The organism is Phaeobacter sp. JH20_34, from assembly GCF_048056095.1.
GTDB lineage: Bacteria > Pseudomonadota > Alphaproteobacteria > Rhodobacterales > Rhodobacteraceae > Phaeobacter > Phaeobacter bryozoorum.
Genome location: NZ_JAYMWT010000003.1, coordinates 1 through 57,671 on the forward strand (window position 1 = coordinate 1; position 57,671 = coordinate 57,671).

Here is a 57,671-nt window from a genome sequence, read left to right on the forward strand (position 1 = left end):
AAAAAACCGGGCGCTGCTGGCCTCCGCCGCCTGTCTGATCGCCTCGGCCTCGGCTGCGCTGGCGGCCAGCGGTTTGTCGCAGATCACATGAATGCCCGCGTTGAGAAAGGCGATGCTGGGACCTGCGTGCAGATGGTTGGGTGTCACAATGGCAACCGCATCGATGCCATCGTCGCGCCCGGCCTCGGCGCGGGCCATCTCGTCATAGCTGGCGTAGCTGCGATCCGCGGCGATCCCCAGCTCTGCGGCGCTGGCCATCGCGCGTTCCGGGTCTGATGATAGCGCGCCGGCAACCAGCTCAAACCGGTCGTCCATCCGGGCAGCAATCCGGTGCACCGCACCGATAAAGGCACCCTGCCCGCCCCCGACCATCCCCAGTCTGAGGCGCGTCCTGCGATCCGTCGTCATAGTTCCAGCATCTCCCGAATTGTCTTCCTGTCGCGTTCGCCGTCGGCGCAAGCTCAAAGGCCGTGTCGGTGCCCTCGATCAGATGGCGCGTGAAAACGGGTGCGCCTTTTGGCAACCCGTTACTGTCGGCAATTTCAGCCAGCACTCCGATACGAGCGCTGCCCAGCTGTCATAGCCCTATTGCCACCGTTTGGGAAATACTCCCGTAAAATCAACCGGCCTCTAGCACGGCCCTGTAGCACGGAGCGCGAAAGCGGCAGGCGCCGCTGACGGCCGAAGCGGCGCCGCCTGATGCGGTGGTCCGCCGGTCTGGCGGCGGCAGGGCGGTCCGGTTGCTCAGAACAGGAGGTCGGCGGTTTCCAGTTCGGCCCGCGTGACATCTATCAGGGTCAGGGTGCTGCCATCGGCAAAGGTAAAGACGAAATCATCCCCCGATTGCGCCCCGAAAGACAGCGCCTGGTCCCGGCTGGTGAAACCAAATTCGCGCAGGGTCAACTGGTCCTCCTGCGCGTCGAAATCGGCGATACGATCATTGCCGCGACCGCTGACAAAGATAAAGACGTCACTGCCCGCACCGCCGCGCAGCATATCGTCGCCCATACCGCCGTTCAGCGTGTCCCGACCCTCGCCGCCAGCAAGGCTGTCATTGCCGCTGCCGCCAAAGGCGCGGTCGTCCTGGGAGCCCATTGCGATCTGGTCGTTGCCGCCCCCGCCGTTCACGCGGTCGGCGCCGCCGCCAGCAAAGACGATATCATCGCCACGTCCCGCTCCGATCGTGTCGTTCCCGAGGCCGCCATAAACAGTATCGTCTCCAACGCCCCCCCGCAGCGTATCCTCACCCGTGCCACCGTGCATGAAGTCATTGCCGCTGCCGCCGTTCAAACGGTCATTGCCGTCGCCGGCGACCCCCCGGTCGTTCCCGGACCCAAGGAAGAGCTGGTCGTCCCCGTCGCCTCCGCGCAGCGTGTCCACACCGCTGCCGCCGCTCAGAAGGTCCTCGCCCCGGTTGCCGGTGATGCGATCATTGCCGCCGCCGCCGTTGATGGTGTCATTGAAGTTGGTGCCGCCGATGGAGTCATCGTCGTCGCCAGCCGACATATCCAGCGGCCTGCCGCCTGTTGATCCGCCTCCCGGCGCTGGCGCCGGGTTAACGTTGATCGTGACTACGGCCATATCTGACAAGGCATTGTCGGTACCGCCAGCAATCTGCACGCCGATCTGACGGTTGCCGTCGGTTGGCGCGTCGGCTGCGGCGTTGTCATATTGAAGGGCCCGCAGCAGGGTCTGGACCGTCGCGGGTGTTGCACCGGAGGTGAGGGTAATGACCAGATCTTCACCCGCGCCGCCGGTGCCGGTTGCCACGATGGTTCCGACGGGCACACCGCCGACGGAGACCACCGAGCCGTTGGCCTGACCGGCAGAGAGCGACACGGTGCCGCTGACATCGATGAGGAGCCGATCCTCGGCCTGCATCCCGCTCTCGAAGGAGACGGTCAGCGTGCCGGTATCAAAATCGGCGCTATCCGCGTCGCTGACAGTCAGGTCTCCTGCCACATCAAGAGCTGTGGCGCTGTCACCCTCGGTAAAGGTGAAACTGTCGCCGTCGAGATTGCCGATCACCGGAGGGGTGCCGGTCGCATTCAGGAGGAAGCTGACGCTGCTATCCTGATCGCCACCGTTGGCAGTGCCATCGGCATCATTCAGCGTCAGGGTGAAATCCCGCGCGCCGACCGTGGACGGGGCCTCATAGGTGATAGACCGGATCAGGGTCTGGATCGCCGCGTTGGTCGCGTCGGCGGTGCTGAAGTTGATGGTCAGATCCGAACCGCCCTGCCCGTCATTGGTGATATCCACCGTGCCAATGGTCACGCCGTTGACCAGAACAGTCTCTCCTGCGGAAAGGCTGGCATCGCCTCCGGCAGTGACAATCGTGCCGTCAACGCCCCAATTGCCATTTGTGGTGCCTGAGTTCTGCGAAATTGTCAGCTGGCCACCATTGTAATCGCTGGAATCGAGGTTGGACACCGTTACCGCGGACAAACCGCCAAGGCTCTGGGCGCCGGTTCCGACAACAACCTGGCTCGTCGCATGGTAGTGGGCATTGCCGATCACCGGGGCATCGTTCACCGGCAGCACGTTTACCAACGACGACAGCGTCAGCGGGGCGCTGTTGGCGTTGCTGCCGGTTGCACTGCCGCTGTCGGTCAGGCCGGTGATGGTGACAACACGGCTGCCCCCGGTCGGCGTTTCGGATGTGTTGCGATAGGTGATGGTGTCAACCAGCGTCTCGGCCGCGGCGGTGCTCAGCGTGCCGCCGGTCAGGGTGACGGTTGCGGTATTGCCCAAGACGGATACCGTCGCAGTCAGGCCGTTGCTCGCGGTGGTCAGCGTGTTGGCATCCGTCAGCGCCAAGACACTGCCGTCGATCGTCAGCACCTCCGCCGCGCCGTCGGCGATATTGGCGACCGTCAGGCTGAGAGTGGTCAGCGTCTGCCCCGCCTCGACGGTGTCGGCGCTGACGGTGTTGAACAGATCCGCTGCCGGGTCGCCTTCCACAAAATTCGGATTGCTGCCGGTTGCGACCAGCGTCGGCGCATCATCCGTGGCCGCGACGGTCACGGTCAGCGTCGCAGTGTCGGAGCTGATGCTGGTGCCGTCGGTGATGGTGAGACCCAGCGTCCGGTCATGGGTCGCCGGGTCATCGCTGCTGTTGTCGTAGGAGAGCGCGCCGACCAGCGTCTGCACCCGGGAGGGGGTCGCATTGGCGTTGAAATTGATGCCTAGGGTTTCATTGGCGCCGCCGGTCGCACCGTTGGCCAAGGTACCGATCACCACGCCGCCCACGCTGACGGAGGAGGCCGCTGTCTGCCCGGCAGACAGTGTGACGGAACCGCTGGTGTCGATCAGCAGGCGATCATTGGCGGTCTGTCCGCTTTGGAAGGCAAGGCTCAGTGTGCCGCTGCCCAGATTATTATCGGCATCGCTGATCGTGACATTGCCGCCGTTATCCAGCGCCACCGCGCCGAGGTTCTCGACAAAGGCGACGGTATCGCCGGCCAGATTGGCAACCACGGGTTTGTTGCCAAGGATCATCGAAAAATCGACCGAGGTGGACTGCGCGCCGCCATTGGCCGTGCCGTCGTTGTCATCCAGGCTGAGGGTGAAGGTCTGCGCACCGGTCCCGGCCGAGGCGCCCCAGGCGAGATTGCGGATCAATGTCTGGATTCGGGCATCGTCCGCATTGGCGGTGAGGTTGATTGCAAGCGTGTTGCCGCCCTGCCCGTCCTCGGTTGCATCGACGGTGCCAATGGTCACGCCACCAATCTGAATGGTTTCATTGGCCGCAATGCCCCCGTCACCGCCCGATGTCACCGTTGTGCCGTCGACGGAGAAGCTGCCGCTTGCGGTGTTGTTGCTGTCCTTGTCGACAATCCGCAGGACGCCGCCGTTGTAATCGGGCGAATCTGCATTGGCGAGAGTGGCGTCGGCGCCAGCATCGATCAGCGCAGATGCGCCAGGTGTCAGGACGCCCTGATCCCCCGTCAGATTTGCCAGCACGGGAGCGTCGTTGACGGCGGTCACCGTGACCGTGCTTGTCACGGCCAGGGCGGCGGTGTCATCGCCGCTGTTTGCCGTGCCGCCACTATCGACAAGTTCGGTCACGGTGACCACGCGATTGGCGGTTGTTGTGGGATTATCTGATGTATTCCGGTAGGTTATACCATCTACGAGTGTTTGAAGCGCCGCAGGGCTGAGGGTGCCCCCGGTGGCGGTGATGGTGGCGGTGCTGCCGGTTACGGAGACGCTCACCGACAGGGAGTTGGCGGCACTGACAAGAGCGGTGCCATTTGTCAGGGCCACGTCGGTGCCGTCAAACACCAGTATTTCATCCGCGCCGTCGGCGATATTGGTGATGGTCAGAGTCAGGCCCGTGATCGTCTGTCCGGTTTCAACCGTGCCGGAGGTAACGCTGTTGAACAGGTCAACCGCCGCGCCGCCCTCAACATGGGTTGGGTTGCCGCCGGTAGCAGTCAGCGTTGGTTCGTCGTTGACGCCGGTATTGCTCACCGTGACCGAGCCGGTAGCGGAGGCGATCCCGCCGCTGCCCTGGCTGCCCACATTGCCGTCCGAGAAGGTCCAGTCCAACTGGACCGAGGCATCCGGGTCATTGCTGGTGTTGCTGTAGGTCACCCGCTGCAACACGTCGTTCACCAGAGCGGTTGTCGCCGGGGTGGCGAGGGAGGTGAAACTGATCGTCAGCGTACCGCCCACCTCGGCAAATGTCGCAAAGCTCTGCCCGCCGCTTTGCAGCATATTGCCGCTGACCGTGAACAGAGCCCCGGTCACATCAAAGCCGAAATCATCCACGAGATCGGTGCCGCCGTTGCGGGCGATGGTCAGCGAGGCACCGCCGAAATCGCCATTGCCACCATTCAGGCTGGCCAGTTCGGTGTCGGCAATGGTGGCGGTGCTGTCCAGAACAACGGCGCTGCCGCCTTCGACAAAGGTCGGCGTGGCATCCAGACCGGCAAAGACCGGGGCGTCGTTGACGCTGGTGACAGTAATACTGGCGGTGTCGCTGATGGCTGAAAACGCGCTTGTACCGCCGGTCACGCTGGCGTCCGCGACGCCGCCGGCAGAGCCGGTGGAGCGATCCCAGGCGCGGATGGTGATGGTGGCGGTGCCGGAATAATCCGCATCTGGCACAAAGCGGATCAGATGGGTAGCCGCCCCCGCCAGCGACCCGTCCAGCAGGCGCGCAGCGCTTGTTAGATCGACCGATGTGCCGGTGGTGGCGGTGAAATTCGTCCAGCTGGTTCCGTTGTCGAGGGAATATTGCCAGATCCCGTTGGTGTTATCGACCGCAGTCACCGCAATCGCTTCGACCGGGCTGCCATCGACATCGGTCACGCTGCCATCGGACACGATGCTGGCAACGCTGTCACCTGTGTTATTGGCGTTGTTGCTGGCGTCGTCGTCGCCATCAGCGGAGGAGCCGTCGTCATCGCCTGCGTCCTCGGCAATGGTGCTGAGCACGGGCGACGCCGCGGCGTCGAGCACCGGCGCGTCATTCACCGCCGAAATGGTGATACTGACCGTATCGGCGCTGCCATTTGTGGTGCCGTCGTTGGGGGTGACGGTCAGAACCGCAGTTGTGGTGTCATTGCTGGCGGTGGTGTAGCGAAGTTTTGACGTGTCGTTCAGATAGGTATTGAGATCAGCGGCCGACCCCTGCAACGTCATCGACCCGGTGCCGGAATTTGCCACGGTCACACCGGCGGTTGTTCCGTTGCCATCGGTGGTGGCGATGGTGCCGCGATCCACGGCCAGGGTCAGGGTTATGGTATCGCCGTCGGCGTCAGATATATTGTAGGCCGACAGGTCAATCGCTGTCGCAACATCCTCTGTCGCAGTGTCATCTGGCGGTGTCCCGCCCAGCAGCGGGGCGTTATTGGCTGAAACCACGGCCGTGTCGACGGTCATGGTCAGGACCGCGAATTCCTGGAAACTGGGTTCATTGGTGTAATCGACCGCAATGCGTCGCACCGATCCCCAGGCTGCATCCGCGTCCCAGTCGCCGCTGCCGATGCTGTATGACACCAGTGCATTGGAACCGGCCGCAGCCCAGGTCAGCGTATCTGAGACGATTTCTGTCCCGCTGCTGTCAAAGCCACGGATGGTGAAAGTCTGTGAGGTGATGCTCTGCGCCCGGCCGAGCACCCGAAACCCCTCGAAACTGAAATCGCCATCACCGGCCAGCTGAAATCCGTTGCTGTCATCGTTGTAGAAGGCACCGTCCATTGCGCCGATGGTCCCGCCCTCGACAGCGCCCACCGCCAGGTTCTGCGCGCCGCGCATGTTCAGATTGGTGAAGGTGCTTGAACCCTCGCTGCCGTCACCAAAATCAAGCGTCAGCGTCAGCCCGGGGAAATCCGCGATCCCGTCGCTGCCATCGGCCCAGGCGTCCTTGTTGTTGCCGCCATTTGTATAGTTGCCGTAGTTCAATACAGTGGACAGAACTGCCGGATAGGCCGCCTGCGCCACTGCCGAAATCCCGATCGGGGTTGAGATCGCGCCGATCTGCATCTCCAGATCCCAGTCGCCGCCCAGCTCGGCAGCGCCGGTCAGTGTCCGCGATGCGGCAACATTCGCGCCGGTCGCCTCGGCCAGGGCAGCGACGAAGGCTTCGCCTTGGGCAGTTGCCGCCACCTCGCAGCCATAAAGCAGGATGTCACCACCGGGATGCAGCGCCCGGCGCAGCACCTCCATCACCTCAGGGTACCGGGCGAGCGTGGCCTCGGTCACGGTTTCGTCACCGATTAGCAGCGCGCCGTCTTCGCCGTGGGACATGATATGCAGCGCCGACAGACCGCGCACTGCGCTGAGGGCCTCTGCGATCTGACGCAGGCCGGACCCGTTGCGGGTCAGGTAGATGACGGTTGCGTCATCCGGCAGATCGATATGCAGGGTCTGACAGTGGTCGACGGCGGAATCAAAAACGAAATACTGGGTATCAATCATCTGAGCGCTCTGAGATTAAAGCTTACAATCCAAAGGTATGATCAGTCGTCTTGCTCAACCTATAGGATATCGAGGTTAATCAATCGGTAATGGCCAAATTATGTGGCGGGCTTATTAAAGATTTCTTGCATCCAATATGCCAATCGTGCGGGGCGATGACTTTTTTGCGATAGGGGACAGCGCTGGGTCCGACCCAAAGGATCACGAACCGGGGCGGCGCCGCAGTGCCGGGACGAGCCAGGCGCTGGTGGCTTCATGCCAGCTCTGCCGGGCAGCGGGCCGGAAGGTCAGCCGTTCAGCACCGAGGCGCTGCCTGCCAGCACCTCCTGAACCAGCGGATTTGGAAAACGGCGCCGCAGGGTGACCGCATAGAAGGTCTCGCGAATGCGGGGGTGCTCCTCGGCCTCCAGCAGCCGCCCCGAGGACAGCTCATCCTGCACCACGATCGGGGCCACCAGCGCCAGGCCGATATCCTCGCGGGCCAGCAGCCGCATCATCGCCATGTCGTCGACCTCGGCAGCCACCTGCGGCACCACCGACAGGCGACTGGCCATGGCATCAAAGGCGGTCCGCACCGTATTGTCGGTGGTCGGCAGCACAAAGGGATGGGTGGTCAGCAATTCGCGGATCGGCAGGCGTGGATCCAGCCGCGCCGGGGTGCCGACGATGCTCACCGCCTGATCCCCGATCTGATGGGTTTCATAGGGGGTCAGGCTGTCGTCGGGAGGTTCGCGGTTCATCAGAACCAGATCGAGGTTCAGCGTTGCCAGCCCCTCCAGCAACTCGGTTGGGCTGCCGGAGCGCAGGATCACCTCGACATCGCTGCGCGCCAGCATGGGCCGCAGGAACCCGATCTGAAAGTTCCGCGACAGTGTGGCCAGCGCACCCACCCGCAGCGCCTGACGGCTGCGCTCGCTGCCTTCCAGCGTGGCGATCAGCTCCTGCCCGGTGGCAAAGATCGCATCGGCATGATCCAGCGCGATACGCCCCGCCTCGGTCAGATGCAGCTGCCGTCCGCGCCGGTCGAACAGCGGATGGCCCAGCCGCTCCTCCAGCTGTTTGATCTGCACAGAAAGCGCCGATTGCGACAGATTCAGCCGCTGCGCGGTGCGGGTCAGATTGCCGTCATGGGCGACGGCCCAGAAATAGCGCAGATGATGATAGTTCAGGGGCATTCATTCGTTTTAATAGAATGATAAGGCCATAACAATGAATTTTTATTAATCAAAGATCCGCGCTACCTGTCTCGTTGACGCAGCGTCCCCTGCTGCATGTGAATACGGGAGCCTTTCATGTTCTATCTGTTTTTGCCGCTCTTGGCCCCGATGCTGCTGCTGGCCGTCGCCCTGCGGGCGCGCCGGACACCGGGTCTGCGGCCGGGTCATCTGCCGCGTCTGGCGGAATATGCCGCGCTGGCGGCCTTTGCCGTCTCGGCGCTGTCTGCGGTGCTGCTGGGCCTGAACGGTCCGGGCAGCTCGCCCTTGCTTGGCCTTTTTGGAGTTGGGCTGTCGGTGCGGCTGGATGTGGTCAGCGCCGTGATGCTGTGTCTGGTCAGTTTCATCGGCTGGATCGTGCTGCGCTACAGCGCCACCTATATGGACGGCGAGGGCCGTCAGGGCGCCTTTACCGGCTGGATGAGCGCCACGCTGGCCGCGGTTTTGCTGCTGGTGATGTCGGGCAATCTGGTGCAGCTGCTTCTGGCCTGGACCGCCACCAGCCTGTGCCTGCATCAGCTGCTGCTGTTTTATCGTGAGCGCACAACGGCGCAGCGGGCCGCGCGGAAAAAGGCGCTGGTGGCCCGGGCCAGCGAAATGTCACTCGGCCTCGCTGTCGCGCTGCTGATTGCCGCCTATGGCACCAGCGATATCGCCAGCATTCTTGCCGCTGCCAGCCCCGATCTGCTGACCCTTGCCGCCGCCGGGCTGATCGCGCTGGCGGCGGTGCTCGCCTCGGCGCAGTTTCCGGCCCATGGCTGGCTGACCGAGGTGATGGAAGCGCCGACGCCGGTCTCCGCCCTGCTGCATGCAGGCGTCATCAATGCGGGCGGCTTCCTGCTGATCCGTTTTGCCGATGTGATGCTGGCCGCGCCTGCGGTGATGGCGGTGCTGGTGATGCTGGGCGGGTTTACCGCGCTGTTCGGCGGGCTGGTGATGCTGACGCAGCCGGCCGTGAAGACCTCGCTGGCCTGGTCCACCATCGCGCAGATGGCCTTTATGATTATGCAATGTGGTCTGGCGCTGTTCCCGCTGGCGCTGCTGCATATCGTGGCGCATTCGCTCTACAAGGCGCACGCCTTTCTCAGCGCTGGCGAGGCGGTGGCCAATGTCGCCGCGATCCGGCGCCCCGGTCCCGTCGCAGTGCCAAGCGCGCGTAATGTGATGCAGGCCTTTGGCATCGGCATCGTGATCTATGCGCTGGTTGGAGCGGTCTTTGGCTTTGACGGAAAATCGGTGCAGGCAATTGCGCTGGGGGTGATCCTGATCTTTGGCGTGGCCTATATTCTGGCGCAGGGGCTGGCCGATGCCGCCCCCGGTGCGCTGACCCGGCGCACGGTGATCTATGCGGCGGCCACCTCTGTCAGCTATTTCCTGCTGCAACTGGCGGCGCTGAAGCTGACCGCCGGCACCCTGCCTGCCACCCCTGCTCCCGGCCCGCTGGAATGGGCGCTGATCCTGCTGGCGCTGGTCAGCTTTGGCGCGGTGGCCGTGGCGCAGGCGACCTTCCCGCTCTGGGCGATGCACCCGGCGGCAGCGGGGCTGCGGGTCCATCTGTCCAACGGGCTTTATGCAAATGCGATTTTTGACCGGCTGCTGGGCGGCTGGTCAAAGCAGACCACATCCTGAAACCGGGAGATCGACCCATGTTGATGAAGCACGAAACCTACCCCGCCGCCCTGTTGGAGCTGGTCACCTGCGCCAATCGGGCCGCCCGCGCAATCCCGCCGCTGTTCCCGCTCACCTCCAGCGTTGCGGTGAACCCCTTCCTCGGCCAGAGCGACGAGCCGCTGGCGGTGACCTCGGCGCGGCTGGCGCGGGTTGCGGGCACACGGGTGACCCCGGACCGCAGCCATTGGGCGGCGAAACGGGCCGCCGGAGACCTCACCGACAGCGATCTGCGGGCCGCATTGGCGCGGGCCGGCACCCGCTTCAGCGATGTGCAGATGGCCGATCTCCATGCGGCACTGGGCGCCACGGACACCAACGATGACCCAAGAGCGCTTCCGACGGTGGCGGAGCTGGCGCAGGAGCTGTCCGGCGTCGACTGGCCCGGCCTGATCGAGGAACGCATCGGCGCCTTTGCCGCCAGCCATTTCGATCAGGGGCAGGCGCTGTGGCAGCCGGACCGGACCGGCGGCACCTATGCGGCCTGGCGTCAGTTTGCCAGCCGCGATCTGACGCCGGAAATCCACGGGCTGCACGGGTTTGGCGGGTTTGTCGCTGCTACCAACCGGTCACATTGGCGCGCCATCGGACGGGCCTCCGAAACGCTGGGCGTCAGCTCTGCGGCCGCCGAGACCGGGTTTCACCGCTGGCTGATGACACTGCAAGGCTGGGCGCAATATGGCCGCTACCTGTCGTGGCAGGCCGAGCTGGAGGGCAAGAGCGACACCACCACGGTTGAGCTGTTGACGATCCGCATGGTGTTTGAGGAGGCGCTGTTCCACCAGTATCGCGACCAGATCGCGGCCCGCTGGCAGGAGGTCGTCGAAAGCCACGAAACCCCAATCACCCCAAGCCGCGATCATGTGATCGACGCCATTCTGCAAGAGGCAGGCGAACGGGCGGCGCAGCGGCAACTGGCGGGCAGGCTGACCGTCGAGACCCCGGAGCCAGCGGCACAGGCGAAGGCCACCGATCGCCCCCTGTTGCAGGCCGCCTTCTGTATTGATGTACGGTCCGAAGTGTTCCGCCGCGCGCTGGAAGCACAGGACAGCGGCGTGCAGACACTTGGGTTTGCGGGCTTCTTCGGGCTGGCCGCGGCGCATAACGCAGCGGGCTCCGACGTTACCGAAGGGCGCGGCCCGGTGCTGCTGAGCGCGGGCGTCCAGTCGCGGGCGGCGGAACCGGCGGAGCTTGACCTTGCCCGGCGCTATGCAGCGCGGGCGCGGCGCGCCTGGGGCCGGTTCAAACTGGCGGCGGTCTCCTCCTTTGCCTTTGTCGAGGCCACAGGCCCGGTCTATGCGGGCAAGCTGCTGCGCGATGCCTTTGGTGCCAGCAGTCGTCTGGCCACGGATCCGGCGCCGGTGCTTGATGCTTCGGTGGATCTGGACCACCGGGTTGCGATGGCCCGGACCATCCTGTCGGCGATGTCGCTGACCGGTGGCTTTGCCCCGGTTGTGATGCTGGCAGGCCATGGCGCGGATGTGACCAACAACCCCCATGCAAGTGCTCTGCACTGTGGCGCCTGCGGTGGCCATGCGGGTGACGTGAATGCCCGGTTGCTGGCCGGACTGCTGAATGACCGGGCGGTACGCGGCGGACTGCGCGAGGCAGGGATCAGCATCCCCGAGGACACCGTTTTCCTGCCCGCGCTGCATCACACCACAACCGATCAGGTCACGCTCTACGAACAGGATCTGCCCGCTGGCGCTGCCACCCGTTTTGCCCGCGAGCTGGCAAATATCCGTCGCTGGATCGAGGCCGCAGGCGCTCTGGCCCGCAGCGAACGGGCGGTGCGGCTGCCCCGCGCAAGCGCTGGTGCAGACATCCTGCGCCGCTCCTCCGACTGGGCGGAACTGCGCCCGGAATGGGGGCTGGCCGGTTGCCGCGCCTTTATCGCCGCCCCGCGTCAGCGGACCGAGGGCCGGGCGCTTGACGGGCAATCCTTTCTGCACAGCTATGACTGGCGGGCGGATGAGGGCTTTGGCGTGCTGGAGCTGATCATGACCGCGCCGGTGGTGGTCGCAAGCTGGATCAGCCTGCAATACTACGGCTCCAGCGTCGCCCCCGCCCTGTTCGGTGGCGGCAACAAACTGTTGCACAACGTCGCCGGTGGCATCGGTGTGCTGGAAGGCAATGGCGGCGCGCTGAAACCCGGTCTGCCCTGGCAATCGGTGCATGATGGCGAGGCGCTGCAACATGACCCGCTGCGGCTGACCGTGGTGATCGAGGCGCCGCGCGATGCCATGACGCAGATCCTGGACCGCCACCCACAGGTGCGCGCCCTATTCGACAATGGCTGGCTTCATCTGATGGCGATGGACGATCAGGGGCATCTGGTCTGGCGCTACGAGGGCGATCTCAACTGGTCACGCATGGAACCCGACGAGAGCACGGCCAACCGCGCGGCGCTGGAGATTGCTGCCGAATAGGCGGATCACCCCAAGCCATGGAACACCGATCTGCGCCGCCCCGGCCAATATCCGGGCGGCGCAGATTGCATATCGCCGGGGGCGCCGCTGAGTTCGGATCAGTTCAGCGAGACCCAGAGCACCTGCGCGTCCTCTTCACTGGTCGAAACGCAGCAATGGCCCATGCCGCTGTCGTAATAGACCGTATCGCCGGCCTTCATCGGCAGCGGGCGGTAATGTTCGGTGTAAAGAACCAGTTCACCGCTGATCACGAACATGAACTCCTCGCCACTGTGGCGAATCCAGCTTTCGAACTCCGACACGTCACGCGCCTTGATGCGGCTGATATAGGGCAGCATCCGCTTGCTGGTCAGCTCGGTGCACACCAGTTCGTGGTCGTAGGTCTGGGTTTCCTGATGCTCTCCCGCGCCCTTGCGGGTGTAGTCGCGCCGCCCGGAGATATCGCTCTTGGCGGATTGCACAAACAGCTGCGGCGTCTGCAAATCCAGCGTCTGCATCAGGCGGCGGATGATCTCGAAACTGGGGCGGGTCTGGTTGTTCTCGATCTTCGACAGGGTGGAGCGGCCGATGTTCGCGGCCCGCGCCGCTTCCTCCAGCGTCAGCCCCTTCTCCTTGCGGGATTCGCGAATCATTTTCCCCAGCGCATCACCATCGGGAGCCTCGGCAAACTCCGTCGCGGGGGCGCCGTCTTCCGCGTTGATGGGTTCCATGGGCGTGCAATCTCCTGAGTTTCCCAATGTTTACCCTTCCCCCGGTGATAGGTCAAAGTTTCTATGTAAAAGCAATCGTTGCTTATCGTGGAAAAGTTTCTTAAAGGAAACACACGGGAGAGTTAGGGGCTGTTTTCCCCTGACAGACAATAGTGAGGGGCAGAGATGAGCCTTTATGATCGGATCGTTATCGGTAGCGGCCCTGCGGGCTATGTCGCGGTGGACAAACGCTTTTCAACCTCGATGCCTGCTATCGCCAAGACCGGTCCCGAAGGTGCCTTTGTCGGCAAGCGTAAGGAGGCCGTAGGATGAACGTCCCCATGCCCCGGCTCCGCCACCCGGAAAAATCGAAAAAGGCCGATAGCGAGATCCCGCGCAAACCGAAGTGGATCCGCCGCAAGAAAATCGAGAGCGCCGAGTATTTCGAGACCCGCCGCCTGATGCGGGATCACAATCTGACCACCGTCTGCGAAGAGGCCGCCTGCCCCAATATCGGCGAATGCTGGTCCAAACGTCATGCCACCATGATGATCATGGGCGAGATCTGCACCCGCGGCTGTTCCTTCTGCAATGTCTCGACCGGTCGCCCCGATGCGCTGGACGCCTTTGAGCCCGGTCGGGTGGCACAGGCGGTCAAGAAACTGGCGCTGCGCCATGTCGTGATCACCAGCGTTGATCGCGATGATCTGGAGGACGGCGGCGCGGCGCATATCGCCCAGACCATCCGCGCCGTGCGCCACCAGACCCCCGGCACCACGATTGAGGTGCTGACCCCGGATTTTCTGGGCAAGGGTGATGCCGCAAAGATCGTCTTTGACGCGGCCCCGGATGTGTTCAACCACAATCTGGAAACCGTCCCACATCTCTACCCCCGTGTCCGCCCCGGTGCGCGGTATTACAGCTCGCTGCGGCTGCTGGATGACGCCAAACGCGCCAATCCACAGGTCTTTACCAAATCCGGCCTGATGGTCGGCATGGGAGAAACCCTGGAAGACCTGCGTCAGGTGATGGATGATCTGCGCGCTGCGGACGTCGATTTCCTGACCGTGGGACAGTATCTTCAGCCCACCCCGAAACACCATCCGATTGATCGCTTCGTCACCCCGGAGGAGTTTGAGCAGATCGAACGCATGGCCCGAAGCAAAGGGTTCCTTGGTGTCTCGGCGACACCTCTGACCCGCTCTTCCTTTCACGCGGATGAGGATTTTGCGGCGCTCAAGGAAGCCCGCAACAGGCAGCTTGGCGACAGCCTTGCGGAGGGTGCCGGCTAACGGACCACCCCTCGGACCGGGATTGCCCCGCGACTGGTGGGTCGCGGCAGGAGGGGCAGAACCGGGAAATCGACTTGTCATCGGTCGCGAACCGCAGCAAAGGCCGGGACAGGCACTCATAGGCCAAGGACCACCACCCAAAGGGAGGAAAATTATGGAAGTTTTGAATTCGATTGTGGGCTATATCAACGGGATCGTCTGGGGACCGCTGATGCTGGTCCTCATTCTCGGCGTTGGCCTGTTCTTGCAGATCGGGCTGAAGCTGATGCCCATCCTGCGTATCGGCACCGGCTTTGCCCTGCTGTTCAAGGGCCGCGAGGCCGGAGATGGCGAGGGCCAGATCACCCCGTTTAACGCGCTGATGACCGCGCTGTCGGCCACCATCGGCACCGGCAATATCGCCGGCGTTGCCACCGCCGTGTTCCTCGGCGGCCCCGGCGCACTGTTCTGGATGTGGATGACCGCACTGGTCGGCATGGCCACCAAATATTCCGAAGCCGTGCTGGCGGTAAAATACCGCGAACAGGACAGCCAGGGCAATTATGTTGGTGGCCCGATGTATTACATCAAGAACGGTCTTGGCGCGAACTGGGCCTGGCTCGGCTTTGCCTTTGCGCTGTTCGGGGCTATCGCCGCCTTCGGCATCGGCAATGGTGTCCAGGCCAATGGTGTGGCACAGGTGCTGGAAACCAACTTCGGCTTCAACCCTTCCATCACCGGTATCGTGCTGATGGCGCTGACCGGCGCCGTGATCCTTGGCGGCATCACCCGCATCGGTGCGGTGGCCGGGAAACTGGTCCCCTTCATGGCGGTCAGCTATGTCACCATCGGCCTGCTGGTTCTGATCATCAACGCCGATCAGCTGGGCCATGCCTTGGGTCTTGTCTTCACCTATGCGTTCACCCCCTCGGCCGCTGAAGGCGGCTTTGCCGGGGCCGCTGTCTGGGCCGCAATCCGCTTTGGTGTGGCCCGTGGCGTGTTCTCGAACGAAGCCGGTCTTGGCTCCGCCCCGATCGCCCATGCCGCGGCTGAGACCAAGGGTCCGGTAAATCAGGGCCTGATCGCCATGCTGGGCACCTTCATCGACACCATCATCGTCTGTTCCATCACCGGTCTGGCCATCATCGCCTCCGGCGCCTGGACCTCGGGCGAAAGCGGTGCAGCGCTAACCTCGCTGGCCTTTGAAACCTCCCTGCCCGGCTTTGGCGGCTATGTGATCGCCATCGCGCTGTCGATCTTTGCCTTTACCACCATTCTGGGCTGGTCCTACTATGGCGAGAAATGCGTCGGCTATCTTCTGGGTGCCAAGGTGCTGATCGGCTACCGTGTGCTGTGGATCGTCGCGATCTACTTCGGGGCCACGGCGGATCTGGGCTTCATCTGGCTGCTGGCGGATACGCTGAACGCGATGATGGCGATCCCGAACCTGATCGCCCTCGCCCTGCTAAGCCCGGTCGTCTTCAAGGTGACGAAAGAGTTCTTTGCCTCCAACGGGCAGACGGAAGAGCCGAGCAAAGGCGCGGCAGAATAATCAAGACCAACCGACATCGGGGCGCGGCAGGCGTCGCGCCCCGGCTTTTCAACCACATCAATTCAAGGGCAAGACGCTATGACCGACGCGCCGAAACGTACCCCGCTCTATGACCTGCATGTCGCCCTCGGCGGCAAGATGGTGGATTTTGCCGGCTGGGAAATGCCGGTCCAGTACCCCATGGGCATCATGGGAGAGCACAAACAGTGCCGCGAAAAGGCTGCGCTGTTCGATGTCAGCCACATGGGCCAGGTGATCCTGCGCGGCGACAACGTCGGCGAAAAGCTGGAGGCGCTCTGCCCGCAGGCCTTTGCCACCCTCAAGGAAGGCAAGGCACGCTATGGCTTCTTCACCAATGACGATGGCGGCATCATGGACGACCTCATCGTCTCCAATGCCGGCGATCATTACTTCGTGGTGGTGAACGCCGCCCTGCGCCATCAGGATATCCCCCATATGAAGGCGCATCTCGACGGTGTCGAGGTGACCGAGATCTTCGACCGCGCGCTGGTCGCCGTTCAGGGCCCGGCAGCCGAAAATGTGGTGGGCGACCTTTGCCCCGCCGCCCGCGAGATGACATTCATGGAAACCATCCTTGCCGATATCGACGGCGTGGAATGCCGCATTTCCCGCCTCGGGTACACCGGCGAAGACGGCTATGAGATTTCCATCCCCGAGGCTGACGCCGAACGCATCACCAGGCTGTTCCTGGCCCATGACGATTGCGAACCCGCCGGTCTGGGCGCGCGCGACTCCCTGCGTCTGGAGGCCGGTCTCTGCCTTTATGGCAATGACATCGACCAGTCGACCTCCCCGATCGAGGCCTCGCTGGCCTGGGCGATCCAGAAACGCCGCAAGGAAGAGGGCGGCTTCCCCGGGGCTGCCCGCATCCAGAAAGAGCTGGCCGAGGGGGCCGCGAAGAAACTGGTCGGCATCAAACCCTCGGGCCGCGCGCCCGCCCGTCAGCACGTTGAAATCCAATGCGCCGACGGCAATACCATCGGTGAAATCACCTCCGGCTGCTTTGGCCCCACCGTCGGCGGCCCGGTCGCCATGGGCTATGTCGCCGCGCCGCATGGCAAACCGGGCGAACAGGTCAAGCTGATCATCCGTGGCAAGCCCCATGATGCAGAAATCACCGCGCTGCCCTTCGTCACCCAGAACTACAAACGTTAAGCTCCAGGAGTACCCGAGATGACCACCTATTATTCCGAAGATCACGAATGGATCACCGTCGAGGGCGACACCGCCACGCTCGGCATCACCAAACATGCCGCCGAGCAGCTGGGTGAAGTTGTCTTCATCGAGCAGCAGGACAGCGGCGAGGAATTTGAAAAAGGCGGCGAGATCGGCGTCATTGAATCGGTGAAGGCCGCGTCGGAAATCTACGCCCCGCTCGATGGCGAGATCACCGCCATCAACGAGACTCTGGCCGACAACCCCGGCGCCCTGAACGAAGACCCCGAAGGCGCGGCCTGGATCTACAAGATCAAACTCTCCGACACCTCGCAGCTGGAGGATCTGATGGATCTGGACGGCTACAAGGCGCTGATCGGCTGATCCTGCGCGGCGGATCCGGCAACCGGCTCCGCCGCATCTTCTGGCTCTAAATATCCCCGCCGGAGGCTCCCGCAGCCTCGGCAGGCGACCCCTCGCAACAGGAGCGCTCCACATGGCCTTCAAACTGACTGATTACGAAGCTTATGATTTTGCCAATCGCCGCCACATCGGGCCCAGCCCGCGTGAAATGGCCGATATGCTCAAAACCATCGGTTTCAACACCCTCGATGAGCTGATCGACGCCACCGTGCCCCCCGCCATCCGCCAGAAAGAGGCGCTGGACTGGGGTCCGGCGATGACCGAACGCGATGCGCTGTTCCACATGCGAGAGATCGCGGGCAAGAACAAGGTGCTGACCTCGCTGATCGGTCAGGGCTACCACGGCACCACCACCCCGGCGCCGATCCTGCGCAACATCCTGGAAAACCCCGCCTGGTACACGGCTTACACGCCTTACCAGCCTGAGATTTCGCAGGGTCGTCTTGAGGCGCTGCTGAACTTCCAGACCATGGTCAGCGATCTGACCGGCCTGCCGGTGGCCAATGCCTCGTTGCTCGACGAAGCCACCGCCGCGGCCGAAGCCATGGCGATGGCCCATCGTGGGTCGCGCTCCAAGGCGAATAACGCGGCCTTCTTCGTGGACAAGAACTGCCACCCGCAGACCGTCGCCGTGATCCAGACCCGCGCCGAACCTCTGGGCATCGACGTTGTTGTCGCCGATCCCTCCGAACTGGAGGCCGCCGCCGTCTTTGGCGCGATCTTCCAGTATCCCGGCACCCATGGCCATGTCACCGATTTCAGCGACCAGATCGCCGCCCTGCATGACAACAAAGGCGTTGCGGTTGTCGCGGCGGATATCCTGTCGCTGGCGCTGCTGAAATCCCCCGGTGAAATGGGCGCCGATATCGCCATCGGCTCGACCCAGCGGTTCGGCGTTCCGATGGGCTACGGCGGCCCGCACGCGGCCTATATGGCGACCACCGACAAGCTGAAGCGCTCCATGCCCGGCCGGATCATCGGCGTGTCCGTCGATGCGCGCGGCAACAAGGCCTATCGCCTGTCGCTGCAAACCCGCGAACAGCACATCCGCCGCGAAAAAGCCAATTCCAACGTCTGTACCGCACAGGCGCTGCTGGCGGTGATCGCGTCGATGTATGCGGTCTACCACGGCCCCGATGGCATCAAGGCGATTGCGCAATCCGTGCACCGCAAGACCGCCCGCATGGCCGCTGGTCTGGAACAGGCCGGGTTCAAGGTCGAACCGGAAGTCTTCTTTGACACCATCACGGTTGAGGTGGGTCACCTGCAGAAAACCGTCATGGAAGCCGCTGTTCAGCGGGGCATCAACCTGCGCCGCGTCGGCGAAACCAAGGTCGGCATCTCGCTCGACGAACAGACCCGCGCCGAAACCATCGAGGCCGTCTGGGGTGCCTTTGGCATCGACCGCAAGGACGACAGCTCCAACAAGCAGTACCGCCTGCCCGAAGCCATGCTGCGCGAGAGCGCCTATCTCACCCACCCGATCTTCCACAAGAACCGGGCCGAGGCCGAGATCACCCGCTACATGCGCCGTCTGGCCGACCGCGATCTGGCGCTGGACCGTGCGATGATCCCGCTTGGCTCCTGCACCATGAAGCTGAACGCAACCATCGAGATGATCCCGGTCACCTGGCCGGAGTTCAGCAACCTGCACCCCTTCGTCCCCGAAGATCAGGCGCAGGGCTACCATGAGATGATCGCCGATCTGAACGACAAGCTCTGCCAGATCACCGGTTATGATGCGATCTCCCAGCAGCCGAACTCCGGCGCGCAGGGCGAATATGCAGGCCTTCTGACCATCCGCAACTACCACGCGGCAAACGGTCAGGGTCATCGCAACGTCTGCCTGATCCCGACCTCCGCCCATGGCACCAATCCGGCCACCGCGCAGATGGTTGGCTATCAGGTGGTTCCGATCAAGGCGGATGACAAAGGCAATATCGACGTCGCGGATTTCCGCGAAAAGGCCGAGAAACACTCGGACCACCTCGCCGCCTGCATGATCACCTACCCCTCCACCCATGGCGTGTTCGAGACCACCGTTCAGGAGGTCTGCCAGATCACCCATGAGCACGGCGGTCAGGTCTATATCGACGGTGCAAATATGAACGCGATGGTCGGCCTGTCCCGTCCGGGTGACATTGGCGGCGACGTCAGCCACCTGAACCTGCACAAGACCTTCTGCATCCCGCATGGCGGTGGCGGCCCCGGCATGGGTCCGATCGGCGTCAAGGCGCATCTGACCGAACACCTGCCGGGTCACCCGGAATACGGCACCGCCGTGGGTCCTGTCTCGGCAGCGCCCTTCGGCTCGCCCTCGATCCTGCCGGTCAGCTGGGCCTATGTGCTGCTGATGGGGGGCGCTGGCCTCACGCAGGCGACGAAGGTTGCGATCCTCAACGCCAACTACATCGCGGCACGTCTGAAGGATGCCTATCCGATCCTCTACACCTCCGAATCCGGTCGGGTGGCGCATGAGTGCATTCTGGACACCCGTCCGCTGAATGACGACGGCGGCGTGACCGTGGATGATGTGGCCAAGCGCCTGATCGACAGCGGTTTCCACGCGCCGACCATGTCCTGGCCGGTGGCGGGCACGCTGATGGTGGAGCCGACCGAATCCGAACCCAAGGACGAGCTGGACCGCTTCTGCGATGCCATGCTGTCCATCCGGTCGGAGGCGCAGGACATCATCGACGGCAAGATCGACGCCGAAAACAACCCGCTGAAGCACGCACCACACACCGTGCGCGATCTGGTCGGTGAGTGGGATCGCCCCTACAGCCGCGAACAGGCCTGCTTCCCTCCGGGCAACCTCGGTGTGGATAAATACTGGCCGGCGGTGAACCGCGTCGACAATGCCTATGGCGACCGCAACCTGATCTGCACCTGCCCTCCGATGGAGGATTACGCAGAGGCGGCGGAATAAATCCACGCCAAGACCCAAGGTGTCGCCGGTTCCCACCGGCGGCACCCCTATGCCGATCCATCCCGCTCACCGTATGCGAGGCAGACAGATGACACTTCATTCCCGGCCCCACGGCGATAGCGAGATTGCCCGCACCGGTGGCCGTGGCCTGCGTCACATTGATGTCGTCCTTCCCGACGGCGCGCCACGATCCCGCGCCCAGATCATCATCGACCTGTTCGACGCCGCAAACGATCTGCTGGACGGGGTGCAATACCGGGTGCGCGTCTGTGGTCTGGATATGCTCGCCAGCGGCCCGGTTGCCGGCCGCGCCCGCGCGCTCGTGGTGTTTCTGGGCGATATTTACAGCCGCTGGCAGCTGAATGCCAAGGAACGCGCCCGCGTCAATCAGGTGATGCGCCTGTCAGAGCGCAGCGCCTTTGTCGGCGGTGCGGTGTTCCTGCTGGATGCGCTGGCGCGCGGCGGCGATCACCATCTGGCGATCCATCCGAATTTCCTCGCCTCGGCCGGGGAATGCAGCCTGCGTCAGGATCAGGACGGCGCCGCCACTGCCGCCTCCGGCACCGTGCATTCGGCGATCTGCAGTTTTGCCACCCCGCATATGCTGCTGGATATCATCGCCGCCGACTGCGGGCGACTGGCCGCGAATGGCATGGCGCATTACCTCGGTCTTGATACCGGCAAACGCCCCAAGAAGAGCCGTATTGCGCTGAACCTAGAACAGAAATCCGCAGGCGACGGGCTGATCACCCAATGCCTCGCCGTGATGCAGGACCATATCGAAACGCCGCTGTCGGTGGCCGAACTGGCCGATATGCTGAATGTCTCCACCCGCTGCCTGCAACGGCGCTTTACCCGCCATTTTGAACGCTCGCCGCTCAGCGTTTACCGGTCCTTGCGGATCGAACGCGCCCATCAGCTCTTGACCCAGACCGATATACCCCTGCGTCAGGTCGCGGTCGCCACCGGCTTTGGCAGCTACCAGAGCCTCAGCCAGCACATCCGCGAAACCTATGGCCATGCGCCGGACGTGATCCGCCGCAGCGCCTTTCGCGGCCCGGCCCCGGACAGCCTGCGACAGAGCCGGATCCACCAGCCGCATAGCGCGCCGCTCTGATGCCGCTGCCGGGGTCCGGTCAGATCCGGTCCTTGATCCGATACCAGCCAAAGGCCAGCGGCAGTGACATCCGCCGCCAGCGGCCCAGCTCAAACCGGCGCAGCGGGCGCTGCATCAGATCGGGATGCGGCAGGCGGCTGCGCCCCAGCGCCTGATCGGCGATCAGCGCCCCGGCATAAGGCGCCATACAGACGCCGCTGCCATGATACCCGAGCGCGGCCCAGGCGTTATCCAGCCCCGGCACCGCCCCGGCAAAGGGCACGAGATTGCGGGTCATACAGATCAGCCCGGACCAGAAATACTCCGTCTCCACATGGCGCCAGGCCGGAAACATCCGGTCAAAATCCGCCCGCGCGCGGGCTTTGGTGGCGGCGATATTCTCCTCGCTCACCCGCACCGATCCGCGCAGCCCCAGCAACAGCCGACGATCCGGCAACAGGCGCAGATAATGCAAAAGCGTGCGGCTGTCGCAGACCATTTGCTCACTCCACCAGCCCTGGTCGGCAATCTCGGCCTCGCTCAGCGGGCGGGTCACCATGATATTGGACTGAACCGGCAGATAGCGGCCCGCGAATGCACCCGGCAGATCGTCCGAAGAATAGCCATTGGTGGCAATCAGCAACCGCCTGGCGCGGACCTGCCCGCCGGCGACCCGCAGCAGATAGCCGTCACCCTGCGTGTCAATCGCCTCGACGGAACTGTCCGAATACATCCGCACCCCCGCCGCCTCTGCCGCGCGGGTCAGGCCAAGCACGAATTTCATCGGGTTCAGCGCAAACCCCACAGGCAGATGGACCGCGCCATGGAACTCCGGGCTGTTCAGCCCCTGCGCCGCCATGTCTTCCTTTGGTACAAATTCATACGGCAGATCATAGCGGCGGGTGTACTCCTGCCCATAGGCATGGAGCTCCTCCAGACGGTCCGCGCGATGCGCCACATAGGTATAGCCCCGCGAATGGCGATCCACCTCCAGCGCGTACCGGTCCAGATACTGCTCCACCAGATCGACGGCCGCGCGTTCGGCATCAAAGAACCGGCGCGCATCCGGTTCGCCATAGCGGCACAGAATGGCATCATCGGCCAGTTTGGCACTGCCCACCGAAACCAGCCCGCCATTGCGCCCCGAGGCCCCCCAGCCGGGCCGTTCGGCATCCAGCAACACCACATCGCCGCCGTTTTCGGCCAGGGTCAGCGCCGCCGACAGACCGGTATAGCCGCCACCGATGACGGCAAATTCCGCCGTCACCTCATCGCGCAGCGGCGCGTATCGTGGCGCCGGATCGGGCAGAAACCGGTTCCAGTACCGCGTCTGGATCGGGCGATCGGTATAGGCCAGAGGTTCGTAGATACGTTTCATTCGGGCGTGCCATCAGATGTCAGGGTCTGCGCAGAAGCTATCCGCAGCCCCCCCGGTGCCGTCAATCCCACGCGAACAGTCCGACCTCAGCCATGATAGCAGGCGATACGCCGCCCCTCGATCTCGCACAGCGCCACCGGCGTCTGGTACAGCGCGCTGAGGGTCTCGCCCGTCGCAACCTCGGCAACCGGACCGGCAAAGGCGACGCGCCCCCCAGCCAGCGCCACCACATGATCGGCCCAGCTGATCGCATAGTTGAGGTCATGCAGCACGATCACGATGCTTTTGCCACGGGTATCGGCGAGACGGCGCAGCTGCGCCATCAGGTTGCGCGCATGGTTCAGATCCAGATTGTTGAGCGGCTCATCCAGCAGCAGCCAGTCGGTGTCCTGCGCATGGGCCATCGCGATAAAGGCACGCTGGCGCTGGCCTCCGGACAGCTCATCCAGAAACCGGTCGGTCAGATCGTCAAGCCCGAACTGCGCCAGCGCGGCGTCAATCGCGGCGTGATCCTGCGCCGTCAGCCGCCCCTGACTATGCGGCCAGCGCCCAAAGCCGACCAGATCGCGCACCCGCACCCGGCTGGCCACCTCCAGCTGCTGGCCAACCACCGCCATCCGCCGCGCCAGCTGATCCGGTCTGATCCCGCGCAGATCGCGACCCGACAGGGTGATCGCGCCGCCACTTGCAGGCATCTGCTGCGCAATCAGCTTCAGCAGGGTCGATTTCCCCGCCCCGTTCGGCCCGATCAGCGCGGTGATCTTCCCGGCAGGCAGGCTGGCATCAACCGCGTTCAGGATCGTCTTTCCGGCCAGTGTGAACGACAGGCCCGCCACGGTGATCATCTCAGTTTTCCTTTCAACAACAGCACGATGAACAGCAGCCCGCCGCAGAATTCGATCACGATCGCAAGGCTGGACTGCAGGTCCAGAAGCCGCTCGAACAGGGTCTGCCCCGCCACCAGAACCAGCGCCGCAATCAGCGCCGAAGCAGGCAGCAGCAGTGCGTGGCGATGGCTTTGCATCAGGCTATGGGCAAGGCTGGTGACCAGCAGCCCGAGAAAGGCCAGCGGACCAACAAGGGCGGTAGAGACCGAAACCAGCGCCGCAATCACGCAGAGCAGCTGCAAATGCAGCCGGTCATACCGCACCCCCAGACTGCGGGCCTGATCGCGTCCCAAGGCCACGACATCCAGCAGCGCCGAGCGGCGCAGCAGCCACAGGGCAACCGGCAGGATCACCACCAGCGCCGCCAGCAGGGCGGTCCGGTCGATACTGCCGAACTGTGCAAACATGCGCCCCTGCACCACGGCAAAGGCAGACGGATCCATCAGCCGCTGCAAAAACCCGGCCAGCGTCCGCAGCAATACCGCAATCACCACGCCAACAAGGATCAGCAGCTGGATGTCCCCCCGGGTCCGCCGCAGCAGGCTGGTAAACAACAGCAGCGCCGCCGCCATCATCACGGCGGTGTCCAGCGCAAACCCGGCAAATCCCGACAGCTGCACCATCCCCGCAAGGCCGAAAACCGCAACCAGCACCGATTGGGTCAGCAGAAACAGCGCATCGAACCCCATGATCGAAGGCGTCAGGATCCGGTTCTGACTGAGCGTCTGGAACAGCACAGTGGCCAGCCCGACCGCAGCCCCGACGCAGAGCAGCCCGGCCAGCTTCGTCATGCGCAGCCCAAGGATGTAGCGCGACGGGACGCCCTCGGACCATGGCAGGCCCCAGCCGACAAAACCAACCGCCGCACCCATCAGCAGCCCCGCCAGCAGCAACAGGCGCCGGTCGATCCATGAGAAGGACAGGTCAGCCATGTGCGCCCCGGCGCAGCAGCATGATGAGGAACAGCGCCGCTCCGAACAACCCGAACACCGTGCCGGCCGGAATCTCGTAGGGCGCCCGCAGGACCCGCCCCAGCATGTCACAGATCAACAGCAGCCCAGCGCCGGTGGCCGCCACCACGGGCAGGCTTTCACGCAGATTGTCGCCCATGATCCGGGACACCAGATTGGGCACCACCAGCCCGACAAAGGGCAGCACGCCCACGGTGACAATCACCAGCGCCGACACCAGCGACACCACCACCACGCCAAAGCCCAGCACCTGCCGGTAGCGCAGACCGAGGCTCCGGCTGGCGACCTCTCCCAGACCGGCAATGGTGAATTGATCCGCCACCAGATAGGCCAGCACGGCAAGGACGCCCGCCAGCCACAACAGCTCGTAACGGCCTGACAGGACGCCGGAAAACTCGCCACTCATCCAGATCGCCAGATATTGCAGCAGATCGGCCTGAAACGCGACGAAGCTGGCGCAGGCCGCAAGGATGCCACCATAAACCAGCCCCACCAGCGGAACCAGCAGGGGCCGCTGCGGTGGAATGCGCCGGGCCAGCGCCAGAAAGACTAACGTCCCGAGCAGCGCTGCAACCGCCGCGCAGAGCATCTTGGCAAAGATCGGCCATGCCGGCGCCAGCAGGGTTGCGCCCAACAACCCCAGCATCGCCGCCTCATTGGTGCCGGTGGTGCCCGGCTCGACAAATCGGTTGCGCACCAGCAGCTGCATGATCACCCCGGCAACCGCCATCGTCGCGCCGGTCAGGATCACCGCCAGCGTGCGCGGTATGCGACTGACCAGCAGCAGCTGCGCCGCCCGTGGGTCGTCAAACAGTGCCAGCGGCGAGACCTGAGTGACGCCAATCGCGCAGCTCAGCACCGCCAGACCCGCCAGCAGCAGCAGACACAGGCCCAGCCGCCCCGCCGGTGATCCGCCCGACACGCGGGCTGGCGCCGCGGTTTCAGCCACCGCGCGCAAACCCGGCCAGGATATCCTCCAGCGTCGCGGTCATCGACTGGATGCCACCGCCTGCGATGTAGATGCTGGCGGAGTTCAGATAGATGACCTGACCTTTCTTCCAGGCCTCAGTGCCGGTCACCAGCGGATTGTCCAGCGTCGCGGCGGCGGCCTGATTGTCCTGCCCGATGGCACTGGCCCGGTCCACGACGATCAGCCAGTCGGGATTCGCCTCAGCGATATATTCAAAGGAAATCGCCTCGCCATGGGGCGCGGCCTCCGCCGCCTCAGCCGCCGCCGCGGCAGGTTGCTCGACCATCGCTTCGGGCAGGTTCAGCGCGTTGTGAATCCAGCCAAAACGGGACTCGCGGCCATAGGTTGTCACCTTCGGACCATTGGTCATCACGATCAGCGCGCGCCCCCGGTCGGCAACGGCGGCGCGGGCACTCTCCAGCTTGGCCAGAAACGCCGCCTCAAGCGTGGCGGCCTGCGCGCTCCGGCCCATCAGCGCGCCATAGCTGCGCAGCCGTGACAGCGCGATATCCACATGATCCGCGCCCCAGATCGTCATGTCCACGGTGGGCGCAATCTCCGACAGCGCATCGACCTGAGCGGAGGACCGCCCGCCCGCAATGATCAGATCCGGCCCCAGCAGGGCAATCGCCTCGAAATCCGGTTCAAACAGCGTCCCGACCGGGGTCGCCTGCGCCTGCTCGGCGTTCAGATAATCGACATACAGCCGCGATGGCAGCCCTGCCATCGGCACATCCAGTGCCGCCAGCGTATCCGCAGCTGCAACATCCAGCACCACGAGGGCCTGCGGCTGCGACGGCACAGCCTGCGCGCCCCGCGCGGTGTCAAGAAGGGGTGTCTCCGGCCTGTCGTCATTGGCGGCAGCAGCGCCGACCAATCCAAGCACCAGCGCAGCAGTCAGCTGCAATCGCGTCCAATTTGCCATGTTCAATCCCGTCAGATGGAGGAAGGCTGGCGATATGGCTGGCTCAAAATCGCCCGCTTGTTAGGCCGGGACCGGGCAAAAGTCCAGACGTCATTGCCTGCGCTGTCTGTCCACAGCACGCTGCGGGGGCCCGACCATCAGCCAGACAGGCAGACAGGTAAGGCAAGATTTTTTGCCACCGCTGCTTGCAAGGTGCCGCAATGCTCACTATGAGACCCAAGGCCCCAGCGGGGGCCAAGCCAGGTTACCCCAAGCTATCAGCACATTATCACGCGGGTTAACATGGCACATCAAACAGCACAGAAATCCTCCCTCCTCATGACCGGGCTGCTGTGCAGCACGGCGCTCACTCTCTTTTCCGCAACAACAGGTTACGCGCAGGACGACACTGTCCTGTCGCTCGACCCCATCCTTGTGAAGCAGCGCGACAGCGATGGCGAAGCCGCTGACCGGGCGACGGCGGTCTATGTGGCGTATGCGGAAATCGAACGCGCCGCGATGGGCGATCTGAAAGACCTTTTTGCGGGAATCGCCTCGGTGTCGGTGGGCGGGGCAATCCCGGTGGCGCAGAAGATCTACGTCAACGGCATCGACATGCTGAAACTGGCGGTACAGGTCGACGGCGTGTCCCAGAACAACCGCGTGTTCCACCACGCCAGCGCCAATGCCTTTGACCCCGGCCTGATGAAATCCGTCCGGGTCGATCCCGGTGTGGCCCCGGCCGATGCAGGCCCCGGCGCCCTGGCCGGTCGGGTGGTGATGGAAACTATCGACGCCGAGGACATCCTGATCGACGGTCAGGCCATTGGCGGCAAAGCACGTCTCAGCTACGGCGAAAACGGCGATACCTTCGGCAGCTCTCTGACGCTGGCCGGGCAGGCAGACGGGTTCGAGATCCTGCTCTACGGCAAGCGCATGACCGGTGACGATTACACCGATGGCGCCGGCAACACGGTGGGCGGCACCCGCAGCGACCTGACCGCCGGCCTGTTGAAACTGGCCTATCAGACCGACGAAGGCCACCGGTTCGAGTTCTCGGGCCAGCAGATGCAGGACACCGCCCTGCGCAACCGTCGCGCCAATTTCGGCACCGCGTCCTTCAATCCGCTTGGCACGGTCTACGACACCAAACGCACGGTCTATTCGCTGCGCTACGAGGATGTGAACGGCGGCGGCAACTGGGATCCCTCGGCCACCATCGGGTTTTCCGAGAATGAGATCGGCAGCATCGGCACCACAGAAACCAGCGTGGGTGTGACCCGGACCTACTCCGCGACCTTCCAGAACCGGTTCCACCTGTCAGAGAGCGATACCATCACCGCCGGGGTGGACTTCCAGGACCAGAAAAGCACCGCAAGCGGCGATTTCTGGGGCAGCAATCGCCCCTCGGAACAAAGCCGGACCGTCGGCGTCTTTGCCCAGGCCCGCCTGCAACCCAGCGACCGGCTGAAGGTCTCCGCCGGTCTGCGCTATGACTGGAACGATTTTACCGGCCAGGACTTCGGCCAGAGCGGCAGCCCCTATCAGCAGGACAGCTCCGGGCTGAGTGGCAACCTCTCCATCGTCTATAGCGTCAATGATGCGCTGTCCCTGCGGGCGGGCTATTCCAACGTCTTTGGCGGGATCGGGGTCGAGGACAACTTCCTGTTCTTCCGCGACTGGGATTATTCGGCGCTGAAACCGCGCCGTGCCAGCAATGTTGTCATCGGCGCCGACTGGCAGAGCGGCAACTGGACCCTTGGCGCAGAAGCTTTCCAGACCAGGATCGACGACACCCGTGACGTCGCAGGCCCGGTGGTCACCAGCTATGATTTCGAAAGCCGGGGCTACAATCTGGGCGCCACCTATGGCTGGGAGGGCGGCTTTGCCCGGCTGACCTTCAGCGACAGCGAAACCCGCGTCAACGGCGCGCCCGCCTCCGGCTACTACCTGCTGGATTCCGGGGCCCCGATCGGACAGGTGCTGGCGCTTGAGGTGCAGCAGGAACTGCCTCAATGGAACCTGGTTGTCGGCGGCCATATCGACGCGGCCTTCGACTACGACCAGCAGCTGAATGAGGCCGAAGCCACAACCAAACTGGAGGGCTACGAGGTGCTGAACCTCTTTGCCGAATATCGCCCGGCCGCCTATGACAATGTCTCGATCCGCGCCGAGATCAACAACGTCTTTGACCGTCAATACGCCGACCGCGCCACCTATGGCGGCGATTATCCCGGCTTTGCAACGCTTAAGGAACCGGGCCGTTCGGTCTCCATCGTGGCCAATGTCTCCTTCTGAGCGGCGGGTCTGACCCCGCTCCGGCCCTCACCCTTCGGGCGCGCCAGACTGTGGCGCGCCCCTTCGGCAGAAACACACCTACGGCGATCAAAACCCTTTTGAAACATGTCCGTATTGCCTAAGACCAACGCATGAAATCATGCCAAGGCGGCTGGGGTCTCCTCACCGCTTAGCCGCCAGCATTCCGCCAGTTCTCCTGTAACATCGCCAGACCGCTTGCCCCGCCGGGATCCCTCTTCGGTGGCGCTGTCTGGCATCGCTGCGGAAGCGCTGTAAGAGATGTACCCAATTCCATACCGCCCCATGCGGGCGGCGGGGCCGGTCCGATGATGGTTTATCAGACAGGCCTGTTCCCCGACCCGCTGTCGGTCTCACCGACCGATGCCCACCCGGATGCCGCCGCAGAGGCGGCGCTGGCGGCCAGCCTTCAGGCGCTGCTCAACGGCTTCCTTCGCGAATGCCCCGAGCTGCCCGGCGACCACAGGTCATCGGCCCCGGATCGCGCGCCCCGGATCGACATTGCGCTGGCGCATATCCCCGCCGTGCTGCGGCTTGGCCTGCGCTATACCTCCCGGACCGGCCCGCTGAAATTCGGCGCCGCGCAGCTGCGGTTTTGCGGCGAAACCTATTGGCAGCCGGCGCCACCGGTCCAGACCATCAGCCTGATCGCGCAGGAGTGTTTTCACCGCTCCGGCGCAACGGATCCGGCCAGACTGGCAGAGTTCCTGCGCGCCATTTTCAACAGCAACGCCGAGATCGAAGCCGCGCTGCGGCGCACCGCGCCGAGCCCCAGCCCGCACCAGTTCCGGCAGGCGGAACAATCGCTGGTCTTTGGTCACTGGCTGCATCCCACACCCAAAAGCCGCGACGGCCTGACCGATTGGCAGCAGCGGGCCTATGCACCTGAATATGCGGGAGAGTTCCAGCTGCACCTATTTGCCGCCCGGACCGAGATCACCCGCCAGGACAGCGCCGCCGCGCCGCTGGCGCAGATCCTGCGCGATATTGGGGGCCTGACCGATGGCCTCTGCCTGCACCCGGGCGAGCAGCTGATCCCGGCCCATCCGCTTCAGGCGCAGGCGCTGCTGCTCGATCCCGCCGTTCAGGCCCTGCTGGCCAGCGGTCAGCTGCGCGATCTGGGGTCTGCCGGTCCGGCTTTCACCCCGACGTCGTCCCTGCGGACGGTCTTTGCCGCCGAGTGCCCCTGGATGCTCAAATTCTCGGTGCCGGTGCGGCTGACCAATTCGCTGCGCGTGACCCTTGCCAGCGAATTGCAGCAGGGGGTTGCGATGGCGCGGCTGCTGCGGCGTCTGAACATCGCAACCAGCCTGCCAAAGTTTCAGATCATCGACGATCCGGCCTATCTGACCCTGACCCTGCCGGAGCGCCGCGAAAGCGGTTTCGAGGTGATTTTCCGCAAGAACCCCTTTGCAGGTGAGGCGGGCGCCGGCATCTTCCCCCTCGCCGCACTTACGGCCGATCCGCGACCGGGGTGTGCCTCGCTGCTGGCCACGCAGATCGCCGATCTCGCCGCGCGCCAGCGCAGCACCCGCAGACAGGCGGCGACGCGCTGGTTCGGCGCCTATCTCGACTGTATGCTCACCCCGGTTCTGACGCTCTATGACCGGCACGGCATCGCCCTTGAGGCGCATCAGCAGAACGCCTTGCTGGATCTGTCCGAGGGGCTGCCCCGGCAGGGCTTCTACCGTGACAATCAGGGCTATTTCATCACCGATGATGCCTTTGCCCCGCTGCGCCAGATCGAGCCCAGCCTCGCCGATGTGCCCGCGCTGGTGTTCAGCCGCACCCATATCAACGCCCGCCTGACCTACTACCTTGTGGTCAACCAGATCTTTGCGGTGATCTGGCGCATGGGTTGCGACGGGCTGCTTAGCGAAGACGCGCTCCTGCAGCAGCTGCGCGATGAGTTGCACCGCCTGCGGCCGCGCTTTACCGGACCCGCGCGCGCGCTGGTGGAGCAGCTGCTCTATGCGCCACGGCTGGCGACCAAGGCTAATCTGCTGACCCGCCTGCACGATCTGGATGAATTGCAGACCGACACTCAGGAAGGGCTGTTTGTCGATATCCCCAATCCGATTGCCGCCCCGCAACGCCAGACCAGAGAGGTGATGCAAGATGCCTGTCTATGACCTCGCGTGCCCATTGGGCAAAGCACAGCCCCACCCGCAAACCCGGCAGACCCGCGGCGCGCTGCGGGTGCTGCGCCAGCTATGCGAAGCGCTGCTGAGCGAAGGCTGCGCCCAAGACATCACCTGGCACGATCGCGGATTGCGCTGGCAGCTCGGCAACCGGTCGTTCCGCGCCAGCGGGCGCTGTGGCGCCTTTGGCCGTTATCGGCTGGATGCCGGCAGCATCGAGATGGCACAGGAGCACGGCTGGCAGCCCGCCGCGCTTGAGGAGGTGCTCTCGGCGCTCACGGCCCCGGCGGCGGCACTGGCCGCGCTGCGCGTCGACCTTGACCGCACCGCCCATCTGGATGATCTCAACCACCGGCAGATCCCCCGCCCGCCCCGGCGGCACCAGCTGGGCATCGCCGATATGGAGCGCGCCATCCACGAAGGCCACCCCTACCACCCCTGTTACAAGGCGCGCAGCGGTTTTAGCGACCGCGATCATCTCCGCTACGGGCCTGAGGCAGGGCAGGGTTTTCGCCTGATCGGGCTGCTGCTGCACCCCGCGCTGGTCCAACAGCGCCTGCCCGATGCGGATTTCTGGCCCCGCGAGCTGGGACCGGCGGAATGGGAGCGCATCCGCAGCCTCGCCGCCACGCACAGCGCCGAGGGCTTTGCCCTGCTGCCGGTCCACCCCTGGCAATGGGACCAGCTGGCACAGGATCCGCTGGTGCAGGCCTGGCACGCCGCAGGTCGGCTGGTCCCCCTCGGCGAGATCGGCGACCGCTACAGGGCGACCCAATCGGTGCGCACGCTGATGAACGCCGACCAGCCGCAGCGCGCCCATGTCAAAACCGCAATGACCATGCGCAACACCTCGTCCCTGCGCACATTGATCCCCGAAACCGTCACCATCGCGCCGCTGATATCGGACTGGCTTGCCGCGGTGATCGCCAGTGACCCGCTGTTGCAGGATCGCTATCCGCTGACCCTGCTGCCGGAATATGCCGGCATCATCGCCGGGCGCGGCACCGCGCTGGAGGGGCATCTGGCCGCGATCTGGCGGCAAAGCCCGGCCTCGCTCGGTCTGGCGGACAATCAGATGATGCCGTTCAACGCGCTGGCCCTGACAGAAGAGGACGGCAAGCCGCTGATCGCCCCCTGGATTGCCGCCCACGGGCGCGACCGCTGGCTGGCGCAGCTGATTGAAACGGCGGTACTGCCGGTCTGGCACCTGATGGTGGCCCATGGCATCGGGCTGGAAGCCCATGGGCAGAACCTCATCCTTCAGCATGACAACGGCTGGCCGACCGGCCTCATTGCCCGCGATTTCCACGATGGTGTCGAATATGTCGACACCCTGCTGTCGCAGCCCGCGCTATGCCCCGATCTGGCGGCGATTGACCCCGCCTTTGCCAGCGCAGAGCCGGATCAGTTCCACGCGCTCTCCTGTGCTGACGGGCTGCGCGAATTGGTGATGGACACGCTCTTTGTCTTCAACCTCGCGGATCTGTCGGACCTCCTGCAACGCCATTTCGACCTGCCGGAGACCCGGTTCTGGCAGCGCCTGCGCGACCGGCTGGACCGCTACGCCGCCGATCACGGGCAGCAACAGCGCATGGCGGGCTTCGCTCCCTTTGCGCGCCAGATCCACGCCGAAAGCCTGATCACCCGCAAAATCGACCCCGACCGACGCGGCAGCTACCGCCATCTCATCGACAACCCTCTGGCCACTGCAAAGGACAGCTGACCCATGTTTGTGTTGAACGACACCCTTTCTGATCCAACCGCGCTGCACCCAAGACTGCAACAGGCGCTTGGCAATGATCTGCACCACCGCTACGCCCTGCGGATGCGCGACACCGGCCTCGGCCTTGCAACCCTGCTCTACCTGAAGGACCACAAGGCCGGCGTTTTCCCAATCCACGCCGATATCCCGGCGGAAGCCGCGAAACAGATGGCGACCAAGGCCGGATGCGACTGGTTTCTGGAGGATGATCTTGTCCCGCAACCGCTGCCCCGGCAGCCCGGTCAGACCGCCAGCGCGCGCCCCGGCGCAGGCGTTCTGGTGCAGATGAGCTCCGGCACCACCGGCGCGGCCAAGGTGATCACCCGCAGCTGGGACAGCATCGCTACCGAGATCCGCACCTATGCCGCCTTCTTTGACCGCGCGGCCGGTATGACGCCGGTGATCGCCTGCCCGGTGACCCATTCCTACGGGTTGATACCGGGGGTTCTGGTGGCGCTGCACCGCGGCCATGTGCCGGTGATCATTGATGCGGTGAACCCGAAATACATTCTGCGCCGCCTGCGCGAGCTGCCTGACCCGGTGCTTTATACCTCGCCTGCGATGCTGCACACGCTGGCGAGGCTCCTGCCCCCGGACGAGACACTGAACGCCGCCGTCACCTCCGGGACCGTGCTGCCCGATCCATGGTTCCACACCATTCGCGCCCGCACCCGGCATCTGTTCCAGCAATATGGCTGTTCCGAAGTGGGCTGTATCGCCATCAATCAGGACCTGCGGGCGCCCGGCGATGTCGGCCGCCCACTGCCGCATCTCGACCTGCAGGCAGGCGCGCCCGGCACGCCCGGCCCGGTCCGCGTGCAGCTGACGACAGGGGAACCGGCCACCACGGATGCCGCCACGACCAACTGGGTCGAAACCGGCGATCTGGGCTATCTCACCGCCGATGGCGGGCTGGTGTTTACCGCCCGTGCGGACGATATGATCAATGTGGCCGGGCTGAACGTCTATCCGCAGGACGTCGAACGCGCGGTGATGAGCCTGCCCGATGTGCAGGATGCCGTCGCCTTTCGCCTGCCCGACCCGCAGGCCGGTTCGCGGGTGGGGCTGCTGTTTGTCGCCCCGGATCTCAGCGAGGATCAGCTGCGCGCGCACTGCGCCGATCTGCTGGCCGACTACCAGAGACCAACCTTCCTGCGCCGCCTCCCCGCCCTGCCGCGTCAGGCCAATGGCAAGATCAGCCGCCGCGACATCGCCAACAGATACGCATCCGGCACCGATCACACAGCCGATCAGCAGGTGCCCGCATGACCTTCGACAGCGTGCTGCACGCAATGCAGCAGACCCTCGCCGGACCGCTGGACAATCCGCATATGGCGCAGTTCCGCCCCGAGGCGGTGCTGAACGATGATCTGCATATCGACTCCGTGGTGCTGATCAACCTGCTGGTGCATCTGGAAACCGACCACGGCGTGGCCATCCCCGAGCGTGATTTCCGCAAGGAGGATTTCGTCACCGTCGCCGATCTGATCCATGTGCTTCTGCCCGACCCGCCGACCTCTCCCAGCGCAGAACCCGAGACCGCGCCCGCCAATCAGGACCCGAGCGAGATCACCGTGCATTGCTTTGTCAGCTGTCTCTGTGCGGCGATCCGGCGGCATGAGGGGCTGGATTTCCGACCCTTCTATTTTGGCACCTGGGACAGCGATTTTGCCATCACTACCCATCAGCATCTGGCCTATCACAGCGCCGAGATGACGCAGGATCACTATATCCGCTGGGTCGAACGACTGTATGGCATCCGCGTCAGCCAGTGGCACGATCCCGCCCTGTCGAAATCCGACAACCTGACCCGCTTTGAAAAACTGCTCCACAACCCGGCCACCGACCGCCAGCTGGTTGTCATGCTCGACATGTTCCACCTGCCGGAGCGGGACACCAAATACAATCAGGACCCGTTTCCGCATTTCGTCATTGTCGAGCCGACCGCCGACCCCGAGGTCTGGCATATGAACGACCCAGATTATCGCTGGCGCGGAGATCTGCCGCGCGCCGCCATCCTCAATGCCATGGCACAGCCCAGCGTGGCGGGCGGCTATATCCTCGACAGCACACGCGTCCGCGCGCCCGAGCCTCATGACCTCGTGGCCTATTTCGACGCGACCTTCCGCCCGGACGCCAACCCGCTGACGGACGCCCTGCGCGGCATTATCGCGCATCACTGCCGTCCCGAAAGGCCTCTGGCACTGCCGGAGCTGGAGATCGCCCTGCGCGAACTTCCGGTGCTGTCCCTGCGCAAATACGCCTATGAACACGCCTTTGCCTTCTTCTGGCGCGCGCTGGACACCAGCTTTGCCGCGTTCGACGCCAATTGCGATCAGGTCGAGGCGCTCTGCGAAGGGTTCCGCAGCCTGCATTTCCTTGCCGCGAAAATCGCCCATACCAGAGACCGCACACTGGTGCCGGATCTGATCGCCGCGCTGGACGCATTGGACCGGTTGGAGTTTGCCATCAAGGAGGCACTTCACACCGAATTCCAGATCTGGTGCCAGTCACAGATACCAGCGGCGCCCGCATCTGCCGCGGCGCTAACGGGGGAGCCGGCATGAAGATCTCGCTCTGTACGATTTCCTTTCGCCATCAGCTGATTGATCTGAAGGACATTGCCTTCTGGGCGCGGGATACCGGCTTTCAGGGGATTGAGCTTTGGGGCGTTCATGCCCGCAATCAGTCACCGCTGGCGATCCATAACGCCCAGTGGATGGCCGCGCAGGGGCTGTCGATCCCGATGATCAGCGACTACCTGCCCCTGCAGGACCATCAGGAGCTGACCCGTCGAACCCGCGCCCTCTGCGCGCTGGCGCAGGGCTGGGGCGCGGACAAGATCCGCACCTTTGCCGGGATGCAGGCCAGCGCCACGGTCCCGGCGGCAGACCGCGACCAGACCACCCGCGCCCTGCGCCACGCCTGCGATATCGCCGCCGATCACGGGCTGCGCCTGCTGGTGGAGACCCATCCCGGCACGCTGGCCGATACGCTCGCCTCAACCGTGGCGCTGATCGACGCCACCGACCACGATGCGCTGGCCATCAATTTCGACGCGCTCCACGTCTGGGAAGGCGGGGATGATCCGGTGACGGCGCGCCGGACCCTGCTGTCCAGAATTGCGCATTATCACCTGAAGAACATCTCCGACCGCACCCGCCTGCCGGTCTTTGCCCCGGCGAATGTCTACAGCGCCGCCGGCTGTCGCGCGGGCATGGTGCCGCTGATGCAGGGCGCCTATGACTACCGCGCCCTGTTGCGCGAAATGCAGCGGGACGGCGATTGCGAGGCCTCGCTGGAATGGTTCGGGGACGCCGTGTTTCAGACGCTTGCGGGTGACATCGCCGAGATCCGCGCGCTTGCCGCCGATGATCTGACCCCGACCGGACAAAAAACGCGCTCGGTCGGCTGAGCCAGCGCGGCAGAGAACGGCACGGATCAATCCTCGCGCCGTTCTCTGCCTGCCGTCAGCAATCCGCCGACGCGCAGGGGCTGCCCACCTGCCGCGACCACAGCATCGCATAGGTGCCCCCCAGCGCCAGCAGCGCGGCATGGCTGCCATCTTCGGTGATGCGGCCCTGATCCATGACGACAATCCGGTCCATCTGCGCAATCGTGGACAGGCGATGCGCAATGGCGATCACCGTCTTGCCCTGCATCACATCCCGCAATGTCTCCTCGATCTCCGCCTCCACCGCGCTGTCCAGCGCCGAGGTTGCCTCGTCCAGGATCAGGATCGGCGCATTCTTCAGCACCACCCGCGCAATCGCAATCCGCTGCCGCTGCCCGCCGGACAGGGCCACTCCGCGCTCGCCGACATGGGCGTCATAGCCGGTCCGCCCGGCCTGATCGCGCAGCCCCAGAATGAAATCATGGGCACGGGCGCGTTTGGCGGCCATCACCATCTCCGCCTCGCTGGCGCCGGGATTGCCATATAGGATATTGGCCCGCACCGAGCGATGAACCAGCGCGGTTGTCTGCGTCACCACGCCAATCTGCGCCCGCAGGCTGTCCTGTGTCACGCTGTCGATCGGCTGGCCGTCGATCAGAATGCGCCCCCGGTCCGGGTCATCAAACCGCAACAGCAGCGACACCAGCGTCGACTTGCCCGCGCCGGACGGCCCGGCAATGCCGATCCGCTGCCCGGCCCCGATCGTCAGATCAAGCCCCGCCACACCCCCGCTGCCATCCTGCGATGCCTTGCCATAGCTGTGATGCAGCCCCTCCACGCGGATCTCCGCCCGCGTGACCTTCAGGGCCGGCGCCGCCGCTGCATCGACCACCGCATGTGGCGTTGCCAGCGACCGCAGCCCCTCGCGGATGATGCCCATGTTTTCAAACAAGCGGATCGTCACCCAGAGGATCCAGCCGCTCATGCCGTTCAGCCGGATGGTCAATGCCGCGACGGCGGCCACCTCTCCAACGCTGACCTGACCCACCGTCCACAGCCAGATCGCCGGAGCCACCACGATCAGGATCAACACGCCGTTGATGGCAATGCTGCCAAAGGCCAGCGTGGTCATCATCCGCATGAACCGCTGGTAACGCGTCCGCAGCCGCCGCAGCGCCGACAGCGCATAACCCAGCTCCTGCCCGCCCTGCGCAAACAGCTTGACGGTTTCGATATTGCCATAGGCATCGACAATCCGCCCCGTCGCCCCGGAGCGCGCATCGGACCATTTCTCCGCCGTCGCCGCGACACGGCGGGCGACATGGCGCACGTAGACGCCGTAAATCAGCACCCAGATCAGCAGCGGCACCGCCAGCCGCCCGTCGATCTGCGACAGCACCACCACCGCGCCCAGCATATAGGTCACCGCGAACAGCACCGCCTCGAACATCATATGCACGCTGTCCTGCACCGCCGGTCCCATCTGCATCACCCGATTGCTGAGCCGCCCGGCGAAATCATGCTGAAAGAAGCCAACCGACTGCCCCAGCAGATGCTGATGCGCATGCCAGCGGACCTGTTCCTGCAGGTTGGAGGACAGGGTCTGCTCCAGCAGCAGATGGTTCAGCCCGACCAGCGTCGGACGCAGCAGCAGCACACAGACCAGCGCGAGGATCATCTCACCGCCGTGATCGGCCCAGAACGCCGCAGCGCCACTCTCGGTCATCAGATCCACCAGCCGCCCGGCATAGAAGATCAGCCCGCTTTCCATCAGCGCGGTCAGCACGCCAGTGACCAGCATCAGCGGCAGCCATCTGCGATAGGGCGCCAGCTGCTGCCACAGATACGGCCAGAGACCGGCACGCGGCGCCGCCCTCTGCGAGGCCGCAAACGGATCGACAAGGTTTTCAAAAGCCCGGAACATAGCGCCCCTCTCAAGGATGAATTGAAATTCGCCTGAGATGTGGGTCGCCTGTCTTTCGCATCAGCAGGACAGCAGCGTGACGGTCCGTGACCCGCTGCTTCCCGCGCCTGACGCGACATCTGCCTGCACCGTAGCCGGGCCGTTCTACTGCCGCCGGATGGGTTTGTCAGCCGGATAATCCACCATGCGCCAAGTCCTGCAATCTGGCTTGCGCCCCATTTTGCAGCCCCCCGCGCACCATGGCTGGCAGCGGTGAATTCACCTTGCGCTGCGCCCCGGAATCTCTATCCTGCAAAGCTGACAGAAAAACTAAGGATTAAGCCCAATGATTACGGATACAGGCCATTTCGACACCCCCAACGCCTCCAAATACCTGCAACAGCTGTGCAAGCATTTTGCCCATAAGGTCGCCGTCACCCATGACGACAGCCGGGGCACCGTGGCTCTGGGCATGGGACCTGCAACGCTGACCGCCAGCGCCGACCGGCTCCTGGCCGAGGTCACCGCCCCCACTGCCGAAGAGCTGGATCACGCCCGCCAGATCATCGACAACCACCTGAAGCGCTTTGCCTTTCGCGAAGAATTTGAGGCGATGACCTGGGCCTCCGCAACAGCCCCTGCCTGACCAGAGGTCAGAACCGGATCGCATAGGCGGTGGAGCGGCCGCCCGCGTCCATCCGCGTGACCACACCGGCCTCCTCCATCGCGCGCAGATCGCGGGTGGCGGTGGCCGGAGAAGTCTTGGTGATCTTGCGGTAGGATTTGGCGCTCAGCCCCACCGCCAGCCGCTCCGGCCCCTGCTCAAACAGCAGACGCAGCGCATGGCTCTGGCGATCATTCAACACCGGTCCGTAGCGCAGAAAGAACTGGTTGCGGCGCAGGATAAACCCCGCCTCATCGCGGGCCGAAGCCGCCGCCCGCGTCAGCGTGCGCAGAAACCAGAGCACAAATTCGCTGGCGTCAATCATGCCAGTCGCGCCCTCTTTGCGCCCTGCCTGCAGGGCGGCATAATAGGCTTTCTTGTCCCGCTCCACCTGTCGCGACAGCGAGAACGGCAACGCGCGGTTGCGGGCAAACACATGTTCGATCAGGGCGCGGCCAATGCGGCCATTGCCATCTGACAGCGGGTGAATGGATTCAAACCACAGATGCGCCAGCGCGGCCTTCACCGCCACTGGCATTCCCTGATCGACATTCACCCAGTCGAGAAACTGCGCCATCTCAGCCTCCAGCCGATCCGGCGGCGGCGCCTTATAGAGCACATCCCCCGGACCCGCCGTCGCGGAGCGCACGATCTCCATCTCGAACCGTCGCCAGCGGCCGAGGTCCTCCACCTCCATGCCGGTGAACAGCAACCGGTGCCAGGTCAGGATCTGCGCGCTGTCTAGCGGCTGATCGGCCCGGCGCGCCGCCAGCATCAGCTCCGCCACCGCATCCGAGCGCCGCGAGATCGCCGCCCTGTCGCGATGGCGCAGCGAAGCCACAACCGAGGCTTCGATCTCGCTGGCATCCAGTGCCACGCCTTCGATTCCAAAGGAGGCCATCGCCTCCTGCACGATCTGGCGCAGCAGCATCTCCTCGCGCTCCTGCGGGTTGAGCCCGTGGACAAGCCCCGTCACCTCGCCCACCGCTTCGGCGGCGCGGGCCAGTTCGGGTTCGATATGTGCCGGATCATAGCCAAAGCGCGGCCAGGACGGAGACTGCCAGATATGCGGCATGATGTGATAAGCACCCTTAATCGGATCAAAATTTGGCTTATTATGATCTGAATAGCGGCGCTAATCAAGTCACCGCCCGCCCGCCCCCTGGCTGACGCGGGTCAAATGGCGCCGCCGACGACCGTGGCCTTACCCCCCGGCAAGCGATGCCACGGCCCCGGCAGCAGCGAGGATCGATCAATTCGGCCTCACCCTGCGCCTCCCCCGGCCAATACGACATGCGGTAATGCGACGTTCGGCCAGGCCCATCAGGCTATGCTGTCTTCGCCGCCCCGCATCGGCCTCACACCGGATCCGCGGCGGTCAAAAACACTCAGATGCCCCGCACTCACAACAGGCCACCAGCGCCGGACCACAGCCATGCCCAACATATCCGAGGAGAGACATGGCCGTATCGCCGGCGCCTCGGCCACGCTAGCAATGCGGCACCGCAGGTGTTATCCCTTAACATTAGGGGGTATCGTCGTGGATTGGACTGATATCGACAGTCTGGAACGCTGCACCAGCATCGCCGAGCTTTGGGCGCAGAGCTTGCAGGTCTTTGCTGCGATGGGATTTGACTACGCCATCTACCTGACCGTGGACGGCGACCGCAGTCATCCACATATCCAGACCAACCTGCCCGATATCTACCAGCAACTGCCCAGCCATCGGGATCCGTTTCTGGATCACTGCTGCAACAGCTACGAGCCGCAGTTCACCGGGGCGGAGTTTCTGGCCGATCACCCCTATCTGGCCGCTGCGGAAACCGCATTCATCCGCGACGCCTCGGTCAAGAGCGGGTTTCGCGCCGGCATTGCCATCCCGGTTCGGCTGCAAGGTTCCGACCGGTTCGGCGGTTTCAACATCGGCACCAGTCTGACGCGGGCCGATTTTCTCGCCCATGTCGCGGGCAAGACCGACAGCCTGCGCTTTCTCTGCATGATCATCCATCGCCGCATGGAGGAGCTGCGACAGCCCGCGGCGGCGGCCCCGGAACAGCCCCCCGCCGACGCCCCGGCAGAGGCCGCGTTCAACCGGTCCCTGATCGCCCCGCAATCGGAGGCGCTGACCCGGCTCAGCCCGCGCGAACGCGAGGTGCTCTATCTGTTCAGCCAGGGGCTGACAACCAAGGAATGCGCGGCAATCTGCAAGATTTCGCCCCATACGGTCTCGGAATACGCCCATTCAATCTACCGTAAACTGAACGTCCGCAACCGGGTCGAGGCGATCGGCGTGCTCGCCAGGATCCGGCCCTCCGCGAGGCCCGGCCCCTAGGGTCAAAAGCCGCCCCTGCCCCCTGTCCGGCGTTCTTCCCTGCTGGAAAGGACAGCCAGACCGCCCGCAGATCTGTCCATCAGCGCAGCCCGCTGCTAAAGGCCAGATAGGGAATTTCAGGATCGGGCGCGTGATGGTGGACGATAAATACCTGCTGGCATTGTCGGCCTTTCACCTCGGCATGGCGCTGTTCTGCACCAATCAGCTGCTGCTGCACCAACGCCATCAGCGCATCTATGTGCCGCTGGCGCTGTTCTTCATCACTCAATCCGTTACCGAAATGCTCGGCATCCTTGATCTGGTGGTCACCGATGACGCCTATGATTATCTTGTCGCGCGCTTCAACAGCCTGCATGTGCCCGCCGTGTTTGCCCAGCCGCTGCTGCTCTGGCTCTACGTGCGCGGTCTCACCTCCGAGGATGACGGCCCCCCGGTCACACAAAGGTTCTGGCACGCGGTGCCCATCCTGCTGGCGATCAGCATGGTGGTGTTGTTCTGGACCATCCCGAAATCCCTGTTCGCCCAGAATGATTTGGAGTTCGCGGACCTCAGCCAGTATATTCAGGCGATCCTGATCTACTTCCAGCTGGTCGAAGTGCTGTTTTACTGCCAGGTCGCCATCTACCTGGGGCTGATCATGCGGATGTTGTCGCGATATCGCACGCGCCTGAAGGATCTGTTTGCCACCACCGAGGACCGCGAGCTGACCTGGGTCTGGTGGATCACCACCACGGTCTCCGCCTATCTCCTGCTCAGTGTCGCCGAGATTCTGGCCGACCTCTTTGGTCTTGAGCTGTTCATCCTGTTCAGCGAAGCCTCCGACCTGACCAATGGCTTGTCCAGCCTCGCCATCACCTGGGTGATCGGCGTCTGGGGCGTGCGCCAGCAGCCGGGGCTGATGCCGAAACCGCGCGGCGACACGCAGCCGCCCGCCGAGCGGGAACTGGCCGCCGCAAAATACGAACGCTCCGCGCTCACCGACGATCACGCGGCCCGTATCGCCGCCAAGATCGAACGCGCCATGACCAAGGATATGCTCTACCGCGATCCCAACCTGTCGCTCTGGGATCTGGCCAAACATATCAGCGTCACCTCAAACTACGTCTCGCAGACGCTGAATATGACGCTTCAGTCGAATTTCTTTGATTACGTCAACAAATGGCGCATTCAGGATGCGGTGAAACAGCTGCATGACAGCGATGAGACCATTCTGGTGATCGCCCATGATGTCGGGTTCAATTCGCGTTCGTCCTTTTACAACGCCTTCAAGCGCGAGATGAACACCACCCCCTCTGCGCTGCGTGCCGCCCGCGGCAGCGCCGCCCCATCGACCTGACGCCGACGACGGGGCAGCAGCTGGCCGCTGGCCTGCCGCTGCCGCTCTCAGCCACCCGTCGCCCGCTGACCCCGCCAGCTGCGGCCACGCGCGCCCAGCACCAGCATCGCCGGGGTCACCAGCAGCGTCAGCAGCGTTGCCGCCACCAGCCCGCCCGCGATGGTTGTCGACAGCTCGGTCCACCACTGGCTGGACGGCGCGCCAAACACCATGCTGCCCGCCAGCAGATCCAGCTTCATCCCCAGGACCATCGGCATCAGCCCCAGCACCGTTGTCAGCGCCGTCAGCACCACCGGCCGCAGCCGCAGCGCCCCTGCGCGCAGCGCCGCCTCATGAGGCGACTGCCCGGCCTGCCGCTGCGCATTATAGGTGTCGATCAGCACGATATTGGTGTTGACCACGATGCCCGCCAGCGCGATCACCCCAATGCCGCCCATCACCACGCCAAACGGCCGCCCCGCCAGCAGCAGCCCAAGGAGCACCCCCGCGATGGAAAAGACAATCGCCGACATCACCACCGCCGCCTGATAGAAACTGTTGAACTGCGCGATCAGGATCACCGCCATCAGCACAACCGCCGTCACAAAGGCAAGGATCAGGAACCGCATCGCCGCATCCTGCTCCTCTGCCTCGCCCCGGAACTGCCAGCTTACGCCGTCTGGCAGATCGGCCCGGTCCAGCGCCTGACGCAGCCGCGCGATCTGCGCATCGGCCAGCAGCCCCGGCGCCACATTGGCCGAGAGCGTCAGCACCCGCGACTGGTCCCGCCGCTCGATCGCGCCGGAGCGCGGCACCGGTGCAAAGCGGGTGAAATTGGCAATCGGCACCAGCCCCGCGCTGGTCGGAACCTGAAGCTGCCGCAAACGGTCAAAGCTGCGGTCCGCCGCCGGAAAACGCACCCGCACATCCACCGACTCCGCCACGTCATCGGGCCGGAATGTGGTCACGGTCACGCCATGGGTCAGCAATTGCACCGCCTGCCCCACAAGGTTGAGATCCGCGCCATAGCGCGCGGCCTCGGCGCGGTCGATCTCGATGCGCCATTCCACCCCCGGCAGGGCGCGGCTGTCGGCAACATCGGTGAACCCGCCAATCCCGCCCATGATCTCGCGGATCCGGGCCACCGCCGCCTCGGCCGCCGAGGGGTCGCGGGCAGTGACATGCAGATCCAGCGGCTTGGCCCCGCTTGGCCCGTCATCCTCGGTTTCCACCCGCACCTCGACCCCCGGCAGAGCCGCCACCTCGGCACGGATCCCGGCGCCAATCTCCGCTGCGGGCGGGCGCTGGTCCCAGGGATCCAGCTCCAGCTGAATGGTGCCGATAAGGTCCAGATCATCGCCCCCGCCCAGCGAGGCCACCGCATAGACGCTGGCAATCCCATCGCGGCGCAGCAGCTGATCCTCCACCACCCGCACCAGCGCATCGCGTTCATGGATCGAAAAATTGTCCCGTGCACGCAGCTGAACCTGCATGAATTCAGGCTCTATCTTAGGGAAAAAGCTCAGCCCCGCGCCGAATGTCCCATATAGGCCAAAGGTCGCGATCAACAGCGCAAGGCTCAGCAGAACGGTGGTGCCCGGAAACAGCAGTGCGCGCGCCAGCATCCGCGCATATAGCCCCGCCGTCCCACGGCCAAGGCGCGGATCACCATATTCCGCCGCATGCAACGCCCGTTTCGCCGCCGCCGTCTGCGGCGACCGCCGCGCGATCACGCCCCCCAGAACCGGGATGAACACCAGCGCCATCAGCAGCGATGCCGCCAGAGTCACGATGACGGTGATCGGCAGGAATTTCATGAACTCACCGGTGGTGCCGGTCCAGAACAGCAGCGGCACAAACACGCTCAGCGTGGTCGCGGTCGAGGAGATCAGCGGCCCCGCCATCCGCCCCGCCGCCGCGCGATAGGCCTGCGCCGGGGTCGCGCCCTCCTGCAAATGGCGATCCGCCAGTTCAGTGGTGACAATGGCGCCGTCCACCAGCATTCCGACCACCAGGATCAGCGAGAACAGCACAACGATGTTCATCGTGATCCCCATCGCCCAGAGCAGCGCCACACCAGCCAGGAACGCCCCCGGTATCGACAGGCCAACCAGCAGCGCCGCGCGCAGCCCCAGCGCATAGATCACCACCAGCATCACCAGCACGATGGCCGCCACCACATTGGCCTCCAGATCGCCCAGCATGGTCTCCACCTCGCGGCTCTCATCCAGCAGATAGTCGATCTTGACGCTCTGCGGCCACTCCTGCCGCGCCGCTGCGATCACCGCCTTTGCCGCCGCCACCGTCTCGATGATATTGGCGCCGCTGCGTTTGGTGATATCCAGCGTCAGCGCCGGCTGGCCGTTGATCCGGGCAAAGCTGCGCGGATCCTCGAACCGCCGCCGCACCACCGCGATATCGCCAAGGGTCACCACCGCACCGCCCTGCACCTTCACCGGCATCTGCATCAGATCCTGCGCCCCATCGACCAGCCCCGGCACCTTCAGCACAAACCGCCCGGCCGCCCCGTCGATGGTTCCGGCGGCAATCATCGCATTGTTGCGGTTGATCTGTCCCACCAGCGCCTCGAAGGACAGCCCATAGGTGGCAAAGGCAACCGGGTCGATCAGCACCTCCAGCAGATCCGAACGACCGCCGCCGATATCGACCTCCAATATGCCTGAAACCGCCTCCAGCCGTGCCTTCAGCTCGCGCGCCATCCGGTTCAGGCTGCGCTCCGGCACCGGCCCGGACAGCACCGTGGTCAGCACCGGAAACAACGCCGTGTTGATCTCGATCACAACCGGTTCGGTGGCGGCCTCCGGCAGGTCCGGGCGGGCCTGATCCACCGCCACCCGCACCCGGTCCAGCGCCTCTGCCACATCAGCACCTGCCTCGAATTCCAGCGTCACGCTGGCATAGCCCTCATAGGCGTGACCCTTCATCTCCTTCAGATCCGCCAGCCCGCTCAGCGCGGTTTCCAGCGGCTTGACCAGCAGCCGCTCACTGTCACCCGGCGATATCCCCGACAGGCTGGTGCTGACATAGACAAAGGGGATCGGAATGTCGGGATTGCTCTCCTTGGGAATGCTGACATAGGCATAGGCCCCGGCGCAGAGCAGCGCCGCAAAGATCAGGATCACCGCGCGGCTGCGGGAAAAGATCACCGCCAATATGCCGTTCACGACGGATCCGCCGCGCCGTTGCCATCGCCACCGGGCCGCACCCGTTCGCCTGCGCTGACAAAACCCTGTCCGACGGTGATCAGCCGCAGCTGATCCGGCAGGCCGCTGACCCAGACACCGGCGCCGTCGCGCGCTGACTGGACGATCTCCACCGGGGTAAAGACCACACGGTCGGTGTCATCGACAGATTTGACGCCCAGCCCCCCCGCCATATCCAGCGAGAGCAGCGCCGGTGACAGAAAATGCGCCTGGACCTGATCCAGCGGCACCTCGATCCGGGCGCTGACCCCGGCCGGGATCGCAGCGCTGCGCTCCGCCGGATTGGCCAGCGTCAGCTCGGCGGTGAAGCTGCGGGTCTCTGCCGCCGCACTCTGCCCCAGAAAACTCAGCCGCCCCTCGGCGCTGCGCCCGTCCAGAAACCGGACCTGCGCGATGGCCCCTTCGGTCAGGGAGCCGCGCTGGTGCTGGGGCACCTGAAACACCACCCGCAGCGGATCCAGCGCCACCACCCGCGCCACCTCGGCCCCCTCCTGCACATAGGCACCGGGGGTGAGGTCAAAGGCTTCGAGATGCCCGGCAAAGGGCGCGGTCAGCTGCGTTTCCGCCAGAGATTGCCGGGCCGCGGCAAGATCCGCCTTGGCCACGGCCAGCGCCTCGCGCGCCTCGCTCAGCCGCTGATCGGTGGTCGATCCCCGCTGATGCAGCGCCGCCGCGCGCGTGTACTCGTGTTCGGCCCGCAATTGCGAGGCCTCCGCCCGCGCCAGCGCCGCCTGCCGGGGACCAGCCTGCAAGGTGGCGAGGATCTGCCCCTGCGCAACCCGTGCGCCCTTCGCCACCGCAACGGTGGCCACATGGCCCGACATCTCCGCCCGCAGGGTGGCGTCCCGGTCAGCCCTGCTATGCCCCTCGGCGTGCAGCAGCCGTGTCACCGGCACCGCCTGTGACAGCTGCACAGCGACAGAAACAGGCTCTGTTACGGAGGAATTCCCACCATCGGGCGGCGGCAGCGGGGCGGCGGGCCAGAACAGCCCGACCAGCATCCAGACCACCAGCCCCAGATAGATCGCCGCCGCCAGCAGTGGCGGCCATGTCGCCCTGGCATCGCTGACAAACACCAGCTCAACCGGCGCCGCTGGAGCGGCCCCGGTAACGGCAGAGAGCGGCGGCACGGCGGCTGCGGGGCCGGTTGGCGGCGCGGTCTCCCGCCGCGCCTCCCCTGCCCTGCCCCGCGGTTTCGAGTGAAGCGGAAACGCCATGGATCAGAAGCTGTAGATCAGGCCAAGCCCGACCGAATAGCTGTCCATGGTATTGGTCAGCGGGCTGTCGTGAACCTTCTTGTCGATCAGCTGATAATTCACCGTCCCCAGCACCGACAACGTGTCGCTGATCGGGTAGACCATGGTCATATCCACAAACGGCTCGGTAGTGGAGCCAACATCATAAGCGGCCCGCTGCGCGTTCGCCTCGCTGGCGGACACGCCGTAAAGGAAGTTGTTCAGCTTGCCGTCGCGCATCCGCGCCCCGGCGCCAATATCGACACCCAGCTGGCCCATCTGGAACTCGGTCCCGAATTTGGCCTCCGCGTGATAGCCGTCATGCTCATTGGAGACATCCACCATCGCGCTGCCCGCCACATAGAACCCGTCAAAACGATAGGTCATGTCAAATCCCGCCTCGATCGGTGTGCTGCGCTTCAGCCCGGCAAACAGCGGCTTGTTCTCCGGGTAATCCGGCTTTTCGCCCGCACCCACGCGCACCGAAACCTGCAGGTCCTCGCTGTTCAGAATATGATAGGCGACCCCGTCCCAGCCCAGATGCAGCCGGTCGCTGTCATAGGACACAAACGGCAGGGCGGCGGCTTCGGTGCTTTCGCCCTTGTAAAGGTCGGAGGAGGCAAACGCCCCCAGCCCGAGGGTAAACTGGCCGTTGGAAAACAGCCCCTCGGCGGCGGCGCCAGATGCGCCCGCCAGACTACACGCGGTCACAAGAGCGGCGCTGCGATAAAAATTCATGGTCTTATCCTTTTTCAGATCGTGTTTTAGGTCTTGGGTATGGGTTTCGGGACGCCCCGGCGCGCCCTGGTCAGGCGCGGGCGATGCTGGCCAGCTGCGGATCAGCGCAGCCGGTGGGTGATATCGGCATGGACCACGCAAGGCTCGGCTGAACCGATCTGCCGGACCATGCGCGGTGGAAAGCTGATCGTGGCCACCGCCTTCTGATCAATCAGCCCCTCCGAAATCACCCGTGTCTGCAACTCGGTCACGGTGGTGACCTTGCCGAACAGGGTGCGCTCGACCTCGGTCATCACCCCTTCCCAGCGGTTGGGGCTGGTGCGGGTCCAGTTGATATCTACCTCCCAGGCCGCATTGAGCTGGTTCAGATCCAGTGGTTTGGAAAAATGCAGGGGCTTGGAATAAAGCACCTCATCCTTTGCATCGGACTCGATCTCGCGCCGCAGCGTCGCCGAACAGCCGCTGACCGACCGGAACTGCATCAGCGCCAGCCAATGCCCGTCGCGCGGCTGGATATCAACGCTGCCGGTTCCGGCGCTGGTCGCAGGGGTGGCCCCGATGGCAAACCCCAGTGCGATGCAGAACACCACCGGCAGCAGCGGCACGGCGCGCCGATACCGCCGCAGCGCAGAGGTCAGATAACGGGACTGAAACGAAGGTCTGAGCATGGCGGGGTCTCTCTCTGGTCAGATATTCCGGTTGCGCAACAGCAGGGCTGTAGAGGGCAGGCCATCCGCCGCCTCGCCCTGACCCTAGCCAGAGCCGCGCAGCCCCGTCGTCCAACCGGGCCGGAAAGGACGCCAGACTGCCCGTCCCGGCAGGACAGGACGCCGGACAGCACGGTTTTGCCCCCGACCAGCGGGGGGTCCGGCGCGATGCCGCAGAATCAGGCTTGACGCGAAACCATAAGGTATCATATTAAAAGGATACCAAACGGTATCATATAGGGAGCAGATACCGCCATGTCACAGCAGACGCCGGACCAGCAGAACCACCAGCACCCGGAGCAACTGGCCTTTCGCGCCCTGGCGGATCCGACACGCCGCCAGATCCTCCGGCTGCTGGCGCAGGACAGCCTCACCATCGCCGAGGTTGCGGAGAATTTTCAGATGACCCGCGCCGCGGTGAAGAAACATCTCACCATTCTGGACGAGGGCAATCTGATCTCGGTCCAGACCGAGGGCCGCGCCCGGCTCAATCACCTCAACCCGGATGGGCTGCGGCAGGTGTTCGACTGGTTCGGCTTCTTTGATGCCTTCTGGGACGACCGCCTTGCGACGCTCAAATCCGAAATCGAAAAGGACATCCAATGACCGATACGATCCTGCGCAAATCCATCTATCTGCGGGCCACCCCGGCCCAGGTCTGGGCCTATCTGACAGAGCCGGAGAAACTGGCGATCTGGTTCCACAAACCCCAGACCCCGCTGGTCGAAGGCCCCTATGAGATGTTCGGCACCGAAAGCGGCAAGCGGCTGATGTGGGGCGAGGTGCTGCTGGCGGAGCCCTTCACCCGCCTTGACTACAGCTTTACCATCGCGCCGATGGGCGATGGCACCAGCACCGTCTCCTGGACGCTAGAGGAGGTGCCCGGCGGCACCAATCTGTCGCTGACCCACACCGGCCTGCCACAGGGGGTCGAGGCCTTTGACCTGTTGCTGGCGCTGGACAAGGGATGGGACGAACATTTGGGCCGGATGCGGGCCTCCGCCCACGACAGCTGAGCATCGCAGCGGGCCGGACCTGCCGTTCGCACAGGTCAAAGGCTCAGTCGATAACGGTCACGCCGGGCAGGCTGCGGATCAGATCGATATCCGCGAAATAGCGCTCTGTCATCTCATCGACGAACCCCTGCGACCAGCCCGGCAGGTCAATTTCCTCTTCCACCGCATCTTCTGCGTGGAAATAGGACAGGAACAGCTCGCGCACCTGATTGCGCTGCTGTTCCGACAGCTTCGGACGCTCGGCCAGATAGGCCTCCAGCCTCCGGGTGCCTTCCTCCGTCATCGCCTGACGCAGAATATCCGTCTCACCGGTGAACCGGTAGCCCGCGCCCAACCCGGTGACATGTCCCAGCACCTGCGGCCAGACCACCGGCGTTTCCTCATTGCACCAGACGGTGATCGCGCAATCGGGATTTGCGGTCAGGATATCGCCGACCACCTCGGACCAGCGCAGCTCCATCAGGTCGGTATCCCCGGCAAACCCGTACCAATCCTTCTGCGACTGCGCGGCAAACCCGGCAGGCACCAGCGTCGCCGGATTGCGCAGACCCAGGAAAAACTCGCAGCGATGATCGGCAAACACCGCCCGCAGCGCGGCGGTATTGGCACCGGCATTGCGATAAAGCCGCCCGTCATTCAGCATCCAGGCTGGCACGCCCAGAATCGCCGACATCGACAGCACCACCCGCGCTGGATCCGCGTCGCGCAGAACCCCCTCGAGAAAGTCTTCACACGCCTCGTCGCTGACCCCCTCCTTTGCGGCGCGGCCCTTCAGATCGGTCAGGTCTTTCAGATAGGTTCCCGGTCGGCGCACCAGCACGCCATCCTGCAACAGCCGCGCCGAATCCCGGCGCAGCGACCAGATCAGCTGATCCTCATCGGTAAACGGCGCCCCGATATGCAGCGCAACCGTCAGATCTCCTGCCCCGCCTCCAGATGTGGAGCCGGTCACGCCAGAGATGGTCTGCGGTTCTGTCATCGTCAAACTCCGCCTTGGTGTCGTCGCGCGCCGGGGGTCGCCGGATCACAACCCGCGGCCCATAACAGGCCGCCCCAGCCCCGATGTCACAATAAGGTTGCCCTTAAGACCATAATTAACGGGGTGTTTGTCTTTGTTTTGTCCCAATTTTGTCCTTAATGCAGCCGCCGCACGCAGGCCGGGCCGATCAGGTGTCAGCCCGTGTGTAGCCAGCCCGCGGAAGAAGAGTCAATGCAACCGCAGGGATTGGTCTGTAATGCCTTTGTTAGAGCCTGAATTTATGAACCCCAAGCGCGCAGCTGGCCCGGAACAGGTCTAGCCGACAAGCTGCTTCGGCGCGGCGTCACCCTTCGCGAGGGGGCGAGGAAAACTCACCTCAAAGACCGCACCACGAGGCTGGGCCGCCGAAACCTGCACGGTTCCGCCCCAGCTCTCCACGGTTTTCTTGATAAACGCCAGCCCCAGCCCGCTGCCTTCGGTCGAGGAGGACAGCCGGTGGAACGGGGCAAAGATCCGCTCGCGGTGTTCCTCCGGGATGCCCGGACCATCGTCGCGCACCGAGATCGTCACCGCATCGGGACCGGTTTTCGCGCTCAGCACCACATGGCCGCGTTCCCGGTCGTGATGCTGAAAGGCGTTGGCGATCAGGTTGCGCATCACCATGTCAAAGGCGATCGGATTGACCTGTAGTTCCGGCATCCCCGCTTCGATGATCACCTCGAAACCGGCGCGCGGTCCGGCCAGTTCCAGCACCTCATGCAGGCGCTGCGATGGCTCGATCACCTCCGCCTGATGGCTCTCGCTATGGGTGGTGGAATAGACCAGCAGATCCTGCACCAGCTGCATCATCCGCTGCGACAGGCGTTCCATTTCAACCCAGTTGGAGCGGACGCCGTCGGGCAGATCTATCCCGGCTTCCTGCATGTCCTCGGCCACGAAATCAATCAGGTTGAGCAGGCTGAACAAAGGCGCCTTCAGATCATGTGCCGCAATGGCGGAGAAGGTGCGCAGATCCTCATTGACCACCTCCAGCGACCGGGCCTGCGCGGCAATCAGATCCTGCTGTTCCTGCAAGCGGGTCACATCCACCCGCAGGGAGGCAAAATGCCGGGGCCCCAGCTTGACATCACGGGCCTGAAACACCCGGCCATCCGTCGTGCGCACTGTCCGTGGCTCGGATCTTCCGCGCTGCAGATCCTCAACAACCTGATCAACAAGGGATACAATCTGCGCATCGGTGTAGGGGTTTTCGATGGTGCCATCCATATAGGATTTCACGATCATCTGCTGCATCGTCGCGCCCTTTTTCAGGGCCGCCACCATGCCGGGAAAGATCAGTTCAAACCCATGGTTCCAATGCACCGCCCGCAGGTTGTGATCATAGATCACGATGGCCGCAGCCACCTCATCCAGTGCCTCAACCAGCAGTTGGTCGCCAGCGCGATCCCTCAGCAACTGATTGGATTTGTTGCGATAATAATGGAACCAATAGCCCAGCGTCAGGATGACCGCCACCAGAACGGCACCGATCAGCAGGCCCCAGCGCACCAGAATATTGTCCCAGATCGTGCGTGACTGGCCAAACCATTTCTTGTCCAGATCGCGCAGCAAGTTGGCGTCAACACTTGCGGCGATGGCGGCGTCCAGCTCATCGCGCAGCGCCTCCTGCCCCGGCGCCACCAGGAACCCATAGGGGCTGCTGACCAGCGGCGGTGACAGCACCCGGACATGGTCGTCAACCTCAGCCATACGCAGCCGCCGCAGGAAACTGTTGTGGCCTGACACCACCACATCAATCTCACCGGTCAGAAACGGCAGGATCTGGGTGTCCATCGAGGCAAATTCGACCATCTCGGTGAAGGGGATCTGGCGGGCACCGTCAACGGCGAAACTGCCGCTGACCACGCCGATATCCATTCCAGCGAGATCATCCAGCTCGTAGAGCTGATCGCTCTTGCGGACAAAGGCCCGCATCTCAAACGATCCAAGCGTGCGCGTGGCCAGCCCGGCGCTCAAACGCTCCGGCGTCAGCGCCAGAAGCGATGTCACATCCGCCCGGCCCAGACGCAGCTCATCCAGCATACCGGCCGGGTTTGTGTTGGGCTGAAACACGACCTCCCGCCCCGCCGCGCTGGCGATATGGCGCATCAGGTCGATCGACACGCCCTTTGGATATCCGTCAATATCGGTAAAGGAATAGGGCGGGTATTCCTCATAGGTCATCCGGATCGGTTCGGCCTGCCCCATGCTGGCCAAAGTCGGAACACCGACGAGAGCAAAGAACAGCAATACCGCCAAGCGCCGTATCGTGAATGAAAATAGTACCTGCAAGTGCCGTCCCGCTGTGCATACCCCTCAAGCCACCCATCTGGCCAAAAATGTCTGAACCTATCGTTAAAACGGGACGGTACCTACAGTTTTACCCATTAATCCCCGTAAAAAGCACCCCAGCCGCCGAGGTCGACAGCTGGGGCGAACAGAACAGACGGGTGAGCGGCCATTCCGGGCAGCCCTCAGTCCAGGGTATCCTCGATCAATGCCAGCAAAGCCTCCACCTGCGCGGGGTCAAGGCTGCGGCCCTTGAGGTCGATTCGCACCGCCGTCGGCGCCACCTCAGCCGACAGGTCCCCCCCCGATTGCAGCCGCCGCGCGGCCAGCCGGGTGACCTGCCGGGGGCGTCCGCCACGCGGCTTGGCCTCCGCCACCGGGTCCATATCCGACAGCGCGGTTTCCAGAAGCCGCCATTCCGCCCGCTCATCCGCCGGATCCGCCCCGGCCAGCGCGGCACGCAAGGCGCCCTGCCCGCCCGACCGCAGCGCCGCCGCCAGTTTCAGCCCGGCCTTCTCCGACAGCGCATTGGGATAGCGCAGCAGATCGCCCAGCCCCTCATGCACGGCGGCAAAGCTGCGCACCTTGGAGCGTTTCGCCTTTGACGCCGCCGCAAACAGCGCCTCAACCGCCGCCTCGACCGAGGCAAACACCCCCTGCCCCGCCACCAGCACCGCAATGCGCCCTCGTTCATAGGGCGTCAGATTGGCGCGCAGCTCGTTTTCCTCGATCATCGCCACATAGGCGCCCGCACTGTCCGCGCCCCGCCGCAGAAACGCGGGGATCTCGGCAAACCCGTCTTCGCTCCGGTTCAGCCGCGCATAGGCTTCCAGACGGCGAAAGCCCGACACCAGACCGTAGCCATCGTCCAGCGCGATCACCTCAACCGGGCTGCGCAGACCATGGGCGCGGATAGAACTGATCAGCTCGTCCAGCTCCTCCTCGTCGATCTGCATCCGGTCGCGGCGCAGATAGTCGCGGTCAATCTCGGTCAGCGGAATGCGCAGCACGGTTTCCCCGGCAGTCTCAGCCGCGCGCCAGCGTTCGGCGTCTGCCTTGTCGCGGGCCATCTCGACCCGGTCCGCCACCGCCGCCATCCCGCGCAGCTGTGCCGCCTCGGCCGAGACCTTGGCAATCGGCGGCGCGCTGGCCGGGACGCCACCGGGCGCCGGATCAAAGGGGTTGATGCCGGGTTTCGCGGCGAAACCCTCCTCGATGGCTTCGATTTCGGACGCGTCGGGGGCGCTCAGCCGTCTGCGTTTTGCCATGTTACTCCGCCTCTTCCATCTGGGTGTCACGCCACCAGCTGCCGATGAGCAGCTCCTTGAACTCCGCATAGGTCCGATCAAAGGTTTCGCGACCGCGTACATAGGTATCGCGGTTGAAGTCGCGATAGTCTGCTTCGTAGATCCCATTCACCTGTTCTCCCGCCTGCCCAACAAGGGCGGTGACATCCTGACGGTAGGCGTTCATGAAATCTCCAAAATAGGCCTGGATCACATTCGCCATGTCCGTCTGCTGACTGGCGTCAAAGCGCGTGATCAGCGCCCTCACTACATCCCATTCAAATTTAATTTCCGGCAAACCCGCCGCGCGCTGTGCCATATTCTCGCCCTCCTCGATGGAGGCGAAGGTGGAATAAAGCATGTCGAAAAACCGACCCGTCGAATCGAACTCCAGAAACGATGCCCCCAGCGGCACCAGCAGGATATCCGCCGCCGCCAGCGCGTTGATGGTCAGATAGCCAAGCGCCGGGGGGGTGTCGAGGAAGACGATATCGTAATCGTCCAGAATGCCCTCCTGCTCGAGGAAGTTGCTCAGCGCATCCCACAGCGGCCAGCTGCGCAGCCCCATGCGCCAGACCGGAATCTGGAATTCCGCCCAATACAGGTTCAGCTGCGCGCCGATCAGATCAATATTCGACCAATGGGTTTTCTGGATGACGTTTCGCGACGAAACCCGCAGCGCCTCGTTCAATGTCTCATCCAGCGGCAGTTCCGGCTCTCCGGCGGCGGCGCGCACGGCGTTTTCCGCAACCACGGATTTGGCGTAATCCTTGGCGATCAGCGGAAAGACGGTGGACCATTCGTCCTCAACCTTGCCGCCAAGGATTGAGGTCATCGACCCCTGGCTGTCCAGATCAATGACCAGCACCTTGTAGCCATCCAGCGCAGCGGACATTGCCAGATGCGCCGCCGTCGAGGTCTTGCCAACGCCGCCTTTGAAATTGGCAACCGCCGTCACCTTGGCCGGCACGCCCTTGGGCCGGTAGGGCAGATATTCCTTGGTCGAGATCCCTTCGGAGGCAAAATGCCGCCGCAGCGCCAGCACCTCCTCCAGAGTGAACCATTTGGAGCCGCCTTCTCCCTCGCCCTGCGGCAGGTCGGGGTGGTTCTTCAATACCCGGCGCAGATGCTGTGGCGCGACCGGGATCAGATAGCGGGTGATCTCCCAGGTGGAGAATTTGCGCAGTCGTTTTTCGCCGTCGGGCGCATAGCCGCGCCGGGCCAGATCCTCGCGCCCTTTGGTGCACATGGCGGCGGCCTTGGCGAACCGTGTGGTCTGGATCGGATCCGGCAGTTTGGCGGCGGCCTGTTTGGGATCCAGATTGAAATACGGGGGCAGGGGAGGCGATGTCATGTTGCGGCTCGATCTCGGTGCATGTGGATGCGTGTTATCGCGCGTGTTTTCTATTTGCGCTTATATGCCAGAGAATAGGGAACATCTTGCAGGCTGCCTAGGTCATATGGACCCGCAAGGGCAATTTTTGCAGGTGCTTCAATCCACCTCCGCCCGGTTTCGCCGCGAAACGTTCGGCTTTTCCTTGGAAAACTCAAAAATAGCTGACAGCTAAACGTTTATATTTTTTAGAGTCTTTAGAGTCTTTGGTTCCGGTTTAACATTCAATTACAGTCAGTTACCCCAGTTTGGGGACCCGCATCCGGTACAAGAAGCACCTGAACACGGGATGAAAGGGACCCGTATGCGGGATAACAGGCGCCTGAAAGCGGGGCAAAAGGCGCCGATTCTCAGGATGGCGCTGCACGCCGGCAGTCCGGTGTCAGAGGTGCTACCAGCCCGATGCTAGACCGAATGACAGCCATAAAACAGAGCCTGTTGCGCCATTTTTGACACTGATTGGCGGAAATTCCTGTTGCGCCCCCAGCGCGCGCTCTGGGCCTCTGCGGCGCAACGGCGGGTCGGATCATGCGATCATGGGGCATCGCCGCGATTCGCAACAGGGCGTCATTTGCCACGATTGATCCCGTGAACGGGTCCCTTTCGGCGTGGCGGTGGCCGCTGCCCGGAACCGGTGCCAAAGACAAATGTCGGCCGACCCAATAACAAAGGAACCCATGTGCGGTTGTCGCATAGGTTCCTTTTGTGGCAGGGTATGGCGCAATTGAGGCCCATGATGACAGGCAGTGATTCCATGGCAGAGCCCGGCTTTGACACAGAGCGGCTGACCGGCGCGTTGACCCGCGAAACGGTCAAGAAGAATGTCGCCGCGATCCATATCAGCGGCAAGCTGACGCTGTTGCAGCGCAAGCTGTCGAATGTGCTGCTGCTCAATGCCTATGACACGCTGACCTCGGCGCGCAGCCATACCATCGACGCGCGCACCTTGGCGATGATGGTGGGGTATAATTCCAACGATATCGACAGTCTGCGCGCCAGCCTGCGGGCGCTGGCCGAAACCGTTGCCGAATGGGACATGCTGGACGAACAGGGTCATCAGGAATGGGGCGTCTCGTCACTGCTCAGCTTTGCCAAGCTGAAGAATGGGATCTGCGAATATGCCTATTCGCCGGAGCTGGCCAAGAAACTGCACGACCCCAAGATTTTTGCTCTGATCAACGTCAAGATTCAGCGCAATTTCAGCTCCGGTCACGGGCTGGCGCTTTATGAAAACTGCTATCGTTTTGTGCGCACCGGATCGACTGGCTGGTGGGGGCTCGATATCTTTCGCAAGCTGATGGGGGTGGATGGCTCCGCCTATTACGAGAGTTTCAAACATCTCAACGCCAAGATCATCAAACCGGCGGTGGCCGAGGTCAATAAATCCTCCGATATCATCATCGAGCCGCAGACCCGCAAGAAAGGCCGCGCGGTCAGCGAAATCCGTTTCCTGATCCGTGAAAATCCGCAGATGGCGATGTTCCAGATCGACGACAGCGACGGGCTGCGCCAGCAACCGGTCTATAGGGCGCTGCGCGGGCAGGGCGTGTCAGACCGTCTGGCGCGGCAGTGGATCACCGAACACGGGCCGGATTACGTTCAGCAGAAACTGGATTACGTGGCCGGGCAGGGGGCGGTGAAATCGCGGCTTGGCTATCTGCGGGCGGCGATTGACGGCGATTACAGCGCGACACCAGAGGCGGGAACCCCGCCGCCGATCACAGCCGAGGAGGAGGCCCGCATCCGCGAGGCCCGTCTGGCACGCGAGGCGGAGGCCGCCGCAGAGGCCGCCGCCTTTGACGCCCGCGCCGCAGCCCGCCGGGACCGGGCGCGGCATCTGGAAACTGTCGAGGCGCTGGTTTCGCGGCGAAACCCGACCCAGCGTGACGCAGACAAACGGCTGTTCCTGTCGCGGCTGGAGAGCGATCTGGACCGCGAGCATTTCCGTCAGCACGGCTGGCGCTCGGCGCTCAATGCTGCGGCCATCATCGCCTTCTGGCGTGAGCTGGAGCCGGAGGCCTTCGACAGCTAGCGCGGTCCCGGCAGGGGGCGCGAGGGAACCAACAGCGGTCTGCCGCGTTGGTCCGGCATGGTCTATTTTCTATTCAACCCCTTTGCGCTGAGCCTGCTGCGGACGCTGCTGGCGGTCCTGCTGTCGGGTCTTGCCGCCCTGATCCTGCTGTCGATGCTGACCCAACCGGCGCGCGCGGGCGGAGCGCAGGCGCTGGATCCTGCACCGGTCGGATCTGTCGCGCCGTTTGCTCGACCCGCCGCACCGGGGTCGTGACCGCCCGCTGTCATTCTTCACCTGCCATGCCGCAGGCACCATCGTCAGGAACCCTCGCCATGTCCGCAGACCGTACCACCGATCATTCCGCCCGTGATTTCGCCTGGGCCGTGCCGATCATGCGGGCGGGCTACGCCGGGCGCGGGCTGGTCTACCTGCTGGTT

The 57,671-nt window shown here is 64.1% G+C and carries 42 protein-coding genes (1 of these 42 running past the window's edge); 23 read left to right on the plus strand and 19 right to left on the minus strand.

What is annotated here, in order from left to right:
• From VWZ81_RS01100 to VWZ81_RS01110, 3 genes are all read right to left on the minus strand, one after another.
• Positions 1-408, minus strand: a 408-nt coding sequence (locus VWZ81_RS01100) for a Gfo/Idh/MocA family protein (protein ID WP_416539356.1), incomplete at its 3' end; no start/stop codon positions are given.
• Positions 409-744: 336 nt separating this feature from the next.
• A complete protein-coding gene (locus tag VWZ81_RS01105) occupies positions 745-6,930 on the minus strand; it encodes a DUF4347 domain-containing protein (RefSeq protein WP_416541825.1) in 6,186 nt (2,061 codons plus the stop codon).
• A gap of 287 nt (positions 6,931-7,217) precedes the next feature.
• Complete coding sequence (locus VWZ81_RS01110) at positions 7,218-8,105, minus strand: LysR family transcriptional regulator (protein ID WP_340547805.1); 888 nt, start codon at positions 8,103-8,105, stop codon at positions 7,218-7,220.
• A 117-nt stretch (positions 8,106-8,222) separates the two neighbouring features.
• Between VWZ81_RS01110 and VWZ81_RS01115 the strand changes: the two genes are divergently transcribed.
• The gene (locus VWZ81_RS01115) at positions 8,223-9,773 is read left to right on the plus strand and encodes a proton-conducting transporter membrane subunit (protein ID WP_416541826.1); all 1,551 of its coding nucleotides are present in this window, start codon (positions 8,223-8,225) and stop codon (positions 9,771-9,773) included.
• A gap of 17 nt (positions 9,774-9,790) precedes the next feature.
• The gene (locus VWZ81_RS01120; protein ID WP_416541827.1) at positions 9,791-12,241 is read left to right on the plus strand and encodes a YbcC family protein; all 2,451 of its coding nucleotides are present in this window, start codon (positions 9,791-9,793) and stop codon (positions 12,239-12,241) included.
• Between the two features lie 98 nt (positions 12,242-12,339).
• Here the strand turns inward: VWZ81_RS01120 and VWZ81_RS01125 are convergent, their stop codons facing one another.
• The gene (locus tag VWZ81_RS01125; RefSeq protein ID WP_416535336.1) at positions 12,340-12,951 is read right to left on the minus strand and encodes a helix-turn-helix domain-containing protein; all 612 of its coding nucleotides are present in this window, start codon (positions 12,949-12,951) and stop codon (positions 12,340-12,342) included.
• 165 nt (positions 12,952-13,116) lie between these two features.
• Here VWZ81_RS01125 and VWZ81_RS01130 point away from each other — a divergent pair, with 165 nt between their 5' ends.
• From VWZ81_RS01130 to VWZ81_RS01160, 7 genes are all read left to right on the plus strand, one after another.
• Positions 13,117-13,263, plus strand: coding sequence for a hypothetical protein (locus VWZ81_RS01130; protein WP_416541828.1), 147 nt, complete (start codon positions 13,117-13,119; stop codon positions 13,261-13,263).
• Positions 13,260-14,222, plus strand: a complete 963-nt coding sequence (gene lipA, locus VWZ81_RS01135; protein WP_416541829.1) for a lipoyl synthase — start codon at positions 13,260-13,262, stop codon at positions 14,220-14,222. The genes VWZ81_RS01130 and lipA overlap by 4 nt, the downstream gene beginning before the upstream one ends.
• Before the next feature lie 154 nt (positions 14,223-14,376).
• The gene (locus VWZ81_RS01140) at positions 14,377-15,753 is read left to right on the plus strand and encodes an alanine/glycine:cation symporter family protein (RefSeq protein WP_340547748.1); all 1,377 of its coding nucleotides are present in this window, start codon (positions 14,377-14,379) and stop codon (positions 15,751-15,753) included.
• Positions 15,754-15,831: 78 nt separating this feature from the next.
• Positions 15,832-16,929, plus strand: a complete 1,098-nt coding sequence (gcvT, locus tag VWZ81_RS01145) for a glycine cleavage system aminomethyltransferase GcvT (RefSeq protein WP_340547749.1) — start codon at positions 15,832-15,834, stop codon at positions 16,927-16,929.
• An 18-nt stretch (positions 16,930-16,947) separates the two neighbouring features.
• The gene (gcvH, locus tag VWZ81_RS01150) at positions 16,948-17,313 is read left to right on the plus strand and encodes a glycine cleavage system protein GcvH (RefSeq protein ID WP_340547750.1); all 366 of its coding nucleotides are present in this window, start codon (positions 16,948-16,950) and stop codon (positions 17,311-17,313) included.
• Positions 17,314-17,425: 112 nt separating this feature from the next.
• A complete protein-coding gene (gene gcvP / locus VWZ81_RS01155) occupies positions 17,426-20,281 on the plus strand; it encodes an aminomethyl-transferring glycine dehydrogenase (protein WP_416537884.1) in 2,856 nt (951 codons plus the stop codon).
• 88 nt (positions 20,282-20,369) lie between these two features.
• Positions 20,370-21,398 carry a helix-turn-helix domain-containing protein gene (locus VWZ81_RS01160; RefSeq protein ID WP_416539713.1) on the plus strand — a complete coding sequence of 343 codons (1,029 nt, stop codon included), beginning with the start codon at positions 20,370-20,372 and terminating at the stop codon, positions 21,396-21,398.
• Positions 21,399-21,417: 19 nt separating this feature from the next.
• Here VWZ81_RS01160 and VWZ81_RS01165 read toward each other — a convergent pair whose 3' ends face one another.
• From VWZ81_RS01165 to VWZ81_RS01185, 5 genes are all read right to left on the minus strand, one after another.
• A complete protein-coding gene (locus tag VWZ81_RS01165; RefSeq protein WP_416541830.1) occupies positions 21,418-22,755 on the minus strand; it encodes an NAD(P)/FAD-dependent oxidoreductase in 1,338 nt (445 codons plus the stop codon).
• Positions 22,756-22,841: 86 nt separating this feature from the next.
• On the minus strand, positions 22,842-23,600 hold the full coding sequence (locus VWZ81_RS01170) for an ABC transporter ATP-binding protein (protein WP_416541831.1): 759 nt from the start codon (positions 23,598-23,600) through the stop codon (positions 22,842-22,844).
• A complete protein-coding gene (locus VWZ81_RS01175; RefSeq protein ID WP_416541832.1) occupies positions 23,597-24,574 on the minus strand; it encodes an iron chelate uptake ABC transporter family permease subunit in 978 nt (325 codons plus the stop codon). The genes VWZ81_RS01170 and VWZ81_RS01175 overlap by 4 nt, the downstream gene beginning before the upstream one ends.
• The gene (locus VWZ81_RS01180; RefSeq protein ID WP_374015680.1) at positions 24,567-25,562 is read right to left on the minus strand and encodes an ABC transporter permease; all 996 of its coding nucleotides are present in this window, start codon (positions 25,560-25,562) and stop codon (positions 24,567-24,569) included. The genes VWZ81_RS01175 and VWZ81_RS01180 overlap by 8 nt, the downstream gene beginning before the upstream one ends.
• Positions 25,555-26,508, minus strand: coding sequence for a siderophore ABC transporter substrate-binding protein (locus VWZ81_RS01185; RefSeq protein ID WP_416541833.1), 954 nt, complete (start codon positions 26,506-26,508; stop codon positions 25,555-25,557). The genes VWZ81_RS01180 and VWZ81_RS01185 overlap by 8 nt, the downstream gene beginning before the upstream one ends.
• A gap of 282 nt (positions 26,509-26,790) precedes the next feature.
• Between VWZ81_RS01185 and VWZ81_RS01190 the strand changes: the two genes are divergently transcribed.
• The 6 genes from VWZ81_RS01190 (at position 26,791) to VWZ81_RS01215 (ending at position 36,121) form a co-directional block, all read left to right on the plus strand.
• Positions 26,791-28,785, plus strand: coding sequence for a TonB-dependent receptor plug domain-containing protein (locus tag VWZ81_RS01190; protein WP_416541834.1), 1,995 nt, complete (start codon positions 26,791-26,793; stop codon positions 28,783-28,785).
• Between the two features lie 326 nt (positions 28,786-29,111).
• A complete protein-coding gene (locus VWZ81_RS01195) occupies positions 29,112-30,935 on the plus strand; it encodes an IucA/IucC family protein (RefSeq protein WP_416541835.1) in 1,824 nt (607 codons plus the stop codon).
• Entirely contained in the window at positions 30,922-32,667 is a 1,746-nt protein-coding gene (locus VWZ81_RS01200) for an IucA/IucC family protein (RefSeq protein ID WP_416541836.1), read from the plus strand. The genes VWZ81_RS01195 and VWZ81_RS01200 overlap by 14 nt, the downstream gene beginning before the upstream one ends.
• Before the next feature lie 3 nt (positions 32,668-32,670).
• The gene (locus VWZ81_RS01205; protein ID WP_416541837.1) at positions 32,671-33,975 is read left to right on the plus strand and encodes an AMP-binding protein; all 1,305 of its coding nucleotides are present in this window, start codon (positions 32,671-32,673) and stop codon (positions 33,973-33,975) included.
• Positions 33,972-35,273, plus strand: coding sequence for a DUF6005 family protein (locus tag VWZ81_RS01210; protein ID WP_416541838.1), 1,302 nt, complete (start codon positions 33,972-33,974; stop codon positions 35,271-35,273). The genes VWZ81_RS01205 and VWZ81_RS01210 overlap by 4 nt, the downstream gene beginning before the upstream one ends.
• Complete coding sequence (locus tag VWZ81_RS01215) at positions 35,270-36,121, plus strand: sugar phosphate isomerase/epimerase family protein (RefSeq protein WP_416541839.1); 852 nt, start codon at positions 35,270-35,272, stop codon at positions 36,119-36,121. The genes VWZ81_RS01210 and VWZ81_RS01215 overlap by 4 nt, the downstream gene beginning before the upstream one ends.
• A 55-nt stretch (positions 36,122-36,176) precedes the next feature.
• On the opposite strand, the gene VWZ81_RS01220 is transcribed toward VWZ81_RS01215, so the two are convergent.
• Positions 36,177-38,024, minus strand: coding sequence for an ABC transporter ATP-binding protein (locus VWZ81_RS01220; protein ID WP_416541840.1), 1,848 nt, complete (start codon positions 38,022-38,024; stop codon positions 36,177-36,179).
• A gap of 325 nt (positions 38,025-38,349) precedes the next feature.
• Between VWZ81_RS01220 and VWZ81_RS01225 the strand changes: the two genes are divergently transcribed.
• Complete coding sequence (locus VWZ81_RS01225; protein WP_340547764.1) at positions 38,350-38,649, plus strand: DUF2218 domain-containing protein; 300 nt, start codon at positions 38,350-38,352, stop codon at positions 38,647-38,649.
• 7 nt (positions 38,650-38,656) lie between these two features.
• Here the strand turns inward: VWZ81_RS01225 and VWZ81_RS01230 are convergent, their stop codons facing one another.
• Entirely contained in the window at positions 38,657-39,742 is a 1,086-nt protein-coding gene (locus VWZ81_RS01230) for a Fic family protein (protein ID WP_416541841.1), read from the minus strand.
• Positions 39,743-40,207: 465 nt separating this feature from the next.
• Here VWZ81_RS01230 and VWZ81_RS01235 point away from each other — a divergent pair, with 465 nt between their 5' ends.
• On the plus strand, positions 40,208-40,999 hold the full coding sequence (locus tag VWZ81_RS01235; protein WP_416541842.1) for a helix-turn-helix transcriptional regulator: 792 nt from the start codon (positions 40,208-40,210) through the stop codon (positions 40,997-40,999).
• A 133-nt stretch (positions 41,000-41,132) separates the two neighbouring features.
• Complete coding sequence (locus tag VWZ81_RS01240) at positions 41,133-42,335, plus strand: helix-turn-helix domain-containing protein (protein ID WP_416541865.1); 1,203 nt, start codon at positions 41,133-41,135, stop codon at positions 42,333-42,335.
• A 47-nt stretch (positions 42,336-42,382) separates the two neighbouring features.
• Here VWZ81_RS01240 and VWZ81_RS01245 read toward each other — a convergent pair whose 3' ends face one another.
• From VWZ81_RS01245 to VWZ81_RS01260, 4 genes are all read right to left on the minus strand, one after another.
• Positions 42,383-45,499 carry an efflux RND transporter permease subunit gene (locus VWZ81_RS01245; protein WP_416541843.1) on the minus strand — a complete coding sequence of 1,039 codons (3,117 nt, stop codon included), beginning with the start codon at positions 45,497-45,499 and terminating at the stop codon, positions 42,383-42,385.
• Positions 45,496-46,755 carry an efflux RND transporter periplasmic adaptor subunit gene (locus tag VWZ81_RS01250; protein ID WP_416541844.1) on the minus strand — a complete coding sequence of 420 codons (1,260 nt, stop codon included), beginning with the start codon at positions 46,753-46,755 and terminating at the stop codon, positions 45,496-45,498. Before VWZ81_RS01250 ends, VWZ81_RS01245 begins: the two co-directional genes overlap by 4 nt.
• A 3-nt stretch (positions 46,756-46,758) precedes the next feature.
• Complete coding sequence (locus VWZ81_RS01255; protein ID WP_416541845.1) at positions 46,759-47,511, minus strand: MipA/OmpV family protein; 753 nt, start codon at positions 47,509-47,511, stop codon at positions 46,759-46,761.
• A gap of 101 nt (positions 47,512-47,612) precedes the next feature.
• Entirely contained in the window at positions 47,613-48,179 is a 567-nt protein-coding gene (locus tag VWZ81_RS01260) for a hypothetical protein (protein WP_416541846.1), read from the minus strand.
• A gap of 294 nt (positions 48,180-48,473) precedes the next feature.
• Between VWZ81_RS01260 and VWZ81_RS01265 the strand changes: the two genes are divergently transcribed.
• Together VWZ81_RS01265 and VWZ81_RS01270 are read left to right on the plus strand one after the other, a co-directional pair.
• Positions 48,474-48,824 carry an ArsR/SmtB family transcription factor gene (locus VWZ81_RS01265; RefSeq protein ID WP_416535309.1) on the plus strand — a complete coding sequence of 117 codons (351 nt, stop codon included), beginning with the start codon at positions 48,474-48,476 and terminating at the stop codon, positions 48,822-48,824.
• The gene (locus tag VWZ81_RS01270) at positions 48,821-49,234 is read left to right on the plus strand and encodes an SRPBCC family protein (protein ID WP_340547772.1); all 414 of its coding nucleotides are present in this window, start codon (positions 48,821-48,823) and stop codon (positions 49,232-49,234) included. Before VWZ81_RS01265 ends, VWZ81_RS01270 begins: the two co-directional genes overlap by 4 nt.
• Positions 49,235-49,277: 43 nt before the next feature.
• On the opposite strand, the gene VWZ81_RS01275 is transcribed toward VWZ81_RS01270, so the two are convergent.
• The 4 genes from VWZ81_RS01275 to VWZ81_RS01290 form a co-directional block, all read right to left on the minus strand.
• Entirely contained in the window at positions 49,278-50,213 is a 936-nt protein-coding gene (locus VWZ81_RS01275; RefSeq protein WP_416535310.1) for a hypothetical protein, read from the minus strand.
• A gap of 315 nt (positions 50,214-50,528) precedes the next feature.
• Positions 50,529-52,511: an ATP-binding protein gene (locus VWZ81_RS01280; protein ID WP_416541847.1), complete on the minus strand. Its 1,983-nt coding sequence runs from the start codon at positions 52,509-52,511 to the stop codon at positions 50,529-50,531.
• A 215-nt stretch (positions 52,512-52,726) separates the two neighbouring features.
• The gene (locus VWZ81_RS01285) at positions 52,727-53,809 is read right to left on the minus strand and encodes a ParB/RepB/Spo0J family partition protein (protein WP_416541848.1); all 1,083 of its coding nucleotides are present in this window, start codon (positions 53,807-53,809) and stop codon (positions 52,727-52,729) included.
• Position 53,810: 1 nt separating this feature from the next.
• Positions 53,811-55,181: an AAA family ATPase gene (locus tag VWZ81_RS01290; protein ID WP_340547776.1), complete on the minus strand. Its 1,371-nt coding sequence runs from the start codon at positions 55,179-55,181 to the stop codon at positions 53,811-53,813.
• Positions 55,182-55,974: 793 nt separating this feature from the next.
• On the opposite strand from VWZ81_RS01290, the gene VWZ81_RS01295 reads away from it, so the two are divergent.
• The 3 genes in view from VWZ81_RS01295 to VWZ81_RS01305 are tightly spaced (at most 59 nt apart) and all read left to right on the plus strand, a layout consistent with a single transcriptional unit that may run on beyond the window.
• Positions 55,975-57,252 (plus strand): replication initiation protein, encoded by a 1,278-nt coding sequence (locus VWZ81_RS01295; protein ID WP_340547812.1) that lies wholly within the window; start codon positions 55,975-55,977, stop codon positions 57,250-57,252.
• A gap of 57 nt (positions 57,253-57,309) precedes the next feature.
• The gene (locus VWZ81_RS01300) at positions 57,310-57,507 is read left to right on the plus strand and encodes a hypothetical protein (protein WP_416535313.1); all 198 of its coding nucleotides are present in this window, start codon (positions 57,310-57,312) and stop codon (positions 57,505-57,507) included.
• 59 nt (positions 57,508-57,566) lie between these two features.
• Positions 57,567-57,671, plus strand: partial view of a DUF1206 domain-containing protein gene (locus VWZ81_RS01305; RefSeq protein ID WP_416541849.1) — the start only. The gene runs 738 nt beyond the window's last position; the window shows 105 of its 843 coding nt (coding positions 1-105); it begins with the start codon at positions 57,567-57,569; its stop codon lies beyond the right edge, outside the window.

Excerpts from the sequence above, each read along its gene's own strand:
- VWZ81_RS01240 (WP_416541865.1), top strand. The coding sequence starts at position 41,133 with ATGGTGGACGATAAATACCTGCTGGCATTGTCGGCCTTTCACCTCGGC.
- gcvH (WP_340547750.1), top strand. The coding sequence starts at position 16,948 with ATGACCACCTATTATTCCGAAGATCACGAATGGATCACCGTCGAGGGC.
- VWZ81_RS01210 (WP_416541838.1), top strand. The coding sequence starts at position 33,972 with ATGACCTTCGACAGCGTGCTGCACGCAATGCAGCAGACCCTCGCCGGA.
- VWZ81_RS01255 (WP_416541845.1), bottom strand. The coding sequence starts at position 47,511 with ATGAATTTTTATCGCAGCGCCGCTCTTGTGACCGCGTGTAGTCTGGCG.
- VWZ81_RS01110 (WP_340547805.1), bottom strand. The coding sequence starts at position 8,105 with ATGCCCCTGAACTATCATCATCTGCGCTATTTCTGGGCCGTCGCCCAT.
- VWZ81_RS01105 (WP_416541825.1), bottom strand. The coding sequence starts at position 6,930 with ATGATTGATACCCAGTATTTCGTTTTTGATTCCGCCGTCGACCACTGT.
- VWZ81_RS01275 (WP_416535310.1), bottom strand. The coding sequence starts at position 50,213 with ATGACAGAACCGCAGACCATCTCTGGCGTGACCGGCTCCACATCTGGA.
- VWZ81_RS01285 (WP_416541848.1), bottom strand. The coding sequence starts at position 53,809 with ATGGCAAAACGCAGACGGCTGAGCGCCCCCGACGCGTCCGAAATCGAA.
- VWZ81_RS01290 (WP_340547776.1), bottom strand. The coding sequence starts at position 55,181 with ATGACATCGCCTCCCCTGCCCCCGTATTTCAATCTGGATCCCAAACAG.
- gcvT (WP_340547749.1), top strand. The coding sequence starts at position 15,832 with ATGACCGACGCGCCGAAACGTACCCCGCTCTATGACCTGCATGTCGCC.
- VWZ81_RS01130 (WP_416541828.1), top strand. The coding sequence starts at position 13,117 with ATGAGCCTTTATGATCGGATCGTTATCGGTAGCGGCCCTGCGGGCTAT.
- VWZ81_RS01250 (WP_416541844.1), bottom strand. The coding sequence starts at position 46,755 with ATGGCGTTTCCGCTTCACTCGAAACCGCGGGGCAGGGCAGGGGAGGCG.
- VWZ81_RS01170 (WP_416541831.1), bottom strand. The coding sequence starts at position 23,600 with ATGATCACCGTGGCGGGCCTGTCGTTCACACTGGCCGGAAAGACGATC.
- VWZ81_RS01120 (WP_416541827.1), top strand. The coding sequence starts at position 9,791 with ATGTTGATGAAGCACGAAACCTACCCCGCCGCCCTGTTGGAGCTGGTC.
- lipA (WP_416541829.1), top strand. The coding sequence starts at position 13,260 with ATGAACGTCCCCATGCCCCGGCTCCGCCACCCGGAAAAATCGAAAAAG.
- VWZ81_RS01185 (WP_416541833.1), bottom strand. The coding sequence starts at position 26,508 with ATGGCAAATTGGACGCGATTGCAGCTGACTGCTGCGCTGGTGCTTGGA.
- VWZ81_RS01115 (WP_416541826.1), top strand. The coding sequence starts at position 8,223 with ATGTTCTATCTGTTTTTGCCGCTCTTGGCCCCGATGCTGCTGCTGGCC.
- VWZ81_RS01265 (WP_416535309.1), top strand. The coding sequence starts at position 48,474 with ATGTCACAGCAGACGCCGGACCAGCAGAACCACCAGCACCCGGAGCAA.
- VWZ81_RS01225 (WP_340547764.1), top strand. The coding sequence starts at position 38,350 with ATGATTACGGATACAGGCCATTTCGACACCCCCAACGCCTCCAAATAC.
- VWZ81_RS01125 (WP_416535336.1), bottom strand. The coding sequence starts at position 12,951 with ATGGAACCCATCAACGCGGAAGACGGCGCCCCCGCGACGGAGTTTGCC.
- VWZ81_RS01215 (WP_416541839.1), top strand. The coding sequence starts at position 35,270 with ATGAAGATCTCGCTCTGTACGATTTCCTTTCGCCATCAGCTGATTGAT.
- VWZ81_RS01270 (WP_340547772.1), top strand. The coding sequence starts at position 48,821 with ATGACCGATACGATCCTGCGCAAATCCATCTATCTGCGGGCCACCCCG.
- VWZ81_RS01195 (WP_416541835.1), top strand. The coding sequence starts at position 29,112 with ATGATGGTTTATCAGACAGGCCTGTTCCCCGACCCGCTGTCGGTCTCA.
- VWZ81_RS01300 (WP_416535313.1), top strand. The coding sequence starts at position 57,310 with ATGGTCTATTTTCTATTCAACCCCTTTGCGCTGAGCCTGCTGCGGACG.
- VWZ81_RS01160 (WP_416539713.1), top strand. The coding sequence starts at position 20,370 with ATGACACTTCATTCCCGGCCCCACGGCGATAGCGAGATTGCCCGCACC.
- VWZ81_RS01200 (WP_416541836.1), top strand. The coding sequence starts at position 30,922 with ATGCCTGTCTATGACCTCGCGTGCCCATTGGGCAAAGCACAGCCCCAC.
- VWZ81_RS01230 (WP_416541841.1), bottom strand. The coding sequence starts at position 39,742 with ATGCCGCATATCTGGCAGTCTCCGTCCTGGCCGCGCTTTGGCTATGAT.
- VWZ81_RS01140 (WP_340547748.1), top strand. The coding sequence starts at position 14,377 with ATGGAAGTTTTGAATTCGATTGTGGGCTATATCAACGGGATCGTCTGG.
- VWZ81_RS01190 (WP_416541834.1), top strand. The coding sequence starts at position 26,791 with ATGGCACATCAAACAGCACAGAAATCCTCCCTCCTCATGACCGGGCTG.
- VWZ81_RS01165 (WP_416541830.1), bottom strand. The coding sequence starts at position 22,755 with ATGAAACGTATCTACGAACCTCTGGCCTATACCGATCGCCCGATCCAG.
- gcvP (WP_416537884.1), top strand. The coding sequence starts at position 17,426 with ATGGCCTTCAAACTGACTGATTACGAAGCTTATGATTTTGCCAATCGC.
- VWZ81_RS01205 (WP_416541837.1), top strand. The coding sequence starts at position 32,671 with ATGTTTGTGTTGAACGACACCCTTTCTGATCCAACCGCGCTGCACCCA.
- VWZ81_RS01260 (WP_416541846.1), bottom strand. The coding sequence starts at position 48,179 with ATGCTCAGACCTTCGTTTCAGTCCCGTTATCTGACCTCTGCGCTGCGG.
- VWZ81_RS01295 (WP_340547812.1), top strand. The coding sequence starts at position 55,975 with ATGGCAGAGCCCGGCTTTGACACAGAGCGGCTGACCGGCGCGTTGACC.
- VWZ81_RS01220 (WP_416541840.1), bottom strand. The coding sequence starts at position 38,024 with ATGTTCCGGGCTTTTGAAAACCTTGTCGATCCGTTTGCGGCCTCGCAG.
- VWZ81_RS01175 (WP_416541832.1), bottom strand. The coding sequence starts at position 24,574 with ATGGCTGACCTGTCCTTCTCATGGATCGACCGGCGCCTGTTGCTGCTG.